Annotated in this window: 59 protein-coding genes and 1 tRNA gene (2 of these 60 cut by a window edge); 31 read left to right on the top strand and 29 right to left on the bottom strand. The window is 28.1% G+C overall.

From position 1 onward, the window contains the following. The 3 genes from rlmF to DS884_RS01395 form a co-directional block, all read right to left on the bottom strand. Positions 1-621 carry the 5' portion of a 23S rRNA (adenine(1618)-N(6))-methyltransferase RlmF gene (gene rlmF / locus DS884_RS01405; RefSeq protein WP_317047317.1) on the bottom strand. The gene continues 225 nt to the left of window position 1, outside the view, so the window shows 621 of its 846 coding nt (coding positions 1-621); its start codon is at positions 619-621; its stop codon lies off the left edge, out of view. Between the two features lie 137 nt (positions 622-758). After that, positions 759-2,351, bottom strand: a complete 1,593-nt coding sequence (gene bshC / locus DS884_RS01400) for a bacillithiol biosynthesis cysteine-adding enzyme BshC (RefSeq protein WP_113785495.1) — start codon at positions 2,349-2,351, stop codon at positions 759-761. Continuing rightward, the gene (locus DS884_RS01395) at positions 2,352-3,017 is read right to left on the bottom strand and encodes a class I SAM-dependent methyltransferase (RefSeq protein ID WP_233487089.1); all 666 of its coding nucleotides are present in this window, start codon (positions 3,015-3,017) and stop codon (positions 2,352-2,354) included. It abuts the gene before it with no gap. A 122-nt stretch (positions 3,018-3,139) separates the two neighbouring features. Here DS884_RS01395 and DS884_RS01390 point away from each other — a divergent pair, with 122 nt between their 5' ends. From DS884_RS01390 to DS884_RS01370, 5 genes are all read left to right on the top strand, one after another. Next, positions 3,140-5,101, top strand: a complete 1,962-nt coding sequence (locus DS884_RS01390; RefSeq protein WP_113785494.1) for a BatA domain-containing protein — start codon at positions 3,140-3,142, stop codon at positions 5,099-5,101. Continuing rightward, the gene (locus DS884_RS01385; RefSeq protein ID WP_113785493.1) at positions 5,098-6,357 is read left to right on the top strand and encodes a dihydroorotase; all 1,260 of its coding nucleotides are present in this window, start codon (positions 5,098-5,100) and stop codon (positions 6,355-6,357) included. Before DS884_RS01390 ends, DS884_RS01385 begins: the two co-directional genes overlap by 4 nt. Before the next feature lie 2 nt (positions 6,358-6,359). Further along, positions 6,360-6,689: a hypothetical protein gene (locus DS884_RS01380; RefSeq protein WP_113785492.1), complete on the top strand. Its 330-nt coding sequence runs from the start codon at positions 6,360-6,362 to the stop codon at positions 6,687-6,689. A gap of 3 nt (positions 6,690-6,692) precedes the next feature. Next, positions 6,693-7,331 carry an alpha/beta hydrolase gene (locus DS884_RS01375; RefSeq protein WP_113785491.1) on the top strand — a complete coding sequence of 213 codons (639 nt, stop codon included), beginning with the start codon at positions 6,693-6,695 and terminating at the stop codon, positions 7,329-7,331. Between the two features lie 76 nt (positions 7,332-7,407). Beyond that, positions 7,408-8,304 carry a sterol desaturase family protein gene (locus tag DS884_RS01370; RefSeq protein ID WP_113785490.1) on the top strand — a complete coding sequence of 299 codons (897 nt, stop codon included), beginning with the start codon at positions 7,408-7,410 and terminating at the stop codon, positions 8,302-8,304. 3 nt (positions 8,305-8,307) lie between these two features. Here the strand turns inward: DS884_RS01370 and DS884_RS01365 are convergent, their stop codons facing one another. Both DS884_RS01365 and DS884_RS01360 read right to left on the bottom strand, forming a co-directional pair. After that, positions 8,308-8,577: a response regulator transcription factor gene (locus tag DS884_RS01365; RefSeq protein ID WP_093871860.1), complete on the bottom strand. Its 270-nt coding sequence runs from the start codon at positions 8,575-8,577 to the stop codon at positions 8,308-8,310. A gap of 11 nt (positions 8,578-8,588) precedes the next feature. After that, on the bottom strand, positions 8,589-9,617 hold the full coding sequence (locus DS884_RS01360; RefSeq protein ID WP_113785489.1) for a lipid A-modifier LpxR family protein: 1,029 nt from the start codon (positions 9,615-9,617) through the stop codon (positions 8,589-8,591). A 165-nt stretch (positions 9,618-9,782) separates the two neighbouring features. On the opposite strand from DS884_RS01360, the gene DS884_RS01355 reads away from it, so the two are divergent. Further along, positions 9,783-11,597 carry an ATP-binding protein gene (locus tag DS884_RS01355; RefSeq protein ID WP_113785488.1) on the top strand — a complete coding sequence of 605 codons (1,815 nt, stop codon included), beginning with the start codon at positions 9,783-9,785 and terminating at the stop codon, positions 11,595-11,597. After that, a complete protein-coding gene (locus DS884_RS01350; protein ID WP_113785487.1) occupies positions 11,584-12,207 on the top strand; it encodes a response regulator transcription factor in 624 nt (207 codons plus the stop codon). The genes DS884_RS01355 and DS884_RS01350 overlap by 14 nt, the downstream gene beginning before the upstream one ends. On the opposite strand, the gene bcp is transcribed toward DS884_RS01350, so the two are convergent. After that, positions 12,204-12,659: a thioredoxin-dependent thiol peroxidase gene (gene bcp, locus DS884_RS01345; protein ID WP_113785486.1), complete on the bottom strand. Its 456-nt coding sequence runs from the start codon at positions 12,657-12,659 to the stop codon at positions 12,204-12,206. The genes DS884_RS01350 and bcp overlap by 4 nt on opposite strands. Before the next feature lie 123 nt (positions 12,660-12,782). Here bcp and DS884_RS01340 point away from each other — a divergent pair, with 123 nt between their 5' ends. Both DS884_RS01340 and DS884_RS01335 read left to right on the top strand, forming a co-directional pair. After that, complete coding sequence (locus DS884_RS01340) at positions 12,783-13,418, top strand: endonuclease III domain-containing protein (protein WP_093871865.1); 636 nt, start codon at positions 12,783-12,785, stop codon at positions 13,416-13,418. A gap of 140 nt (positions 13,419-13,558) precedes the next feature. Further along, a complete protein-coding gene (locus tag DS884_RS01335) occupies positions 13,559-14,431 on the top strand; it encodes a M57 family metalloprotease (RefSeq protein WP_093871866.1) in 873 nt (290 codons plus the stop codon). A gap of 417 nt (positions 14,432-14,848) precedes the next feature. On the opposite strand, the gene DS884_RS01330 is transcribed toward DS884_RS01335, so the two are convergent. Beyond that, entirely contained in the window at positions 14,849-15,433 is a 585-nt protein-coding gene (locus DS884_RS01330; protein WP_093871867.1) for an RNA polymerase sigma factor, read from the bottom strand. Positions 15,434-15,731: 298 nt separating this feature from the next. Between DS884_RS01330 and DS884_RS01325 the strand changes: the two genes are divergently transcribed. The 9 genes from DS884_RS01325 (at position 15,732) to uvrA (ending at position 26,318) form a co-directional block, all read left to right on the top strand. Further along, a complete protein-coding gene (locus tag DS884_RS01325) occupies positions 15,732-16,232 on the top strand; it encodes a hypothetical protein (protein ID WP_147239349.1) in 501 nt (166 codons plus the stop codon). Between the two features lie 21 nt (positions 16,233-16,253). Continuing rightward, a complete protein-coding gene (locus DS884_RS01320) occupies positions 16,254-17,978 on the top strand; it encodes a tetratricopeptide repeat-containing sensor histidine kinase (RefSeq protein WP_233487088.1) in 1,725 nt (574 codons plus the stop codon). Positions 17,979-17,980: 2 nt separating this feature from the next. Next, positions 17,981-18,727 carry a LytR/AlgR family response regulator transcription factor gene (locus DS884_RS01315; protein ID WP_113785484.1) on the top strand — a complete coding sequence of 249 codons (747 nt, stop codon included), beginning with the start codon at positions 17,981-17,983 and terminating at the stop codon, positions 18,725-18,727. A gap of 256 nt (positions 18,728-18,983) precedes the next feature. Further along, complete coding sequence (locus DS884_RS01310) at positions 18,984-19,361, top strand: hypothetical protein (protein WP_113785483.1); 378 nt, start codon at positions 18,984-18,986, stop codon at positions 19,359-19,361. Between the two features lie 120 nt (positions 19,362-19,481). Then, positions 19,482-19,928 carry a hypothetical protein gene (locus DS884_RS01305; protein ID WP_113785482.1) on the top strand — a complete coding sequence of 149 codons (447 nt, stop codon included), beginning with the start codon at positions 19,482-19,484 and terminating at the stop codon, positions 19,926-19,928. A gap of 76 nt (positions 19,929-20,004) precedes the next feature. After that, on the top strand, positions 20,005-21,075 hold the full coding sequence (locus DS884_RS01300) for a linear amide C-N hydrolase (protein ID WP_113785481.1): 1,071 nt from the start codon (positions 20,005-20,007) through the stop codon (positions 21,073-21,075). 363 nt (positions 21,076-21,438) lie between these two features. Next, positions 21,439-22,302, top strand: coding sequence for a glycosyl hydrolase family 18 protein (locus DS884_RS01295; RefSeq protein WP_113785480.1), 864 nt, complete (start codon positions 21,439-21,441; stop codon positions 22,300-22,302). Positions 22,303-22,680: 378 nt separating this feature from the next. Further along, complete coding sequence (locus DS884_RS01290; RefSeq protein ID WP_093871872.1) at positions 22,681-23,382, top strand: hypothetical protein; 702 nt, start codon at positions 22,681-22,683, stop codon at positions 23,380-23,382. Positions 23,383-23,528: 146 nt separating this feature from the next. Then, complete coding sequence (uvrA, locus tag DS884_RS01285; protein ID WP_113785479.1) at positions 23,529-26,318, top strand: excinuclease ABC subunit UvrA; 2,790 nt, start codon at positions 23,529-23,531, stop codon at positions 26,316-26,318. Positions 26,319-26,367: 49 nt separating this feature from the next. On the opposite strand, the gene DS884_RS01280 is transcribed toward uvrA, so the two are convergent. From DS884_RS01280 to DS884_RS01270, 3 genes are all read right to left on the bottom strand, one after another. Next, entirely contained in the window at positions 26,368-26,832 is a 465-nt protein-coding gene (locus DS884_RS01280) for a hypothetical protein (RefSeq protein ID WP_113785478.1), read from the bottom strand. A gap of 170 nt (positions 26,833-27,002) precedes the next feature. Beyond that, complete coding sequence (locus DS884_RS01275) at positions 27,003-27,617, bottom strand: HmuY family protein (RefSeq protein ID WP_113785477.1); 615 nt, start codon at positions 27,615-27,617, stop codon at positions 27,003-27,005. 21 nt (positions 27,618-27,638) lie between these two features. Then, on the bottom strand, positions 27,639-29,723 hold the full coding sequence (locus DS884_RS01270; RefSeq protein WP_113785476.1) for a TonB-dependent receptor plug domain-containing protein: 2,085 nt from the start codon (positions 29,721-29,723) through the stop codon (positions 27,639-27,641). Between the two features lie 97 nt (positions 29,724-29,820). Here DS884_RS01270 and DS884_RS01265 point away from each other — a divergent pair, with 97 nt between their 5' ends. The 10 genes from DS884_RS01265 to DS884_RS01220 all read left to right on the top strand — a co-directional run bounded on the left by DS884_RS01265 (position 29,821) and on the right by DS884_RS01220 (position 42,313). Further along, on the top strand, positions 29,821-30,726 hold the full coding sequence (locus tag DS884_RS01265) for a DUF6607 family protein (RefSeq protein ID WP_113785475.1): 906 nt from the start codon (positions 29,821-29,823) through the stop codon (positions 30,724-30,726). A gap of 36 nt (positions 30,727-30,762) precedes the next feature. Then, complete coding sequence (locus DS884_RS01260; RefSeq protein ID WP_113785474.1) at positions 30,763-33,186, top strand: TonB-dependent receptor; 2,424 nt, start codon at positions 30,763-30,765, stop codon at positions 33,184-33,186. Between the two features lie 10 nt (positions 33,187-33,196). Next, entirely contained in the window at positions 33,197-34,690 is a 1,494-nt protein-coding gene (locus DS884_RS01255; protein ID WP_113785473.1) for an ankyrin repeat domain-containing protein, read from the top strand. Positions 34,691-34,692: 2 nt separating this feature from the next. Further along, positions 34,693-35,184 (top strand): DUF2271 domain-containing protein, encoded by a 492-nt coding sequence (locus DS884_RS01250; protein ID WP_113785472.1) that lies wholly within the window; start codon positions 34,693-34,695, stop codon positions 35,182-35,184. 11 nt (positions 35,185-35,195) lie between these two features. Beyond that, positions 35,196-37,391: a PepSY domain-containing protein gene (locus tag DS884_RS01245; protein WP_199488174.1), complete on the top strand. Its 2,196-nt coding sequence runs from the start codon at positions 35,196-35,198 to the stop codon at positions 37,389-37,391. A 160-nt stretch (positions 37,392-37,551) separates the two neighbouring features. Then, entirely contained in the window at positions 37,552-37,767 is a 216-nt protein-coding gene (locus tag DS884_RS01240) for a hypothetical protein (protein ID WP_093871880.1), read from the top strand. Between the two features lie 3 nt (positions 37,768-37,770). Then, positions 37,771-38,859: a hypothetical protein gene (locus DS884_RS01235; RefSeq protein WP_113785471.1), complete on the top strand. Its 1,089-nt coding sequence runs from the start codon at positions 37,771-37,773 to the stop codon at positions 38,857-38,859. A 75-nt stretch (positions 38,860-38,934) separates the two neighbouring features. Continuing rightward, complete coding sequence (locus DS884_RS01230) at positions 38,935-40,932, top strand: histidine kinase (RefSeq protein WP_113785470.1); 1,998 nt, start codon at positions 38,935-38,937, stop codon at positions 40,930-40,932. Position 40,933: 1 nt separating this feature from the next. Continuing rightward, positions 40,934-41,683, top strand: coding sequence for a LytR/AlgR family response regulator transcription factor (locus DS884_RS01225; protein ID WP_113785469.1), 750 nt, complete (start codon positions 40,934-40,936; stop codon positions 41,681-41,683). 72 nt (positions 41,684-41,755) lie between these two features. Further along, on the top strand, positions 41,756-42,313 hold the full coding sequence (locus DS884_RS01220; protein ID WP_093871884.1) for a YqgE/AlgH family protein: 558 nt from the start codon (positions 41,756-41,758) through the stop codon (positions 42,311-42,313). Here DS884_RS01220 and DS884_RS01215 read toward each other — a convergent pair. Both DS884_RS01215 and DS884_RS01210 read right to left on the bottom strand, forming a co-directional pair. Beyond that, a complete protein-coding gene (locus tag DS884_RS01215) occupies positions 42,310-43,146 on the bottom strand; it encodes an aminotransferase class IV (RefSeq protein WP_093871885.1) in 837 nt (278 codons plus the stop codon). The genes DS884_RS01220 and DS884_RS01215 overlap by 4 nt on opposite strands. Before the next feature lie 98 nt (positions 43,147-43,244). Next, positions 43,245-43,628, bottom strand: a complete 384-nt coding sequence (locus tag DS884_RS01210) for an START-like domain-containing protein (protein ID WP_093871886.1) — start codon at positions 43,626-43,628, stop codon at positions 43,245-43,247. Between the two features lie 106 nt (positions 43,629-43,734). On the opposite strand from DS884_RS01210, the gene DS884_RS01205 reads away from it, so the two are divergent. From DS884_RS01205 to DS884_RS01195, 3 genes are all read left to right on the top strand, one after another. Further along, positions 43,735-43,808: transfer RNA gene (locus tag DS884_RS01205), tRNA-Met, on the top strand. Between the two features lie 278 nt (positions 43,809-44,086). Next, positions 44,087-45,145, top strand: coding sequence for a tyrosine-type recombinase/integrase (locus DS884_RS01200; RefSeq protein WP_113785468.1), 1,059 nt, complete (start codon positions 44,087-44,089; stop codon positions 45,143-45,145). Between the two features lie 145 nt (positions 45,146-45,290). Continuing rightward, positions 45,291-46,628, top strand: coding sequence for a hypothetical protein (locus DS884_RS01195; RefSeq protein WP_113785467.1), 1,338 nt, complete (start codon positions 45,291-45,293; stop codon positions 46,626-46,628). Positions 46,629-47,024: 396 nt separating this feature from the next. Here DS884_RS01195 and DS884_RS01190 read toward each other — a convergent pair whose 3' ends face one another. The 17 genes from DS884_RS01190 to DS884_RS01115 form a co-directional block, all read right to left on the bottom strand. Then, positions 47,025-47,594, bottom strand: a complete 570-nt coding sequence (locus tag DS884_RS01190; RefSeq protein WP_317047316.1) for an NmrA family NAD(P)-binding protein — start codon at positions 47,592-47,594, stop codon at positions 47,025-47,027. Positions 47,595-47,651: 57 nt separating this feature from the next. Then, positions 47,652-47,861, bottom strand: coding sequence for a hypothetical protein (locus DS884_RS18760; RefSeq protein WP_317047315.1), 210 nt, complete (start codon positions 47,859-47,861; stop codon positions 47,652-47,654). Between the two features lie 11 nt (positions 47,862-47,872). Further along, positions 47,873-48,358 carry a DUF1772 domain-containing protein gene (locus DS884_RS01185; RefSeq protein ID WP_113785466.1) on the bottom strand — a complete coding sequence of 162 codons (486 nt, stop codon included), beginning with the start codon at positions 48,356-48,358 and terminating at the stop codon, positions 47,873-47,875. Continuing rightward, positions 48,355-48,747 carry a DUF5367 family protein gene (locus tag DS884_RS01180; RefSeq protein ID WP_113785465.1) on the bottom strand — a complete coding sequence of 131 codons (393 nt, stop codon included), beginning with the start codon at positions 48,745-48,747 and terminating at the stop codon, positions 48,355-48,357. Before DS884_RS01180 ends, DS884_RS01185 begins: the two co-directional genes overlap by 4 nt. Positions 48,748-48,837: 90 nt before the next feature. Further along, entirely contained in the window at positions 48,838-49,692 is an 855-nt protein-coding gene (locus DS884_RS01175; protein WP_113785464.1) for a helix-turn-helix domain-containing protein, read from the bottom strand. Between the two features lie 47 nt (positions 49,693-49,739). Then, entirely contained in the window at positions 49,740-50,318 is a 579-nt protein-coding gene (locus DS884_RS01170; RefSeq protein ID WP_147239348.1) for a hypothetical protein, read from the bottom strand. A gap of 261 nt (positions 50,319-50,579) precedes the next feature. After that, positions 50,580-52,064, bottom strand: coding sequence for an alpha/beta hydrolase family protein (locus tag DS884_RS01165; RefSeq protein ID WP_113785462.1), 1,485 nt, complete (start codon positions 52,062-52,064; stop codon positions 50,580-50,582). 21 nt (positions 52,065-52,085) lie between these two features. Next, positions 52,086-52,763, bottom strand: a complete 678-nt coding sequence (locus DS884_RS01160) for a helix-turn-helix domain-containing protein (RefSeq protein ID WP_113785461.1) — start codon at positions 52,761-52,763, stop codon at positions 52,086-52,088. Between the two features lie 361 nt (positions 52,764-53,124). Then, positions 53,125-53,517, bottom strand: a complete 393-nt coding sequence (locus DS884_RS01155; RefSeq protein WP_093871898.1) for a hypothetical protein — start codon at positions 53,515-53,517, stop codon at positions 53,125-53,127. A gap of 32 nt (positions 53,518-53,549) precedes the next feature. Beyond that, positions 53,550-53,993 carry a lipocalin family protein gene (locus tag DS884_RS01150; RefSeq protein ID WP_158530808.1) on the bottom strand — a complete coding sequence of 148 codons (444 nt, stop codon included), beginning with the start codon at positions 53,991-53,993 and terminating at the stop codon, positions 53,550-53,552. A gap of 18 nt (positions 53,994-54,011) precedes the next feature. After that, positions 54,012-54,683, bottom strand: a complete 672-nt coding sequence (locus tag DS884_RS01145) for a hypothetical protein (protein WP_113785460.1) — start codon at positions 54,681-54,683, stop codon at positions 54,012-54,014. A 143-nt stretch (positions 54,684-54,826) separates the two neighbouring features. Then, complete coding sequence (locus tag DS884_RS01140) at positions 54,827-55,225, bottom strand: hypothetical protein (RefSeq protein WP_113785459.1); 399 nt, start codon at positions 55,223-55,225, stop codon at positions 54,827-54,829. 137 nt (positions 55,226-55,362) lie between these two features. Continuing rightward, a complete protein-coding gene (locus DS884_RS01135; RefSeq protein ID WP_147239347.1) occupies positions 55,363-55,701 on the bottom strand; it encodes a hypothetical protein in 339 nt (112 codons plus the stop codon). Between the two features lie 54 nt (positions 55,702-55,755). Further along, positions 55,756-56,241: a hypothetical protein gene (locus DS884_RS01130; protein WP_113785457.1), complete on the bottom strand. Its 486-nt coding sequence runs from the start codon at positions 56,239-56,241 to the stop codon at positions 55,756-55,758. A 42-nt stretch (positions 56,242-56,283) separates the two neighbouring features. Beyond that, positions 56,284-56,703 (bottom strand): hypothetical protein, encoded by a 420-nt coding sequence (locus DS884_RS01125; RefSeq protein WP_113785456.1) that lies wholly within the window; start codon positions 56,701-56,703, stop codon positions 56,284-56,286. Positions 56,704-56,746: 43 nt separating this feature from the next. Further along, entirely contained in the window at positions 56,747-57,526 is a 780-nt protein-coding gene (locus tag DS884_RS01120; RefSeq protein ID WP_113785455.1) for a hypothetical protein, read from the bottom strand. 1 nt (position 57,527) lies between these two features. Then, positions 57,528-57,671: the final stretch of a DUF6714 family protein gene (locus tag DS884_RS01115; RefSeq protein WP_113785454.1), read on the bottom strand. Its footprint extends 471 nt past the window's final position; the window shows 144 of its 615 coding nt (coding positions 472-615); its start codon lies off the right edge, out of view; it ends in the stop codon at positions 57,528-57,530.

Here is a 57,671-nt window from a genome sequence, read left to right as displayed (position 1 = left end):
AGAATTCCCTGCAAAATTACGCACTGCATTATTTCCTAAGTTCCTAGATTTTCTCCTATTTGCACCCCTAGCCTCCTCTTCTGATTTATAAAATGGAGGATTACACATCATTGCTGTAAACGAATCATTGGGTTGTAATAAACCTTTTAAAATATTTGTCTCATCTTTTTGAAAACGCAATTCAATACTATTTCCCAAATTATTATTGTCAATGTTTTTTTGGGCTATCTTTAGTGAATCAGCATCTATATCGGTACCTATAAAATTCCAGTTATAAACTGCATTTCCTAATAAAGGGTAAATACAACTGGCCCCAGTTCCTATATCCAATACTTTAACATTCTTTTCATTTCCTAATAAATCAGCGAGATAATGAATATAATCTACCCTACCAGGAACTGGCGGACATAGATTAGTATCAGGAAACTCCCAATACTTAATATTATAATACGCCAATAATAAAGCTTTATTAAACTCTTTAACTGCTACTGGATCGGAAAACTCAATAGTTTCTTTACCAAATTTCTCTACAACAAACTTTCCTATTTTAGGATATTTCTCTTTAAGAACAGTAAAATTATAATCGCTATTATGTAAATTATTAGGATGTAGTGATTTCATATCTATTTAACAAAAGTTCTGCAAAAGTAAGGATTAAGACTTATCAGCTACTTAAATATCACTATAATAAATTTTAATAATCAAATCTACTATTGGTCATCACATTCTCTTTACAAACTCAAATAAGAAACTTCACATTAAATAGTCATCACAGTAAACTGTAAATCTAGAGGATGTAAGTTTTCTTTTAAATATTTAATAAAGCTATTTCCATACTCTAAATAATATTCTGAGAAATTACGTTGGCGTTCTTCTAAACTTAAATTTGGCAATATTTCACTTTGTAATTCAGTTATTCTTTGTACTAAATCATATTGTTTTCGTTTTTCAGCACGTAACAAACGTTTTTCTAAGTTAACGAGCCCTTTTAGCTGTTTTTTTTCTTGAGCATTTACAGCTCCAACAAAAGAAACATCCGTGCTTTTTGCAATGTCTCTTAAATCATTAAATTGTTTTTCTAAGAACTCTTTCTGTTTATCAAAATCAAATGACACATCAGATTTTTCAGTTACCTTTTTCTTTAATAACTCATTTTGTTTAACAAATAATTCCTCAATAGTGACATTTAATTTCTCTAATTTGTTAACTTGTTTTTCTGATAAAACTTGCACTGAATTACGCAATAATAATATTGGAAAAGGCACTTCAACTTCTTCAAAATATTGTTTAAGTTGAAACCAATATGCTAACTCTCCCCCACCACCAATATAACAAAGATTAGGTAAAATTACCTCTTGGTATAGTGGACGCATAATTACGTTAGGAGAAAAACATTCTGGACATTCTTTTAAATGTAATTCTAAACTATCTAAATCCCATGATATATCGGTATTATTTACAGTGTATACTCCGTTTTTAAATATAATTCGCTCTCGAACACCTTCTGTCAAATAAAATAAATTAATCTCTCTAGGGTTTACCTGTACCTTGTAATTCTTACCTAATTCTTTTATGGTTTCATTAACTTTCCTAAAAGATACTTGTTCTTTTAGCTCCTTAGTTATATAAGGTATAAACTCTTGCTTTAACTCTCGTTCATCGGCATCTAAAATTACCAACCCGTACTCCCCAAACAACTCATTCGCTATATATCGAGTAGCATCTGCTAAATTTGAATGATTAACGTATGCTTCTTCAAAAAGCTCCTTTAAATACTGAGCTTTTTTAGAGTTCCCTAAATGATTAGAAAACACATTCAATACTTCATCAAGTCCTTCAGTTGAAAAACGACCTACCCCACCAGTTTGATCACTATTCCATCGCACTTTTTTTCCTTTAAAGTTAAAATAGTTAATCTCTTCGAAATCATGGTCTTCAGTTGCCATCCAATAAACAGGTACAAAATTATTTCCATGAAACTTCGACGTTAATTCTTCACATAAGTTAATCGTAGATATTATTTTATACAAAAAATACAACGGTCCAGTAAATAAATTTAATTGATGACCTGTAGTGATAGTAAAGGTATTTCCAAATTGTAATTTATCAATATTATTTAGGGTTAATTCAGATGTTTTAACTTTTTGATATTGTTTTTTTAAAACATTCACTAAAGCTTTTCTTGTTTTTTCTTTAATTGAATCTTTTTTAACATCTAATTGTTTTTCCAATCCTTTAACAGAAGGAAAGTTACCATAAAATGGTTTTGTTTGTTTATCTTCCTCTAAGTAATCAATCATTGTTTTAGAGAAAAAACCTGTATTTTTAAATGGTATTTGTGTCGTTTTCATTTACTTATTTATTCTTTGAAACAATGTATAAACATAAGGTCTTTCACCACCATTAGGGTTTATAAAAGTGTGTTTAAAACTTTCTATTAACTTGAAATCTTTTCCTAATTTTTCTTGCAACATTTTCTCATCGTATAATTGCAAAGGCAATCCACAACATTTTTTAGCTCCATCCAATGAAAAAACGGCTATAATTACAAAACCATTTTGTTTTACAACTTGCTTTAGCAAATTAAAATAAGTTGTTTGTTCATCTTCATTTAAAAAAAAGTGTAAAACAGCTCTATCATTCCAAACTTCAATATCTGTTAGCTTATTTAATGTAGTTGCATTCAACAAATCATCTGCAATAAACATAACTTCCTCCGCTTTACCATTTAATCTGCTTTTAACTTTAGTTAGTGCCTCATCAGAAAAATCATTAGCTATTAAATTTGTGAATCCTTCTTCTAATAATTCATCAATAATAACAGAAGTGCCTACTCCAACATTTAATATAGATGCTCCTTTGGAAACCCCTGTTTTGTTAATTAAATCGATAGTTTTTTGAGCACTCCTTTCATACCAACCAAGTTCATCAGTTCCTTTATTTATGTATGCAGAGTTCCAATGTTTTTTTAAGTTTATAGGTTCTGAAATCTTACAATCACTTTCTTTTGTAGTCATACTTCAAAAATAGTAAAATTTAATCTTTGGTCGAAAATGATTAGCTCTTCTAACATATTTTTAACTTGTTTGTTTTTGTAAGAAGGATTTTAGTTATTTTTACAATTGGTTTTTAGAAAAATATGCAATTTAAACATCCTGAGATTCTATACTTTTTAGCACTTTTAATTATTCCAATTTTAGTGCATCTATTTCAATTACAAAAATTTGTAAAGGTTCCTTTTACTAATGTAGCCTTTTTACAAAAACTAGTTTTACAAACACGTAAAAGTTCACGCATTAAGAAATGGCTAATTTTAGCTACACGACTTTTATTATTATGTTGTATAATTTTAGCTTTTTCTCAACCATATTTTAGTAATAAAAAAGCTGATAAGCAAGAACACTTCTTTTTATATTTAGATAACTCACTTAGCACAAACACTGAAGGAAATAAGGGAGATTTATTAAAAGTTGCAATACAAGAGTTAATAGAAAATTTATCTGAGAAAGCAACATACTCATTACAAACTAACAATAACTTTCATCAAAATAAAACTGCTTCTGAACTAAAAGACATTTTATTAAAAATTGAAAACACATCTGAAGAGAAAACTTTAAAAGATGTTTTTTTGAAAATTTCTACTGAAAAAATAACACATAATTCGATTAACAAAAGTATTATAATTTCAGATTTTCAAAACTCATCAGAAGATGTTTTTAAGAATTTTAATGAAAGCACTTCTTATGTACAATTAACTCCTCAATTAAAGGAAAATCTTTCTATTGATAGTATATCTGTAAACGATACTAACTCTTCTAATTTTGAAATCAATATTTTAATACGTAACCAAGGAATCGCTAAAAACAATATTCCTATTGCTATATACAACAATAAAAAACTTATTAATAAGCAAACTTTTAATATTAAAGAAGATAGTATCCAAAAAGTAGTTTTTTCTATTCAAAAAACACCTGAGTTTTTAGGTAAGGTCCTATTAAATTTTAAAGATGCTTTTTCTTTTGATAATTCTTATTATTTTTCATTAGTTACCAACGAAAAAATTAACGTTCTATCTATTGGAGAACAAACATCTTTTCTAAATAAAATTTATACAAAAGATGAATTTAACTTTCTACAATCATCTATTAAGAATATAAACTATAATGCAATTCCAAAACAACAACTCATCATTTTAAATGAAATTGAAAATTTACCTGAAACTCTAATTACTAGCTTACTTGATTATTTAAACAAAGGAGGTGATTTAACTATAATTCCAAGTAAAAACATTTCTATTACATCTTATAATAAATTATTTAAAAAGTTAGGTATTGGTCGTATTCTAAAGAAAAATACCGATAGCTTAAAAATAACAAGTGTAAATTTTAAACATCCTATTTTTAAAAATGTTTTTGAAAAAAAAGTTAGTAATTTTCAATACCCTAATACTGTTAGTTCATATTCTTCTTTACTAAAAAACTCTAGTAACATATTATTTTTTGAAAATAATACTCCTTTTGTATCTCAAGTAAATTTACCAAAAGCTAGTGTTTTTTGGGTAGCTGCATCTTTACTAAGAAGCAATAGTAATTTTACAAACTCACCTTTAATTGTCCCACTTTTTTATAATATGGGAAAACAAAGTTTACAGCTATCTAAACTGTATTATATAGTTAATAAGAAAAATAACATTGATATTAATAAACAATTAGGAAAAGAGGTTGTGTTAGCCATTAATAATGAAAATAATTCATTTATTCCTTTACAACAAGTATATCAAAACAAAATTCGAATTACAACTAATAATCAACCTTTAAAAGCTGGTTTCAACTATATTTCCCAACAAAAGGACACCCTAAAAAGTATAGCTTTCAATTACAATAAAAAAGAAAGTTTACTAAATTATTTAACGCTAAAAAGTATAGTTGATTTACAAAATAATAATAATAATAATAATAGTAGTATATCAACATCTGTTAAAGATACCCTACGTAGTATTCATAAAAAAAATGAAGTTCAATGGCTTTGGAAATGGTTTTTAATACTTTCCATTGTATCTTTGCTTCTTGAAATTTTGATATTAAAATTCTTCAAACCATGACAACGCTGCTAAAATCGGCTACAATTATAGACACTTCAAGTCCGTTTAACAATCAAGTAAAAGATATTTTAATTACTAACGGAACAATTACTAAAATTGATAACAACATACCTAATCAAAAAGAATACAAAACCGTTAAACTAGATAACTTGCATGTTTCTACTGGGTGGTTTGATACAAGTGTTTCCTTGGGAGAACCAGGATATGAAGAGAGAGAAACCATTAAACATGGTTTAGAAGTAGCTGCAAAAAGTGGTTTTACTGAAATAGCCGTAAACCCAAATACCAACCCTGTTACTGAAAATAAAGCTTCAGTTGAATTTTTAATAAATAAGGCTACTAATTTTGCCACAAACCTATACCCTATTGGAACTTTAACACAACAAAGCAAGGGTATTGAAATGGCTGAACTATATGACATGCAACAATCGGGAGCTGTTGCATTTGGAGACTATAATAAGCCTATTAATAATGATAACTTATTAAAAATAGCATTATTGTATGCTCAAAATTTTAATGGTTTAGTTTTAAGTTTCCCAAAAAACAAAGCTATTGCTGGAGATGGTGTTGCCAATGAAGGTGTAAATAGCACCACCTTAGGTTTAAAAGGTATCCCTAGCCTTGCAGAAGAAATGCAAGTAGCTCGTGATTTATTTTTATTAGAGTACACTGGAGGTAAATTACACATCCCAACAATTACAACAGAGAAATCTGTAAAGCTAATCAAAGAGGCTAAAAAGAAAGGATTAGATGTAAGTTGTAGTGTTGCTGTTCATAATTTACTTTTAACTGATGATGAACTACATGGTTTTGATGGAAATAAAAAAGTGAATCCGCCTCTTAGAACCAAAAAAGATGTGAAAGCTTTAGTAAAAGGAGTAAGAGATGGAGTTATTGATATAATTACCACTGATCACAACCCTATAGATATAGAGCATAAAAAAGTAGAATTCTCTATTGCAAAGGATGGTACTATAGGTTTAGAGAGTGCTTTTGGAGCTCTAAACACAATTTTAGATTTAGAAACAATTACCAATTGCTTATCTAAAAACCCTAAAGAACGTTTTCAAATTAAATTGAATACCATTAAAGAAAACGAAAGAGCCAATTTATCTTTATTTACTCCAAATGGAGAATATACTTTTACAAAAAACAACATACTTTCTACTTCTAAGAATAGTGTTTTTTTGAATAAAAAATTAAGAGGTAAAATTTACGGTATTTTTAATAATAAGCAATTAATATTAAATTCATAAAAATGAGTAATCTAAGTATTATGGAAGAAGGAAAAACGAATGCAATCATAAGTCATTTTTGGATTATTGGTACATTAATAGCTTTAGTTTTAAATAATAATAAGAAAAATCCATTTGCCAGTTTTTATATTCGACAAATGATGGGAATTCATTTAGCTTCTATCATAAACGGATGGTTTGTGTATAAATTTCTTGGAGGTTTTACAGGCTGGTGCATTAACATTGTAATAATTGTTCTTTGGATCATTAGTTTTATAGGTGTTTTAAAGGGAGAAAAAAAAATAGTTCCTATTGTTGGAGAGTTTTTCCAAAACCAATTTAAATCAATATAATTAATGAGTTTACACTATATAGTTAGAGAGCCTAAAAACAAAGTTGACAACCCTCCTTTGTTGCTATTACTACATGGATATGGTAGTAATGAACAAGATTTATTTTCATTTGCTGAAGAATTACCTGATGAATTACTTATAGTTAGCGCTAGAGCTCCTCATGATATGGGGTTTGGTGGGTATGCATGGTATGCCATAAACCTTGATGCAAGTGGTGGTAAATTCTCTGATATACCTGAAGCTAAAGAATCAGTAACTAAAATAACTGATTTTATTGATGAAATAAAAGCTAAGTATACTACAAATCCAGATAAAACGTTTTTATTAGGATTTAGTCAAGGTGCTATTTTAAGTTATGCAGTAAGTTTAAATTCACCAAACAAAGTTCAACATGTAATTGCTTTAAGTGGTTATATAAATGATGAGTTATTACCTGATGAACTTAGCAACAACATACAAACAGACTACTATATATCACATGGAACTGTAGATCAAGTTTTACCTGTTGATTGGGCTAGAAAAGCACCTTTATTTTTAACAAAAAATAATTTAAAGAATGAGTATTCTGAATATCCAGTTGGACATGGAGTTGCTCCTCAAAACTTTTATAGTTTTAAAGAGTGGATCTTAAAAAGATTATAACCAAGTGTTAAAACATGACTAATGTCAGTTTTTACCCAGAAAAATACAATATTTTTGCATAAATTTTCTCAAAACGATGTTTGATATATTAAACCAAGATACACTGTACTTTTGGAGTGCACCTTTTTTTATTCTAATAATTTTAATAGAAATGTACTTTAGCTATAAAGCTAAAGCAAAAAATTATGAATTTAAAGATACTGCAACTAATGTATATTTTGCATTGGCTAATTTTAGCTTAGATCTTTTAATGAAAACCTTTTCGTTTTTAGTAATGGGATTATGCTTTAAGTATCGTTTTATAACCTGGGAAAACCCAACAGTTTATTGGCTTCTTGCTTTTATTGGGCAAGACTTTTTATACTACATTCATCATTATGTAGATCATCATTCTCGTTTTTTTTGGGCTGTACACGTAACTCATCATAATTCAGAGTTTTATAATATTTCAACAGGGTTTAGATCTCCAGTTTTTCAACCTTTATTTCGTTATATGTTCTTTTTACCTCTAGCTTTTGTAGGTATTGAGCCTTTACATATTATGTTTGCCTATGCAATGAATCAAAATTATGGAACTCTGTGTCACACTAATTTTATCAAAAGTAAATTAGGCTTATGGGGTTATATTTTTGTAACACCTTCTCATCATAGAGTTCATCATGCTTCTAATACAAAATACCTAGATAAGAATATGGGAATGGTATTAATTATTTGGGACAGAATGTTTGGTACTTTTAAAGCTGAGGAAAAAGAAACTGAATATGAAAAAATAAAATATGGATTAACATCAGAAATAAAAGATAAAGGTCCTATTAATATAGTTTTACACGAATGGAAAGAGATCTTCAAAGACTTTTTTGTTCGTAAGAAAAAACTACCTTTATCAACTCGTTTAAAATATGTTTTTATGCCTCCTGGATGGAGTCATGATGGTAGTACCAAAACAAGTAAAGAACTACAAAAAGATCTTTAGTTTTTAGAATACAGGGATTTCAAACGCTATCGCATATTTAAACCAATCAGAAGAGCTAAATAACTCTAACTTTTCTTTTATTCTTTTTCTATGGGTTGAAACTGTATTTGAGGCTATAAAAAGCATTTCAGAGATTTGTTTTGTTGAATTCCCTTTTATAACCAATTCAAAAACTTCTTTCTCTTTACAAGTTAATGATTTATATCGCTCTTCATTTTCTTTTCTAAACACTATTTCTTCTTCCTTTATTGGTGCTTCTATGCTATCGTTCATCTTTTTACTTTTTAATTACTACTACATTCATACACTAGAGATATTCCTCCCCAATTGTGCCAATACTTATAATTTACATCCCAAATCTCTGGAGAACGTAACTTATGATATACAGATAAAGTTGCTTTTCCTAAAGAGAAAGCAAGCCCTAAACTTGTATCTATAGTTAAAAAACCAGTTTTAGAATATGGCAACCTATAATTTGTTTCTCGAAATTGACCATGCAAGGAGGCATTATATATATTCAAATTCGTATTTAAATTCGCGTATAAGTAAACTTCTTTCTTTCTTTTCTTTAAAGTTACTCTGTTCTTTTTAGTTGATGCGCTACCAACAAAATTTGACATATCATCTGACCAACTCTCTTTATTGAAACAGCCAAATCTAAATCCTAAATTATAAGTAATACCAGTTATATAAAATAAGTTATAAGTATATCCATGATACATTTGAAATAATCGAGTATTAAAAGGAAGCAAATTCATTCTTTTCCTTGTATACAATATTGTAGGTTCTCCTCCATCAGATATTTGATTATGCCAACCTTCTGGTTCTACTGATCCCATTGCTCTATGAATTGCAGTTTGAAAATAATTAGCTATTCCTGAACCTAAAAGACCTACATATAAAGTTTTTGAATAATATTCCGTATTTTCTTTATTCAACCCATGTCTTTTAAGAGATAAAAAAAGCACGTTTGAATACGGTCTATCATTGTATTGAATTTCTTCTTTACTTATTATGTTTGGGGTAAATGCAACTACATCAAGAGAAAACTCAGAAGGAAGAAGATTATTTTCAGCTTTGGGAATTTTTAAAGTTTTAGAAAAAATAGAATTCCATTTTGAATTAAAATTAGAGAAATGGAATCCTAAAGTATAATTTCTATCTTTATTTAATCCTAATGGTTTTACAAAAAAGTCTTCATCTATAGCAAAACTAAACCCTGATGAATTAATTGATTTCTCTTTGTTTTGTGACTTTAATGTGAAAGAAACAACTATCAAAAATGCGAAACATAAATATATTTTTTTACACATAACTTACCTAATATTTTTAAATACATTAAATTACTTATTTATTTTAATACTTAAAAAAATAAGTATGTTTAAAGCTTATTCAACAACATTGTAAATATTAATACAAAACTAATTGATGTTTCAAATAAAAATATCATACTTTAGTATGGTGTTTTTAATAAAATTATGATCACTAAGCTACTAACTACTACTCTACTTTTTTTCTTTTTGTTTACTTTTTCTCAACAAAAAGATAGTATTTCTATTTATAACAAAATAGAAGTTGTTTCGTCAAAAAAAGAATTAACTATACATGAAGTAGTCTCTAATTTCAAGAATAATAATTTCCGTAAAGAAAAAATAAACCACATATATAAAAAACTAGGAAATAAAAATTGGTGGTTTAATATTCCTGTAAAAAAATCAAATGAAGATTATTACCTAACTCTTTCTTCTTCTTATATTTCTTATGGAAAGCTTTACTTAAATAATTCAAACTCAATTACAGCTTTACATCAAATTTCTTATTTTAAAGAGTTTCCTTATAAATTCTTTTTTTATAGACACCCAACATGGGTAATTTCTGCAAATTCTTTTAAGAATACTGAGGCAGTATTAAACATTAAAAATGGAGGCAGTAGAACTCGACTTGAATTCCATTTAGAAACTAAGAATCAATTTTTAAAAAGAACTCAATTAGAATACATTCAATTTGGTTTATTTCTGGCTTTCTTAACCTCAATGATTATAATTTTACTTTACTTTTCAATACTTAAAAAGGAATATAGTGTACTTTTTTACGCTGTTTACATTTTATGTATGATCATAGAGTTTCTTGCTGGCAAAGGTTTAGGTATTCAATTTATATGGTCAGACTATTCTTTTGTAACTAAAAACATAAGAAGTTTAAGCCAAACCATTGCTGTATTTTGCATGGGATATTTCTACATGATGTTTTATACTTTTTCAAAAAGAGAAGTTCTTTCTAAAAACATTTTTAAATGGGGAACCTATCTTACAATTCCACTTATCATACTTTACATATACAAATATTTTGCAGGAGGTATGATGAACCTATACATATATGTTTGGGTTATTTTAAAAATAATAATACTTATATGGTTTATTAATCACATATATCTCGTTAGAAAAAAAAGAATTCCAAGTTATTTAATCTTTGCCTTTGCTTTACCTATTATTAGTCTTATACTATCACAAGGTATTAACCCAAAAAATACTGATAGCAATTGGTGGATTTATGGAACTGCCAACATTTTTTATATAGCCTTGGTAATTGAAATTTTGTGTTTTACTAGATATATTTTTAGTTCAGTTATTAAATCTCAAAAAAAATACACACAATTAAAAAAAATTAGTGATGAGTTAAAATATAACTTTCAAAATAAAACTATTGAAATTCAACAAAATGAACGTAATAAATTATTAAGTAATGTGCATGATAGTTTTGGTGGGTATTTAGAAGCTTTAAAACTGCGTTTACTTCAAAAATCTGAGAATACTCCTGAAAAAGTTCAAGAAATTTTAGATTCCTTTTATAATGAATATCGCTATCTCTTGAATAGCTTATACTCTCCAAAAATTAATTCAGAAAATTTTATAGACAATTTAATTGAGTTTTGTGATAAAATAAATAAAGTATCTAATAATGTTATAAAACCCCATTTCTCATTTAAAAACACAGAAATTTCACAACACAAATGTGTACATTTATATAGAATTTTATCAGAATTAATTACAAATGCTATTAAGTATTCAAAAGCAACTGAAATACATGTTAGCCTGTATCAAAAAAATAATATTATATTAGAAGTAATAGATAACGGTATTGGTTTTAATATTAATAATGAAAAATTAAACTCTTATGGTTTAAAAAATATAAAAGCTAGAATAGAAGAAATGAAAGGTACTTTAGAAATTAATTCTACTAAAAATCACGGAAGTTCTTTTGTTATTAAAATACCCAAAAATGAAGAAAATTAATATTGTTATTGCTGATGATAATCGTTTTTTTTGTGAAGCTTTAAAAGACAGTATAGAACTAGATAATGAATTTAATGTAAAAGCGACATTTTATTCCATTGAAAATCTTATAAATTACACAAATACAAGTGTTTTAGATGTTTTAATTTTAGATGTAAACTTTAATGGATCTAGCTCTTTAAACTATATTGATAAGATAAGGTTAAACAGAGATGATTTTAAAATTATCTTATTAACTACACTAAACAACAATTTAACCAAACAAGAAGCAACTGAAAAAGGGATTGACCAATTTGTTGGCAAAGATTCAGATTTAAGAAATTTTAAACCTATAATTTTACAAACACTAACAAACAATAGTTTTAATAAATTAAAAAAGAATACTTCAAAAATTATTATTGGTAATACTTCTTTTACCAAACGAAAAATTGAGGTATTGAGGGCTTTATATGATCATTCGAATAAGAATGAAAAAGAGCTTTCAAAAATTTTATATATTTCTGAAAACTCTTTAAAATCTCATAAACGAGAACTATTTGAAATTACAAATACAAATAATACTCCTGAACTTATACGTTATGGAATCAAAAATGGATTAATTTTACCCTAATCTTGTAAAATTTGATTCGTATGATCTTTTGTTTTTACTTTTAAAATAACATCTTCGATAATTCCTTTTTCATCAATAATAAAAGTAGTTCTATGAATTCCATCATATTCTTTCCCCATAAACTTTTTTGGTCCCCAAACACCAAAAGCATTAATTACTTCTTTTTCTTCATCAACTAACAACGGAAATGGTAGTTCATGCTTATTAATCCAGTTTTGTTGACGCTTAGCACTATCTGCACTTACTCCTAAAATAACATATCCCTTAGCAATAAAATTTTCATAATTATCACGTAAATTACATGCTTCTGCTGTACAACCTGGCGTACTTGCCTTTGGATAAAAAAACAATACTAGTTTTTTACCTGCATAATCTGCTAACTTTATTACATTCCCTTTTTCATCTTTTGATTCAAAATTTGGAGCAGCGTCTCCTTTCTTTATTGTAGTCATATTATTATTTCATTTTTAAAGTATGCAAGTTACAAAGTCTAAAAATAAAACCCTAAAATGAAGCAAGTATATTATTTAAACACTTTGTACCTTTGGTTACTTTAATTTAATAGTTACTATAAAATGAATAAAGCAGAAAAAGTACAGTTTGTTATTGACACTTTAGAAGAATTATATCCTGAAACGCCAATTCCATTAGATCATAAAGATCCTTATACTTTATTAATAGCCGTATTAATGTCTGCTCAAAGTACTGATGCTAGAGTGAATACTATTACTCCCTTGCTTTTTGAAAAAGCAGATAATCCATATGATATGGTAAAACTAACTATTGATCAAATTAGAGACATCATAAAACCTGTAGGATTGTCTCCTATGAAATCAAAAGGAATACATGGTTTATCTGAAATTTTAATTAACAAACACAACGGTAAGGTTCCTATAAGTTTTGAAGACCTTGAAGAGTTGCCTGCTGTTGGCCATAAAACTGCAAGTGTTGTAATGGCTCAAGCATTTAATATTCCTGCTTTTCCTGTTGATACTCATATTCATCGTCTAATGTACAGATGGAATTTAACTAATGGAAAAAATGTAGCGCAAACCGAAAAAGATGCAAAAAGATTATTCCCAAAAGAGTTATGGAATAAATTACACCTACAAATTATTTACTATGGTAGAGAATATTCACCTGCAAGAGGGTGGAAAGTAGAAAATGACATTATTACAAAAACTATAGGAAGAAAATCTGTTTTAAAATAAAAATTTTTATTAACAAAAAATTAACATTTAAACTAAACTTGTCTCATTTTAAACAACTTACTAACAAATAGTTAAGACAACAGCTCTTTGTCATTAACTTTTACAATATTTACGAAACATTTAATTAAATTTTAACACAAATGAAACGTATTTATTTAAAAACAGCAGGTGTACTTCTAGCGCTTGCAACACTAAACTCATGTAACAATGATGGAAATGTAAACGATCCTAATTTAACAGAGGATGACGAAATTTCTATAGAAGTAATTAACAAATTAAAAGAAGTCAATTTAAATGTTGACTATATTAAAACCGTCACATTCAAATCACTTGACGGAAAAACAGAAAAGCTATATGAAGTTGAAGGAGATGTAACAATTTCTCATGAAGAATTAATGAAAATTGGAACACAACAATCAAAATCTAGTACAAGCTCAAAAAGGCAGTATCGAACATACAACTTAGTAAGTTCTCCTTCAACAATTAAAGTTGTTGGTTACACTGGTGGAGTTAATGCTTTAAGTTCTACTGCAAGAACTGGACTACAGTATGCTGTAAACAATTTCAACAACTTAAATTCAAGCATTAACATGCAATTAGTATTTAGTACTCAATTTTCAAGTAGCGATATTGTAGTTTATCGTACAACAGATACAAATGATGTTCCTGCAGATGGAATTAGAGGTAGAGCAAATTTCCCACAAAACAACGGATTGCCAGGACATTGGGTAAGAATTAATCAAGGAGCTAATAACTCAAATGACACACAAATAATAGAAGGTTTAATGACACATGAAATTGGTCATGCCATAGGTTTAAGACATACAGATTGGAATACAAGACAATCATGTCGCCAATCTGGGGAATCTGCAGGCTCAGCTGGTGCTGTATATATTCCAGGTACAGCAGGAGCAAGTAATGATAGTAACTCTATTATGAATGCTTGTTTTCCTTCTCATGTTCAAGGGGAATTAAGTAATTATGACAAAATCGCTTTAGAGTATATTTATTAAAAAGAGTCTTTTAACAAATCTAATTTAAAAAGGAACCATTAAAATGGTTCCTTTTTTTCATAAACATAAAATTATCAATTAATTTAATAAAGACAAAACAACAGACATATAATCTTTATATAAATTGGGTTACTTCTATGCTTAATTTATTAACTGAATAACTTAGCATATAAAAAAAGCTCAATCATTTAAGATTGAGCTTTTTCCACTCTTAATTCAAATTCAATTCAATGAGATGGTTTGATTTAGTCTTAACTACTTTTAACGATTTGGAAAAGTCAATCAAAAATTGAATTGTTTCTTTTTTAGGTTTCATTTTAGAGTCCGAAGACTTATTTGAGTAAATTTGCGTCATGTATTATTATACTTTTATCGTTTGTTTTCAAATACTTAACGTCTTCTTTTTTACTTTATTGTTTAATTTATTAAAATAATATTATTTTTTTCAACTATCTTCCTTAAGTTAATTAATGCATATCTCATTCTTCCTAGTGCAGTGTTAATACTTACTCCTGTATTTTCTGATATTTCATTAAAACTCATATCGTTATATATACGCATTACCAAAACCTCTTTTTGCTCTTCTGGTAATTCTTCTATTAATACTTTTACATCATCTAAAATCTGTTCTTTTATTATTTTATTTTCAATATTTAAAGAACCATCACTAATAATAGAAAAAATATCAAACTCATCAGAATTATTAAATTTTGGCATCCTATTGCTTTTTCTAAAAAAGTCAATAACTAAGTTATGCGCTATACGCATAACCCATGGCAAAAACTTACCTTCTTCATTATAATTACCTTTTTTTAAAGTTTTTATAACTTTAATAAAAGTATCCTGAAAAATATCTTCTGTCGAGTCTCTGTTTTGAATTTTACTATATATAAAACTATATAATCTTTGTTGGTGACGTTTAATCAATATTTCAATAGCATGCTCATTTCCATTAATATATTCTTTAACTAAAGTGCTATCTACAACTACATATTTGTCCATACGATTACTTTTATAAAAGAAATATGAATATTTCTTTTTGGTTAAGGGGTGTTAACTATTTTTAAAAGTAATTCTGCTGTATAGGCTTTAAATATTGATTAATAATGAGTTACAAATATTAAATTTTTTATGTAGAAATACAAATATTATTTGATATTTTATTTAATTTCTTGTAATTATTTGAATAAACTACTCATATTTATCTCTTTATTTTTCTTTTTCTTAATCATTGTATTTAACTAAAATGTTACTTAAATTTATAGTTTACTTTGTAACATATTATAAAAAACAAAACAGTATGATCAACTCAGGCATTAATGAAATTGATAATCTCATTTACCCTCCAGGCACTTGTATACCAGATACAAGTATCAAAACTCCACTTTCTTCTGGTGAAATAACTTTTGATAATAAATTTAATCAACCTTTACCTTCATTAGTTGAAGCTGAGTTTAATGGAAATGCAATAACTGTTAAGGCTCTTATTTTTGTAGAATCACAAATTCCTCTTGAAGTTGTAAAAATTAAACAACTTTTTTCTATCAGCAACTTTGGTAATTGTAAATTACAATTCTTTATTTACTGTTCTGAAGAAGTAATAAAAAAATTAAATGATGATAAAGAAAGTAATAAGGGTAGATATAAAGCTTATAAAATAGACTTTAGTACTGAAGAAACTAAGAACTTCCCAAAAGGAATTTCTTTAGAAAACATTAAAGTAGTGCAAACTTTTGTTTGGAATATTGATCCTGAAACATCTAGAGGAACAGAAACAGTAGTAAAAACTAGTAACACCTAATACTTTTTAATATCCCCAAAAATGTATCTAAAAAAAACGTTAGTACTACTTTCGTTTCTTTGTTACTATACGATAGTTTCACAAGAATCATCAATAAAAAATCATTCTTATTTTTTCAAAAAAATTGATAGCTTAAATTCAACATCTTCTCTATTAAAGGGTACTAGTATTTTTTTTAAACACAAACAATGGGATTCTGTTATTGTAAGCTCTTCAAAAGCATTTATTAATTCTACTTCCTTACAAAACTCTAATTACTTTAGATACATGAGAGGACATAGTTTTATGAAAAAAAATCTTTTTAAAGAAGCTCAAAAAGAACTTAAAAAAGTAACACCTCAGTTCTTTTTTTATGACAAGGTATTGTATGCCTTAAGCGGTATTTATCTAGAACAAAAAAACTTTCAAAAAGCACTTTCTTATTTAAAAAAGATTGAAAGTAAAGAGTTTTCTATAATTAATGAACTATATCGTCCCTCCATTATAAATGATATTGGAGTTTGCTATATACACCTCAAAGATTATAAAAATGCCGAAGTATATGTATCTAAATTTTTAAATGACGTACGTAAAAAAAACAACCCTCAAGAAATTATTGAAGCATATACAAATACTGCTAATTTATATTATGCTCAATATAAAGACGATTTGGCAATTCCTTATTTTGAGAAAGCCTATTTGCTTTCAAAAACAACAACTAACTATGAAATAAAACGAAAAACTGCAAAAAATATGGCAGTTGTAGAAGAGAACCGAAAAGATATTATTAAAGCTTTAGTTTACAGAAAAGAATATGACAAATGGAAAGATTCATTAAATAACCAAGATAGAATATGGAAAACTGCTCAATTTGAAAAAAAATTAGCTGTAAATCAGAAACAAAAAGAAATAAATTTCTTAACCTCAGAAAATAAAATTAAAGCCCTTCAAAGAAACGGTTTTATACTTACTTCTATTTTATTATTACTCATTTTATTCGGAGGGATTTACTTTTATATACAACAAAAAAAATCTCATAAAATAATCGCTTCTCAAAAAGAAGAACTAAACGCTTTAAATAATACTAAAGACAAACTTTTTTCTATTGTTAGTCATGATTTACGATCATCAGTTAATCTTTTACAAAAAAGTAACTCAAAACTTTTGCATGAAATACAAAATAGAAACTACAGTGTTTTAGATACTATCGTTACTAAAAATGCAGCTATCGCTAATAGCTCTTATAATTTATTAGAAAACTTGTTAAATTGGGCTACTATACAAACAAAACAATTGTATTTCAATATAGAATCAATCGATTTATTTTCTGTTACACAACAAGTTGCTTTCAATTACCAACCTTTATTTGATAATAAAAACATTACATTTAATAATAAAACACCTCCTGGGTCTTTTATTTTAGCTGATTTAGATTCTTTAAAAATTATCATTCGAAATTTATTAGACAATGCTATTAAATTTAGTGAATTAAATGCCAAAATCTCTATTTACTCGTATTCAGAAAATCAAGATTTCGAAAACTTAGTAATTGAAGATACAGGTGAGGGTATAAGTAAAGAAATTATAACTGAATTATTAAAAGACACTTCGTTACTCAGTAAAAAGAAAAACAAAGAAGAGATTGGTACTGGTTTAGGGTTACAATTATGTAAAACACTTATACTAAAAAATAATGGGCTTTTTAAAATAGAAAGTACTTTAAATAAAGGCACTAAAATGATTATCTCTTTCCCAAAATCTGTTTAAACATGGAGAATATAAATATTTTAATTATTGAAGATGATGTAGAAGTTTCTTCTGAACTTAAAAGTACTCTGGAGAAGAACGGGTATACAGTTTCTGGTATTGCCGAAAATTACCAAAAAGCACTTACGCTATTTTACAAACTCCCTGTAGATTTAGTTATAATTGATATATTTTTAGGAGAAAATCCTGAAGGAATAACCTTTGCAGAAACTATTTCTACCGTTCCAAATGCCTTAAAACCTTTTATATTTTTAACAGGATCAAAAGATCGACAAATTTTTGAACGTGCTAAACTAACTAAACCTTATCGTTTTTTATTAAAGCCTTTTAATGAGCTAGAAGTTTTATATGCTATTGAAATGGCTATTGAAAAGTTTTACGAGCAAACTAATGTATTTGCAAGCACAAACCAAGATACAGTAGTTACTAAAGACTATTTATTTATAAAAAAAAGAAGTGCTTTAAAAAAGGTGATACTATCTTCTATAATATATATTGAAGTAGATAATAGGTATTGCTCCATAATCACGGAATTTGAAAAATTTGTGATTCAAATTTCGTTAGCTAAAATACTAAAGCATATAAATACAATTGCATTTCAACAAATACATCGTAAATACATCGTAAACATAAACTCTATAGAGCAAATAGTTACTGCTGACAATTTACTGCTTCTTAAAAACAATCATAAGGTTATGTTTAGTGCTAAGTATAAAGACTTAATTTACAACTTCTCTATTTTGAAATAGTTTCCTTACACTTTTTCTTTTTTTAGTATAAGAGGCATTTTTACATGCCTCTTTTTTGATGGTTCACAACACTGAAAAATCTATTCACAACATCTCTTCAAAATCTCTATTGCTTAAAATCTAATTTTAGATCAGAAATTAAAACTAGCGCTATTTCTAATTTTCTATTTATTCAAATGTAGAGTTCAGAAACTACTATAAAAAACGAGGCGAAATCTGAAAAGCCTTATGAGTAGGAAACTAAAAATCTAAAATTATGTCTAATTTCAGTTGTCATTTTCATGTAACAAACAATACCTCTAAGCCTTTAATTTTTTCGAGTGACAGTATCGTCGATGGGAACTGGCACAATATCAAACTTGACCCTCCCTCTACCATTGAACCAGGAACAACTTATCGATTCGACCTCAACGATGTTGGCGGTACCTCAAAAGGTGCAGAAGGTACAGCCTATTTTGAAACTATTTCAAATGGTAAAAAGATAAAAATAGGGTTTTATATGACCTGTCCTTTAATCGGTAAAAATAAAGCGGAGGCGAGTTTATCTCCCGAAGACGCGCCTATTATAGTTGGCGCAAAAGTTGAAGACAGAAGCGGTCATCCTGCGAATGGTTATTTTACAGTTAATGGATAAGTTTTGTTTGAGATGTATTCAAAAACAATCTAATAAATTCTCTTAGAGTCTAGAAACTATTATACAAAACGAGGCGAAATCTGAAAAGCCTTATAATTAAAAAATTTAAAAAATAAAATTATGAGTCATCTAGTAAAAATTAAAACTGTAAAATTAAAATTATCAAATAAAAATGGAGACGAATTAGGTTACGTTAAAAATAATGGTACTGGTAGTAAATCTACTATGCAAATTGTAACAAACGAAAAAGAAGCTTCTGTTTTTGAAGTAATGACCTACGATAAACATACTAAATCCATAGAAGATCCTTGTTATTATAAATTAAAAGACCATTCTAAATACTATTTGGACATGCACTTAAGCCCAAGAGATCTTACAAGGCAATTATTATTTGCTGACAAACCTAATCTTACAGTATCAGCTTCAACTGTTGCTGCTTGGACATTAAACAACTACTTGCAAACAAGAGTTGGAGGCTTTTATTTAGGCAAAATTAATGACCATCCTAACCTAGTTGCTGTACAAAGTCAAAGTTCAGCATTAAAAGTAAGTGCTATTTATGTGTAAAATAAAAAACTAAGTTATTTAGCTAACACCTAAAAAACTTGTGACTAAACTAAATAAAAATTAAAAAACTAAAATTATGTGTACAAGAATATTTAACAATTTCAATAAAGAAAACAATTATTTAACAACTGCTAGAAATATGGATTGGGCTACTCAAATGCCTACTACAATTTTTGCATTCAAAGTAAATAATGAAGAAGAAATAATTAAAAGTGGAACGTCTCCTCAAAATGAAAATTCACTAATATGGACTGCTAAATATAATAGTATTGTTACTATGGTTGGTACTAAAGCTCCTTTTGGTGCTTCTGACGGTATAAACTCAGCTGGGTTAGTAGCCAATCTTTTATACGATAGTAATGCTAAATATGCTCGAAAAGACGGAAGCTCATGTAAAAACCTAGACGTGTTACGTTGGGTACAATTTGTTTTAGATACTTGTTGTTCTGTAAAAGAAGTAGTAGCTGCATTTAGTGAAAGTGCTCAAACACAAATTCAACTAATTGGAGGAATAGTTCCTGGTTCTGATAAACTTGCAGCTTTACACCTTGCTGTTTCAGATAAATTCGGTGACTCAGCAATTATAGAAGTTCATAAGGGCAAATATTTTATATATAACAACCCTGAATTTAGAGTAATGACCAACGAACCTTCATATGCTAAACAAATTGAATTAAATCAATTTTGGCGTTGGCAATGGAGTGATAAAAACTTCTTTCCAAGTAACACACTTCCTGGTGGACCATTTCCTTCAGATAGATTTGCAAGAGCATCATATTATTTAAATCATTTATACGAAACAAAGAATATTCCAGACTCTTTAACACAATCTAAATCTGTGGTTATGAATGCATCAGTTCCTGTTAATTTCAAATCTAATAATCCTCAATTTCCAAATATTGCGCAAACATTATGGTCTACAGTTGCTTGTCATAACAACCTCAAATATTATTTCTATAACACTAGAACAATGGGAGAAATTTATGTAGACTTAAATCAACTTGAAAAATTCCCAAGTACCGTTTCAAAGCTTGTTGTTGTTTCTGAGGATGATCACCAATTTATAAACCATGAATTATTTGGAAATCAAAATGAAAATTTTATAAAAACTCTTGATCCTTTTGCTTCAGAATTAATTCTAGCCTAATACATTATATATATTACTAAGAAAATTTAATCTATTTTTTATTCATTAAAAACAGTTTAATAAATGGAAAATAATAAATTCGTAACAACTGTTAATAATATAGTAATTGCCTGTTCTATATTAATACTTTATAGAACAGGTTTTTATATCATTACTAAATTCTTCTCTAACCATCTCTCATACTTTTCATCCTATCATTTAAACACAAAAACATATCACTTAAAGAACCTTATTAAATTCTTAACATAATAGTAATTACTTTTAAATAAGCACACTTAAACAAAATACCAATAAATAATAACGATTATTTATGCTCATCTATTATTTAAGAAATAGATAAAATTTAAATTAATTTATAAAACTATGTCAAAACTAATCAGCTATTACAATAATGGATCAATTCCTTTAGAACATGCAGTTAACCTTCCTTACACTGATATTATTTTATCTTTCTTGTATACTTCTAAAAGCAATCCGCTATCCTTGCAATTAGCAGGTGGTATTGCTGCTTCTACTTCCCCACCTGAATTAACACAAACAACAAAAAATGCAATTGCAAAGCTAAAAGCAAATGGACAAAAAGTTCTTATTTCCTTTGGGGGTGGAGAAATGTCTTCTGTTGCTTATAGTAAGATAGCTGGGCATGAAAAAGAATTAGCAATATCAATTGCTGAGTTTATAAAAAATAATAATCTTGATGGAATTGATATCGATTTTGAAGACACTGCTTCTTTTACGGGAAATGCTAATTATGACGGTGTTGCCTTTTTAGTTAACTTAACTCAAGCATTACGATCAGAATTACCAAGTTCCCAATATTTAATTACTCACGCACCACAACCTCCTTATTTAGAAATTGGAAGTGGTATGGACGGTTACGTAAAAATAATGCAACAAGTAGGAAACTCTATTGATTGGTTAAATGTTCAATTTTACAATAATCCTCCATGGAGCTCTAACCCAAACCAAATTGTAACTTCATATTGGCAATTTTCAAAACTTGCAGGTTTAAGCCCCGAAAAAATAATGATTGGTTTACCTGTAACACCTAGAGATGCAGGTTCTGGATATATGCCTATAGATGAAATTATTACAGAAGTTATAGAACCGATTCAACAAAATGGTATTCTGGGTGGGATGATGAATTGGCAATTCTCAAGTGATAAAGATGGAGTTTGGGCCGAAAGAATAGGTCAAGCCCTTAAAATTAAAACACCTATCGCTTAATTTTATTTTTTTAAAAAATTACTCGACACCAATCTTAACCTGTTCTATAACTTAAAATATAGAACAGGTTTTTTCATGGCACATATTCCATTATAGAATACTAATTAACTTATGGTTAGTTCTCTTTAAGGAAAAACCCCTATGCAAAATAACCAATTCCCTTGTACAACTTTCAGGGGAAGCAAGTATTGTAAACCCGTGTATTACACTTTAACTTTGGTTACATAGATTGTAAAGCTACTCTCTTAGAAAATGATCAATAGCGCTATAAATCATTTTCAAAACTAACCTAAAAGTAGAGTTCAGAAACTACTATAACAAACGAGGTACTATCCCCGAAACCTTACCAATGGGAATAAATTATTAAACTTAAACATCATGAGTACAGAAATCCAAGAATTACCTAAAGTTGAAAGTATCAATAATCAATCTTTACTTGCTGAACAATATGTAAAAGTTGATCAAATATGGAAAACAGCTATTTCAAATATTAAATTGACTGGGGTTAAAAGCTTAAAATGTCATGTTGAACGACCAGACTCAGGATCTTCTACTGGAGGTTATTTAATGTTATATTTAAACGAAATCACTCCTAATGTAGAACCAATTATAAGACAATTTCATAGTGGTAAAGGAGACTTTAATGCTGAAATTGCTAGCGATGCAATAGATTTTACAAAAAACAATTATGTTTTAGCTTATGCTCCTCATTATAGTGATAATGTAAAAATTGTTGTAACATCTGCTAAAATTTTCTTTGGATCACCAATAGATTTAAGATTGTCAGCTTGTACTCACATTTCTCACGAAATAAAATCTGTAACTTCTTTTTATAAATTTGACTCCAATCCTCTTGGTTTTGGATATTATAATTCATGGATGATTATTCGTGAAGGATCAACTTTTGGAGAAGGAAGACAAGTTGGTATTGCTCAACTTGACCGTAACGATCCAGCTCAAGGAATAAAAGTTGTATCAACTATTGAGTTTTTAAAACGTGGACAAACATATAATGTTTCTACAACTATCTACTCTACTGTTAGACCAGTTGCTGGGTATACTTTTACCATTACTAAGTAGTTCTATATTCAATATTAAAACTTTAAACTTCCTTTACCTTTGTTTGTAAAGGAAGTTTTTATCTTCAAAAAGATAAACTCTTTTAGGTATTACTTATTTTCTTATTCAAGAAAGCCGTATTTTTATCGCTTATTTTTTAGCCTAAAATGAAAAGAGATCTTTCTACTATAAATCCAAAGGAAAATATCATAATAAAAGGAGCTAAACTCCATAATTTAAAAGATATAGATGTTGTAATTCCTCGTAACAAACTAGTGGTAATTACTGGACTTTCTGGATCTGGTAAATCATCTTTAGCTTTTGATACTTTATATGCCGAAGGCCAAAGACGATATGTAGAAAGCTTATCATCCTATGCGCGCCAGTTTTTAGGTAAACTTCATAAACCTAAAGTAGATTATATTAAAGGAATTTCTCCTGCTATTGCTATTGAACAAAAAGTAAACTCTACCAATCCAAGATCAACAGTAGGAACCTCAACAGAGATTTACGATTATATTAAACTACTATATGCTCGTATTGGTAAAACATTTTCTCCTGTTTCTGGCAAAGAAGTAAAAAAACATACAGTTACTGATGTTTTAAATTTTATAAAAAAGTTTGAAGAACGTAGTAAATTACTTTTACTAGCTCCTATAACCATAAGTAAAGACCGTAAAATAGAAACTGTTTTACAAGTACTAATGCAACAAGGATATGCTCGTTTAAAATATAATAACGAAGTGTATCGAATTGATGATTTTCCGATTAAAACCTTTAAAGGAAATGAATTTTTCTTAGTTATTGATAGGGTTGTTGTAAAACACGAAGAAGATTTTTACAATCGGTTAGCTGATGCAATTCAAACTGCTTTTTTTGAAGGAAAAGGAATCTGTTTTGTTGACGACATGTCTACCAATGAAACAACGTCTTTTAGTAATAAATTTGAATTAGATGGAATCACCTTTTTAGAGCCTAACACTCATTTTTTTAGCTTTAATAATCCGTATGGAGCATGTCCAACCTGTGAAGGTTATGGAAACGTTATAGGAATTGATGAAGAACTAGTTATTCCTAATACTGGTTTATCTATATACGAAGATGCCATTTTCGCTTTTAAAACCGATAGTTATAAAAAATATAAAGAGGCTTTAATATTAAATGCAGCTGATTTTAATATACCTATTCATAAACCTTGGTTTGAACTTACTGATGAACAAAAGGAGTTAGTGTGGAATGGAACCTCAAAATTTAACGGTATACACCACTTATTTAGAACCTTAGAAGAAAAAAGTTATAAAATTCAAAATAGAGTTATGTTATCTCGTTACAGAGGTAAAACAACTTGTACCGAATGTAACGGAAAACGATTACGTAAAGAAACAAACTATGTAAAAGTATATAATAAGACCATTTCAGAATTAGTTTCTTTACCTTTAGATGAACTTGCAAGTTTTTTTAGCACTATAAAACTTAATAAGTACGAAGAAAAAATTGGGAAGCGCTTACTTACTGAAATCAATAACAGACTTCAATTTTTACAAGATGTTGGATTAAACTATCTAACTTTAAATAGAACATCAAATACTCTTTCAGGAGGAGAAAGCCAACGAATTAACCTGGCTACCTCTTTAGGAAGTAGTTTAGTTGGGTCCATGTATATTTTAGATGAACCTAGTATTGGATTACATCCCAAAGACACCGAACGACTTATTAAAGTACTAAAAAATCTACGTGACTTAGGAAATACTGTTATTGTTGTTGAGCATGATGAAGATATCATGAAGGAGGCCGATTATATAATTGATATTGGTCCGGAAGCTGGTACCTTTGGAGGTAATGTAGTTGCTGAAGGCACCTACAAAGAGCTTTTAAACTCCGAATCATTAACTGCTCAATATTTATCTGAAAAGTTAACTATAGAAATACCTAAAAAGCGAAGAGTATCAAAAAATACTATAGACATTATTGGAGCTAGGGAAAACAACTTGAAAAATGTTGATGTTTCTTTCCCTTTAAATAATCTTACTGTAATTACAGGAGTATCAGGAAGTGGTAAAAGTACTTTAGTAAAAAAAATACTATATCCTGCTATGCAAAAAAAATTAATAGGATATGGTGATAAACTAGGGCAACATACTGAGGTTAAAGGAAGTTTTGAAACATTAAAACATATTGAATTTATTGATCAGAATCCTATTGGTCGATCGTCTCGATCAAACCCTGTTACCTACATAAAAGCATATGACGATATTCGTAAACTATTATCTTCACAAAAACTTTCAAAAATTAGAAACTATCAACCTAAACACTTCTCTTTTAATGTAGAAGGTGGTCGTTGTGAAGTTTGTAAAGGTGAAGGTGAAGTTACCATTGAAATGCAATTTATGGCTGATGTTCACCTACAGTGTGAAGCATGTAATGGTAAACGATTTAAAAAAGAGGTTTTAGAAGTTGCTTTTGAAGGAAAAAACATTGATGATATTTTAAACCTAACAATTGATGATGCCGTATCTTTTTTTACAGAATTTAACCAACCAAAAATAGCAAGAAAACTAAAACCTTTACAAGATGTTGGTTTAGGATATGTACAATTAGGTCAATCATCTTCAACACTTTCTGGTGGTGAAGCACAGCGTATAAAACTGGCTTCATTTTTAGTAAAAGGAACCACAAAAGATAAAGCATTATTTATTTTTGATGAACCTACGACTGGTTTACATTTTCATGATATTAAAAAACTCTTAAACTCATTTAATGCCTTGATTGAAAGAGGTCATTCTATTATTGTAATTGAACATAATATTGAATTAATAAAATGCGCAGATTACATAATTGACCTTGGTTTAGAAGGTGGAAAAAATGGCGGTAATTTAATTTTTTCTGGCACCCCTGAAGAACTAGTTAAAAACAAAAAATCATATACTTCAAAATACCTTAAAGAGAAAATAATTTAATATTAAAAAGTGGAGTTTAATTAGCTCCACTTTTTTCTTTTTATTACAACTAACAAACAAAAGTACCTCCACAACCATCACTGGTAACTGTAAAAGTAACAATTCCGGTAAATGGTCCTGCATCAATTTGTACTGTGTATACTTCACACGGATTTAAAACCCAATTTGTATTACCATTGTGAGTAACTGTACTAGAATCGACTAAAGTACCTGATGAATTAAAAATTTGATAAGGTTTTGTAACTCCTGTTGCCATTGCTCCTGTGCCTAAATAATAAAACTTAACTTTAAAACCATAGCCACATGGAGTAACAGAATGTACTCCTATTGTAGGAAATTTATACTTCTTCTTAGTCGCACTTCTTTCTCCAGAAGGTTTTTCATTACTTTCTATAGAGTTTGGCAAAGTTGTATCATCATCTTGAGAACAGGAAACAAAAAATACTGATACTAAAAAAGCATAAAGAATGCAACTTAGAAACTTACTCTTTTGATTATTGAAATTTTTAAACATAATTAATAGTTATTAAAGGTTACTACTTTATAAGTATTAAAAGGTTAAAAAAATTACCCATTCTTAAAAATTAAAAAGAATTCAATTTCGCTAAAAAATTAAAAACCTGTTTAACTTTTAAAGGCTAAACAGGTTTACGTAACAAAAACTAACAAAATTCAATAAGATACTTATTGAAAACTTTTATCTCCCTTATTAGGGTTGTACACATAATTAAATGTGTAATACTGTGATGATGTATGTGAAGGTTTTTTATCTTTATAGTAACTTGAAATCTCTACTTTTGCATAGTGTCCATTATGAGTTTTAACTACCAATACCTTTCCTGGTGCTGGATTAATTGAATGGTTTGTTGGGTCGTAGGTATACCAACCATTACCACTACCTGTTAATAACACTAATGCATCTTTTTTATCTTGCTTAAACTCACTATCGGTTGGAGCCTCTTTTATTGATGTAAACGTACCAGTTTTTAAAACTAAAGCTGCACTGTGAACTCTATCTATATCTTCTAAAAGCGCTCCTTTCTCTCCTCCGTTTATAATAATTTCTGTGGCTCTAAAAGCAATATCCCAATTATCACCAGTTACTTGTTTTCCTTCAGAAAAACTAAATTTTGTAAAAGGTCCTGTATAGTTACCTCTCCCCTTTCCAGGCGCATGTAAATTTTCAATACTTTTACTTTCAACCGACTTCACTAATGGTTCATTAGTTTCATTATTACTACAAGATGTAATTAAAAAAGCGATAATTAATCCTCCCAAAATTGTTCTTAAATGTTTCATTCTATAATCCTATTTTTAATATTAAAAGTTAAATTGTATTCTTCCATAATATGTTCTACCTAACTGTAAATAACTTTCATTAGGTATTACATTTCCATTACTATCTGTATAATTAAACAGTTCTTTATTTTCAATTCCTGTAGAATTAAACAAATTATCTACTCCCACTTGTAAATTCATAAAACCAAGGAATTCCTTTGTAACTGCTGTATTAATTTGTGTGTTTGCTACAACAAAATTGTCAAAATCGTCTATTAATAAATTTCCATTTGTATCAAAAGGCGCATATTTACTTCTATAAACACCTCTAATATTCATAGAGAAATTGTGTTCAAAATTTTCATAAAAAAGTTTTGCATTTAACATATGCTTTGATCTATTGACCAACCCGAAATATGACGAAGCATTTAACTGTTGAGATACACCATTTTCATCTCTATAAAAAACGCCTTCTTTTATTCTATTTAACTCCTCTTTATTACCAGTATCTAAAAATTGATATCCAGTAAAAAATTGAAAGTTTTTATTTATTTTATAATTTACATCTACCTCTATTCCTTGGGTAAATACTTTATTAATGTTTCTGTAAGAAAATGTTCTTGTTCCTCTTGGAAGTCCTACTGTTAATGCTGAAATTTCTGTATCAAAAGTGTCAATTAAATCCTTTATATCATTTCTAAATGCATTTACATTAATCTTTAAATCATTATTTAGGTTAAACTGAAAACCAATATTATACCCTATTGATGTTTCAGGTTTTAATTGCTTTTCTATTGAGCTAACTCCTGCTACTCCTTGAAAAAGGTTATGAATTGTATGGGTACCTAATACTATATAACCATTTGATACATTTCTAAAATCAAAAAATAATTGCCTAAAATCGGGTACTTTAAATCCAAAACCTGCAGATCCTTTTAACGTTATCATATCATTTAACTGATAACTAGCTGATAACTTTGGGCTAAAAGCTGATTGGTAACTATTACTTCCTTCATAACGAGCTCCAACAATAACATTAACATCATTAATAGGGTTAAAATCATACTGTGCAAAACCATACCAAGCTTTATATTGCTTCGCTCCATTTATAGACGACCTATCTAATTCATCAAAATTACCTCCTACACCAGCTATTATTGTACCTGAGTTTCCTACTATGTATTTTGACCTAATTTCTGGTCTAAATAAACTTCTATTAAAAAGTGTTGTAACATTATTTAATGTACTTTCCGTTTTAAACCTTGTAGCATAAAAAGTATAATCAATATCCCATTTATCAGTTAAGAAATGATTCAATTTAACATTTGCATTCCAATCAATTTGATTATTAGTTACTGAGTTTATATATTGATTTTGATTATAATATCTTTGTGAAAAATCTAACTTTAATTTTTCTGACACATCGTATAAAACTTGTGCATTTAGTGTATAATTTTGATGTGGATATACAGTTTTTGATGCCGTTAAAGGAGTTAAATCAAATCCTTTACTCGAATTCAAGTTTACGCCTGCGATAACACCAAACTTACCTTCTCTATAAACTATGTCTCCGTTAATATCAAGCTCATTTTTAGCCCCACCTCTTGTATATAGATGGTATTTACCTTTTAGCTGATCTCTATTTGGCTTTTCAGTTATAATATTTATAACTCCACCCATTGCTTCTGAACCATATAAAGATGAAGAAGGACCTTTTACAATTTCAATTTGTTTAATGTTATTTACAGTAATTCTGTTTAAATCAATATTACCAGCTGTTCTTCCTACTACAGGTACACCATCAATTAATATCAAAGTATAATCTGCAGCAATACCCTGAAGTTGCACTCCTTCTGAGCTTCCTACATCTTTCACTAAAGTTATTCCTGTTTGTTCCAACAAAATATCTTTTAATCGTACTGATCCAGATTTCTCAATTTGTTTTTTCGAAACTAAAGTTACTGGCATTGGTATAGAAGACAATTGCCTAACCGTTCTTGTAGCCGTTATAATAACCTCATCTAATTTGTTAACCTTTAAAGAATCTTTTACTTGTTCGTTTTCTTGAGAAAAAGCAGAAGAAGTAACAACTAACAAACCAAAAAACAATTTTCTATTTAGAAACATTCTTAATAATTTTCTGCAAATATATATTCTTATTTTAAATCAATCTAAATAAATTTTATATTTTTGCCTAAAATTTTAAAACTTAAATACAAATAGGATGAAAAACATAATATTAGCATCTTTTATAGCTTTAGTAACCATTAATACTGGGAATGCACAAAGCAAAAAGAAAAAAGATAGAGAAGCTATTAAGAAAATGTGTGGTTGCTTTGAAGTAACTTTCAATTTTGCAGAAACATTTAACTACAGTAAAGATTCTCTTTACAAGGCTTCAAAAACTAAATCGGATAAAGCCTTAGAATGGGCTGAATTAATCGTTGATGAAAAGAATGAAATATCTATTCAACATTTACTACAAGTTGGTAATCCTAAAAAACCATACATCGTAAAACACTGGAGGCAAGATTGGGTATATCAAAACAGAGATTTTTACATGTTTAATGGAGACAATAACTGGATTTACGAAAACAAATCTAAATCTGAAGTTAAGAAACAGTGGACGCAAAAAGTATATCAAGTAGATGATAGTCCTCGTTACGAAGGCTCTGGTACTTGGGTCCATGTAGATGGTAAAAGTTATTGGGAAAGCACAACTGATGCTCCATTACCTAGAAGAGAATACACTAAAAGAAGCGATTATAATGTAACTGAAAGAGGTAACAGACATGAAATAACAAATTACGGTTGGGTTCATGACCAAGACAATAAAAAAATAATTAGAAAACAAGGTGTAAAAGATATTGTATTAGCTTCTGAAAAGGGTTATAACACCTATGTAAAAGTACCAGACAGTAGATGTAAAGGTGCTCAAGATTGGTGGAAGAAAAACACTAATAAATGGCAGTTAGTTAGAAATAAATGGAATGAAGTATATGGCAGAAACAATAACTTATCATTAGAAAGTAAAGTAAAAAATAAACCATTATACAAACATTTGTTCTCTGATAAAGTAACTCAAGAGAAAGATATAAATGAAGCTATTGAATCTTTTGTAAAAAAATAATTCAAACAATACACAAAACCTACTAAAAAACAAACAATGAGATTTATATTCTCGCTACTACTAGCCTGTACATTTGTACAAATAACATTCAGTCAAACAACACTACAAGGTACTGTAAAAAATGAACAAAATGAGGTAATCCCTTATGCTAACATTTATATAAAAGGAACACAATTAGGAAGTGAAAGTAAAGAAGATGGTAGCTTTATTATTAAAAACATTCCCTATTCAACCTATACTATTATTGCAAGTGCAGTTGGTTATACTAAATCAATAAAAGAAATTGAACTTAATAATAGTAATGTAAATATTACTTTTATTCTTAAGTCCGACACTCAATTAGATGAAGTTGAACTTTTTGGTTCAAGAAGAAAAAGAGCAGAAAAACTAGAAACATTAACTAGACTCCCTTTAGCTCCAAATGAACAATTACAAAGTATTTCAGTTTTATCACATAAATTAATTAATGATCAAAATGCTATAACATTAAGTGATGTTACTAAAAACGTTGCTGGGGTATACACTTTTGCTACCTATGGAAACATTAGAGAAAGTATGTCATTAAGAGGTTATAGAGGTATTCCTTTACTTAAGAATGGTGTTAGAATCAATTCCGATTTTAGAGGAGTTGGAGTTATAACAGATATGGCTGGAGTTGATAACATTCAAGTTTTAAAAGGTATCTCTGCAATAAGTCAAGGACTTGGTGGCGATTTAGGATCTGCTGGTGGTGTAATAAATATTGTTACAAAAACCCCAAAGTTTTATAGTGGTGGTGAAGTTAGCTTAAGAGCTGGAAGTTTTGGACAACTTCGCCCAACTTTTGATTTTTATGGTCCATTAGACAAGAAAAAAACTGTTGCTTTTAGAGTTGCTGGTTCTTATGACAGAGCTGATAGTTATAGAGCATTTGTAAATTCTGAACGTTTTTATATAAATCCGTCTTTAACATGGAAGCCAAACGAAAAAACAACTATTGTTTTAGAAATGGATTATATGGATGATAGTAGAACTCCAGATCAAGGTACAATCAACTTAGGTACTTATGAAGTTAATAATATTTTAAAACTGCCTAACAATAAGTTTATTGGTTTTGAATCTGATAGAAACAACACTTTAAATACAACGTATGCTATACGTTTTGACAGAAAAATTAGTGATAAAATGAGTATTAAAGCTGGTTTATTTACTTCTGATTTACAAACATATGGTGAAACAAGCTATGCTTTTCAAGGAGGTGGAAGATCTGGGTTACCAGTTTTACCTACTACGCAAAGGTATAGAGAATATTACGCAGGAGGTAGAAGCGACAAAAACAGTGTTCTCCAAATAGATTTAGTTGGTAAAGATATTCAAACAGGGTTTTTAAAGCATACATTTCAAATAGGTGTAGATTATAGAAATACTGAATTTGATAATACAGCCTATACTACAACATACCCTGGAACCAATAATTATGTTGACATTATAGATGTTAATCAACCAATTAACAACACGTTACCTTCTGGTATTAGTTTAACTGAAAACCCAGCAAGAGCTACAGGATCAAAAACAAAATCATACGGTTTTACAATACAAGATAAAATTTCATTAAACCATTGGGCTGATGTATTTTTAGGCCTTCGTTATACTTCATTGGAAAGAACAAAAGGAAACTTTTTAGGTAGGAGTTTAACAGGATCAAAGCGTGATAATGCTTTTAATCCTTTAATAGGTTTTAATATAAATCCAACTGAAAATATTATCATTTTTGGTTCTTATGCAAACAGTTCAAACCCAATGACTTCTTTCTACAGAGATATTAATGGTAACGAACTAGGCACTGAGCGTTGGGATCAAATTGAAACAGGAATTAAATCTACTTGGTTTAACAATGCACTACGCTTTAACCTAACTACTTTCTTTACAAATAGTAAAAACCTAAACCTACAAGCATTAGATAATGCAGGTAATTTCTTAGGGTATTATTTAAAAGGAGGTGAAGACACTAGAAATGGTATTGAAGTTGAACTAATTGGTCGTGTACTTCCTAATTTAGAAATTATTGGTGGGTATTCTTATTTAGATGCAAAATACAAAGATCATGTTTCATACTACTATAATTCAAGACCTATTAATACTCCTAAACATACTGCTAACTTTTGGGCTCGCTATGAATTTCAAAATTATTTAAATGGATTGTCATTAGGGGCTGGAGTATATTATTTAGGTGAAAGACCTCACAATGTTTGGTCTAGAAACTATACACATACAGGAGTTGTTCCTGATGCAAAGCCTTTTGATTTAAAAGCGTACACAACAGTAAATTTTCAAGCTTCATATAAATTTAACAGAAGCTTAAGTTTAGATGTATTTGGTAACAATATATTTAACGCCATAGGCTTTAATGCGTATCGTACTGTATATTTAAATAGAATTCAACCTGCTAGTTTTGGAACAACGCTACGTTATAAATTTTAATTAAAGAAAAATGTTTAAAACAAAATTAATATTCGCTTTTATTGTACTTACTAGTATTTTAAAAGCTCAAACTAAAAACGAATTTTTTGACAGAAAATTTTGGAAAACCAATCCAACCATTGAAACTGTTGAACAAAAAATAACTGAAAGCAACAACCCTACAGCATTAAATCCGTATGGATTTGATGCTGTTGTCTATGCTATTTTAGAAAAAACATCTAATAAGGTTATAAAACATCTATTATCTAAAAAAGGAAATGATGTTAATAAGCTAACCCACGATAAAAGAACCTATATTTTTTGGGCTGCTTATGCAAATAATGTTGAATTAATGAAGTATTTAATAGCCCAAAAGGCACGTATGGATTTAAAAGATTCTCATAATTTTTCTGTTCTTACATTTGCTGCTGCTACTGGTAATAAAAACAAAGAAGTTTACGAGCTTTGTATTAAAAATGGCATTGACATAAAAACGGATGTTGATGAACATGGTGCTAATGCACTACTTTTATTACTCCCTCATTTAAAAGACCTTTCTTTACTTGATTATTTTATTTCAAAAGGAATAAACATTTCAAGTACAGATAATGATGGTAATGGTGCTTTTAATTATGTAGCTAAAAATGGAAACAAAAAAATGCTAGATATTTTAATAAAACGAGGATTACCATATAAAAATCGTAACAAAAACAATGGTAATGCAATGTTATTAGCCACTCAAGGTTCAAGAAAAGGCTATAATTCATTATCCTTTTTTAAGTATTTAGAAAAACTAGAAATACAAGCTAATGTTACTAATAAACAAGGAAAAACTCCTCTTCACAATTTAGCTTACGGTAATAAAGACATTGAAACTTTTTCTTATTTTTTAAATAAAGGAGTAAATGTAAATCAAGAAGATAAAAATGGTAATACCCCTTTAATTAATGCTGCTGGAAGAAATTCATTAGAAATTGTTGCTCTTTTATCTAAAAACACTAAAAGCATTAACCATAAAAACAAGAAAGGAAATTCAGCCTTATCAATGGCAATACAACGAAACTCTTTAGAGGTTGTAGAGTATTTAATTAATAATAAAGCTGACGTTTTGGTAAAAGACACCAAAGGAAACTCTTTAGCCTATTATCTTGTAAAAAGTTACAATACTAAAGACCCAAAAGTTTTTAAAAACAAAATGAATATTTTAATAAACAATGGTGTAAACCTTAAAGAGCAACAACAAAACAACAGTTCTTTATTTCACATTGCTTTAAGTAAAAACAATATTGATTTACTAAAAGAAATTAATAAATTAAAAATTGATGTTAACGCAAAAAACAGTGAAGGCTTAACAGTATTACATAAAGCTGTAATGCAAGCTAAAAACACTAAGATTATAAATTACTTATTAAGTATACATGCCAATAAAGAAATAACAACTGATTTTGGAGAAACGGTATATGATTTAGCGAAGGAAAATGAAGTATTAACTTCTAAAAATGTAGATTTAAACTTTTTAAAATAATTATGAAAATACAAAACTTTAAAAAGCATATTTTAATATTTGGAATATTAATTTTTAGCCTATACAGCTTTACTAAAATAACTACTAGTACTACTTACAAGTGTATGATTCAAATGAAAAATTATACTGGTGAAGGAGCTTATATTGTTATTTCACTATTAAAAGATGGAGAGTACATAGAAACGCTTCGAGTTCAAGGTGATGATGATGAGTGGTATTCTGATATTACTGAATGGTGGAAATTTCAAGGTAAAGTTAGAACAGATATAGATGCTGTAACTGGTGCAACTATTGGTGGTGGAAACAGAACTATTAGTTTATTAAAAATAGATCCTGCTAAAATTAATAGTGGATATCGAATACGTTTCGAATCAGCTGTAGAAGATCAAGAGTACTATAAAAATGATATTGAATTTGATCTTACTTCAGAAAATATTAAAAACAAAATTGAAGGTAAAGGCTTTATTAGATACATAAGATTAATGCCTCAATAAAAGCTAACAAAATGACCATTTCTATATGGAGATATAGCCACTTAACCTTGGCTATATCTTCTTTCTTTTTTATACTAATTGCTTCCTTAACAGGAATTGTTTTAGCTTTTGAACCTATTTCTAAAAAACTAGAACCTTATTTTATTGAGAATTTAGATACTATTTCAGTTTCAGAAACAATTATTTCTTTACACAAAAAATATGATGAAATTATCTCGCTTGAAATAGATGAGAACGATTTTATAAAAACTTCAGTAATTACTAAAGAAGGTAATAATGATACTTTTTATGTTGATCCAATAACAGGAAATAAGCTAGGTAAGCCTAGTAAGAAAAAGCCTATTTATAAATTTGCAACCAACTTACATCGTTCTTTATTTTTAAAATCAACAGGTAGATTTATTATTGGTTTCGTATCTCTTCTACTCTGCTTAATTGCAGTTTCAGGACTTATTTTAATTATAAAAAGACAAGGTGGATTTCTTAAATTATTTTCTAAAGTAATAAAAGAGAATTTTGAGCAATATTATCATATTATTATCGGTAGGTACACCTTAATTCCAATAATAATAATTACAGTTACTGGAATTTATTTATCCCTAGATAAATTTTCTCTTTTACCTTCACAAAAAATTAATCATTCAATTGATTTTGAAGGTCAAAAAAAATCTACAATAATTTCTCCTGAAAATTTTCTGTTATTTAAAAATACTAAACTAAGTACTGTTAAAAGTATCGAGTTTCCTTTTTCAGAAGATGAAGAAGATTACTTTCTTTTAAAATTACAAAACAAAGAATTAGTTATTCATCAATATTCAGGAGCTATTTTAAGTACTAAAAGCACTAATTTAACAGGCTTTTTTTTACATTGGAGTTTACTGTTACATACCGGAAAAGGTTCCTATATATGGGCAAGTATTTTATTACTTTCTTGTTTAGGAATTCTTTTTTTCATCTATTCAGGTTTTATAATGACCTTCACTAGGAAGAAAAACAGCATAATTCCTAAAAACAACATAAAAAAAGATACTGCTGAATTTGTAATTCTTGTTGGTTCAGAAACTGGAACTACATATTCATTTGCAAATTCACTATACAAAGCTCTTTTAGAAAACAAACAAAAAGTATTTATTACTAGTTTAAACAACTATACTACTTACAAAAACTGTAAGTATTTGATAATTTTAACTGCTACTTATGGCGAAGGAGAAGCTCCAAGCAATGCGAAAACATTTTTAAATAAAATTAAAAATGACGCTATAAATCACACCATAAAATATGCAGTTGTAGGCTTTGGCTCTATGGCTTATCCAAAGTTTTGTGAATATGCAATTGAGGTTAATCAAACATTACAACAACAAGCTAATTACTCCCCTATTCTTCCTATTTATAAAATAAACAACCAATCTTTTGATGCTTTTAAAAACTGGGCTATTGAATTAGGTAAAAAATTCGAACTCGACTTACACCTAAAACAACAAGTATTTAAAGTAAATAAACAATATAAGCTTGCTGTGACTGAAAACACAAATATTAATTGTGACAACACTTTTTTAGTTCATTTACAACCTTCAAAAAAAATAAAATATACTTCAGGAGACTTATTATCTATCCGCCCAAAAGAAGATAATATTGAACGATTGTATTCTATCGGAAAAGTGAATCAAAAAATACTTTTAAGTATCAAAAAACATGAATTTGGTATTTGTTCAAATTACTTAAACACTCTAAATAAAAACGAATTAGTTACTGCGTCTATAAAACAAAATCCTTCTTTTCACTTTCCTAAAAAAGCTAAAGAAATTGTTTTAATAGCAAACGGTACTGGTATTGCTCCTTTTTTAGGAATGCTTCATGAAAACCACAAACAAGTAAAAACACATTTATTTTGGGGAGGTAGAACTGAAAAATCTTACAAGATATATTCTAAATTCATTGAAGATTCAATAGAAAAAAAACAACTCCATAACTTACGTATTGCCTATTCTCAAGAAAATACCACCAAACAATATGTTCAAGATATTATAGCAGTAAATGAAGAGGTGATTATTTCAGTTCTAAAAAATAAAGGATGTATTTTAATTTGTGGTTCAGTTGCTATGATGAATGCAACATTTAAAGTTATTGAAAAAATAACTGTAACTAAGCTTCATACTCCTATAGATTACTTTAAAAAATCTAATCAAATAAAAACTGATTGTTATTAAGTAATTTTCATTATACTTTCTAAAACCCTCTTTTTTATCTGAAAAAACAAAGAGGGTTTTTCTCTTTACTACGAATTCTAATTTAATCCCAACGAATTCTAATTAGCTCAATATTTACCTCTATTCCCTAACTACATTTGAAGTATAAAACAAATAAGTTATGTGGTTAGAAAATAGTTATTCAGCAATATTAAATATGTATTTACAAAAATATCATCAATTAAAAATACATATTGGCAGAGATGGGAAAATTACAAAAACAGAAAAAGAAGAGAATGGAAATTGGTTACCCGATAGAAACCTACGGAAAATTTTAAATCAATTACCGAGTAACCTTTCATCATCTAAAAATTTAATAATAATCTTAAAACAATAAATTATGAAAAAAGTAATCAGAACTATAGGAATGACAGTAGCATTGTTAATGTTAATTGGACAATTTACAAGTTGTAACAATGCAAAAAAAGCAGAGAACGCAACCAAAAAAGAAGAAAAGACTGCTACAAATATCATAAAAAAAGAAGAAAAAGTAGTTCACAGAAGTCCTATCGTATTTATTACAGGATATGATAAAAAAGATGATAATTTTTATACGGGCGCAAGAACTTTTTTTAAAGATAAAAATTTCCAAATTATAGAAGACGCATATTCTTTAGAAGAAATTATTCAGTGGTTAAATACAAACGCAACTTCAAACCCATACGGAGAAGTACATATTGTAAATAAAACAAATCCGTGGTTAGGTATGAATTTAGAGACAGTAGTGAATGGTAAAAAAATCACTTCTGAATCATTACAAGAATCCATTAATGAAGGAAATATACCAACATTGAAAAATGTAATTACAAATGACACTAAAATTATATTTCATGCAAATCAGTTGGCAAAAAACACCGCATTAATAAACAACTTAAAAAGTACTTTTATCACAGATAAAACGCCACAAATAATTGCTTCACCGTACTACAATATTTTTGGCGGAGAATTTACAAACCATTATTTAGCAGAACCTTTTTATGTTTTTTACCCTACAGCTAATTCACCAGGTAAAGTAGATTTATCTAAAGAAATTGCTAGAAAATATCCAAATGAAAAAGAAGTAGAATGGTTTGCCGCATTAACTAATGAAAAAGAACGCTACGTAGGAGAACCATATACCTTACAATACAATGTTCCTATAAAACTTGAATTGGATTATCATAATTCTGATAATGATATCCCATCATTTACTATGGAAGAAGAGGTAATGGATTGGATTGCTAATGATGAAGATTTAGCCAATAAAGTACGTGAATTAAACATTCCTGTTGAAAAATTTAGATGGACTTGGAAAGTAAAGAATAGTAAACTTACTTTAAAAGGAATGTCTACCGTATTATGTGTTTTAAAACCTATTACAAAACCTTATGGTGATTTAGAGCATGTAAAACCAGATACAACAAACAAACGTTTGTATGCTATGAAGTAGAAGTTTAACAACCGTTACTATTAGAAAGAGAATATTATTTTTAATAGTAACGGTTAATTTAAGTAAGTTTGTTATATGAAGTTTTTAAAATACATTATTTATTTTTTCTTTTTATTAAAAGCTACATCATTAATTGCTCAAAACAATACTTTTAAAAACTATACCATTAAAGATGGCTTGCCTAGTAATACTATTACCGATATAGTACAAGATAATCTTGGCTACATCTGGTTTGCTTCCAATAAAGGGATTACACAATTTGACGGAAATAACTACATTACTTTTTCAAGAAAAGAAGGTTTAGAAACTAATTACATAACTAAACTAGCTCCTAATAAGGATAGCCTTTTAATAGGTTCGTCAAGTAACTTTTTTATTAAACAACATACTAAATTTCAAATTTTTGAAAGCAAAAAAATTAACTGTATTTCAAAAATTAAAGATCAAGTTTTTTTAGGTACTAAAAAGGGTATTTATCGTTTACGAAACGATTTCTTATCTCCTCTACGTACTAATTTTCAAATAGATTTAACCCCAATTAACGACATTCAATTCGATGGAAATTTTTATTGGGTAGCCACTCAAAAAGCTTTATGGAAAATTGACGATTTATTAAATCCTAAGCTTCTTAAAAGAATAGATTTAGCTAATTACACAGCTCTTATTATTCATAATAAACAAATAATTGCTAGTACATTTAATAGCGGTTTAAAAGTAATTATAAACGACACTATTAAAACAATACATTCAACTACAAAAAATATCAAAGGAGTTAAAAAGATTAATAATCAATTTTGGATATACTCAAATAGTAATGGTATAGAAGTTTTAGATTTAGACTTCTCATTTATCAGAAAAATAAACAAATACAACACACTTGAAACCAATGCTATTTCTACTATTTTTCAAGATAACCAACGTAACATTTGGATTGGAACCAGTGACAAAGGAGTTTATAAACAAGAAAACAAACTTCAAAAAGAAAGCCCTATTCCTTTAATTTCTTTCGAAGATATTGAAGTAGTATATAAAACTATTGATAGTATTAACTTTAACAGTTATAAAGGAATTTTACAAATACCTCCTGGAAAAAACCATTTAGCTTTTACTTATAAATCAATTGATATAAACAATCCTAAAAAAGTTTATTATCGTTATAAATTAAATGGTGATTTTAGTCCTTGGTCCAACAATAACTCTGTAAACCTTGCTAATTTAAAAGCAGGTAATTATACCTTCTCTGTTCAATCAAAGACAGCAAATAAACAAGAAAGTAAACCTATTCATTTTCAGTTTTATATAGACAAACCTTTTTATAAAAAAAATTGGTTTCAATGGCTAGCTATTTCATTACTACTACTACTAAGTTCTTATATTACCTATAAATACATCAAAAAAATAAGAAGGATAAACAAAGAGAAAATCATGAAACTAGAAATAGAAAATCACCTACTTTCTCTTGAGCAAAAGGCTTTACAACTTCAAATGAATCCTCATTTTATTTTTAATGTGCTTAACGGAATAAAAGCTTTGGGTAATTCAGGAAAGCTTGACGATTTAAATACTACAATTAGTAAATTCTCAAATCTATTACGTTCTATACTAAATACCTCAAGAAAAGAAGAAGTTAATTTATCAGAAGAAATAGCTACTTTAAAAAACTACATTTCATTAGAACAACAAATGAGCAGTAGTACCTTTACTTATGGTATAGAAACGAAACTTTCATTTGATGCTGAAGAAGTTCTAATACCACCTATGCTTATTCAACCTTTTATTGAAAACAGCATTAAACATGGTATAAAAAATATTAGCGAAGGAAAAATAACAATTAAGTTTTATGATATTAAAAATTACTTACATTGTGAAATTATTGATAACGGTATAGGCGTTCATCAATCAAAAAAGAATAAAAAAACAAATGACCATGCTTCTTTAGCCATTAAAGTTACTAAAGAACGTATTAAGAACTTAACTTCTAATATTTCTATAAAAATTGATGAAATAATAGAAAACGATACTGTAAAAGGAACAAAAGTTTGGTTTAAAATACCTTTAAAAACTGATTTTTAAAATGAATAAACTCACTGCTATTCTTATTGATGATATATCTTCTGCACTAGAGATGTTGCAAAATGATTTAGAATTGAAACATCCAGAAATAGAAATTATAGGAACAGCAAAAAGTGTAGTTGAAGCTTCTAAATTACTCAGAAAAAAACAGCCCGATATTTTATTTTTAGATATTATGTTGGGAGATGGTACTGGTTTTGATATCCTAGAAATTCACCCAAATTTAACCTCAAAAGTAATTTTTGTTACTGCTAGTGATGAATATGCTATAAAAGCCTTTAAGTTTGCTGCTATTGATTATGTTTTAAAACCGTATTCAACTGATGATTTAACCAATGCAATTGAAAAAGCAAAACTTCAAATTATTCCAAATAAAGAACAATTAACAGTTTTACAAGAATCAATATCACACCCTAACCAACGACCTAAAAAAATCTCTCTACATTCATCAGATAAAATTATAGTAGTTAATTTAGATGATATTATGCATTGTAAGTCAGATAATAATTATACAGAATTTTATATGGCTGATCATCAAAAAATATTGGTAGGAAAAACATTAAAATATTTTTCAGACATTCTTAAAGAATATGGTTTTATAAGAGTTCACCAAAGCCATCTTATTAATTTACAGTACGTAAAAGAATTTATAAAATCTGACGGAGGATACATTGTGTTACAAAATAATAAAACAGTACCTGTATCAGTTCGTAAACGAACAGAAGTTATTGAAGCACTTCAAAAGCTATAAGTTAACTTATTTTATTAATTATGTTAAAATTTTATTAATTTTTACTTATATTGGTATTCCAAATACAAGTCTATGGATGTATTAAAACCTCAAAAAGGAAGATTATTAATAGCTGAACCTTCTATTTTAAATGACAATTCTTTTAAAAGAGCTATTGTATTACTCACTGAGCATTCAGAGACGAGTTCTGTTGGTTTTATTTTAAACAGACCTTTACATTATACTCTTAGTGATTTAGTTCCAGATATTAATTGTGATTTCACCGTATACCAAGGTGGCCCTGTTGAACAGGATAACTTATATTTTATTCATAAAATTCCTGAATTGTTACCTAATAGCGTAGAAGTAACTGATGGTATATATTGGGGAGGTAACTTTAATTACTTAAAAGAACACCTTAATAACCATAAAGTAAAGCCTAGTGACATTCGTTTTTTCTTAGGATATTCTGGATGGGAACCTACTCAATTAGATGATGAATTAAACACGAATTCTTGGTTTATTTCTAAAAATAAATATCCTAACATATTAGCAATTAACAACAAAACCTTTTGGAAAGATCAGCTTCTAAAAAAAGGAGGTGAATATAAAATATGGGCAAATGCACCTAGTGATGTACAGTTAAATTAACTCATTGTTAAACTAGTAACCTTTAAACTATTTTTTAGTTTTTGCGCAATTGAATTATCAAATGTTTTTTTACGGTAGTTCGTAACTGATGTTATACCAACAATGGCATTTGTTATAAAAACTTCGTCTGCTTTTTGAATTTCAAATGGAGAAATAGTAGTTTCTTCTATGGTAAAATCAGGATGTTTAGTAACGATCTCTATTATTTTTTTTCTAATTACTCCTTTTATACAACCTTCAGTTAAAGCGGGTGTTTTGATAGTGTTCCCTTTAACTATAAATATATTTCCATTGGTAACCTCAACAACTCCTTTACGCTCATTTAATAAAATACAATTGTCGAAATCATTTTCTTTTGCAAAAATTGAAGCCAAGGTATTTACCATTCTATTGGTTGTTTTTACCGTAGATAGTAATCCCGAATAGTTGTAAAAATCTTTATATAAATCAATGGTATAGCTATCCTTTTCTTCTAAACTAATTGGCTTAACATCTATTAAATAATCAATTTCATTAGTTTTTGGAGTATACAAACCTCCATCTTTTCTAAAAACAGTTAACTTTACTCTACTACTAGTATTTTGAGTTATATTTTCCTTTACCGTTTTTAATATTTCATCTTGTAAAAACTCAAGAGTAAACTCCATAGGAATTTTCATACGTAACATTCTCATTGAAGCCATTAGCCTAAAATAGTGATCTTCAAAAAAAATAACTCTATTATTTTCAACCTTTATCGTTTCAAAAACCCCATCTCCATATTTAAAAGCTCTGTTTTCATGAGATATTTGCAATTCTTTAGGTGATATAATTGTTCCGTTAAAGTTTACCATTATACTTATTTTTTACAAATGCAAACTTACTAATTTAAGTAAGTTTTATGCATAAAAAAACTCGACAAATTGTCGAGTTTTTTTAATGCTTTTTTCTATTAAGCCCCAATAGTGTGTTTTAATTCTTCAATTTGGTTTGTCCACAACATTTTGGCCTCTTCCGCATCGTCTTCATCGTCGGCAAAATCAGTAACAAGCACGGCTACATCTTTAGTAATAGGATCGACTTGTATTTTAAACTCAAAATAACTTTCATCACCTTCACTTTCTGTCCACTTAAATTTTATGCGTTCGTCAGTTTTACTGGCCATTATTTTAGCCTCTTCCTCAGAGTCATCCCAAATGAAGGTAATTAATTTACCTCTAGAATTCACTCTATCAGCAAACCATTCTTCTAATCCTGCTGGTGTTGCTAAATATTGATATAACATGCTTGGTGAAGCATGAATTGGAAACTCTAATTCAAATTTAACTTTACTCATTTATTTTTTTGTTTGTCCGCCAATATATACAAATATTTCTTTTAAAAAAAATTGTTTTTTTTTGTTGTGTGAAAGAAAAAAACTCCTATCTTTGCACCCGCAATCAGGCGAGGTAGCTCAGTTGGTTAGAGCGCAGGATTCATAACCCTGAGGTCGGCAGTTCAAATCTGCTCTTCGCTACAGTTAAAAACCCCTTATTTTATAAGGGGTTTTTCGTTTTTTACAATCCTGCAAGATTTACATTTTAAACTGCCGTGACTAGAAACGGGACAAAATGTATTGTAAAAATGAAAAAAATTATTTCACTTTCAAATGGTTGTTCAACAACTTACCCTACCCCTATTCCTAAAAATTAGAAAACTGGAGGTAAAGAAACACTTTTAAAAGAATGGGTTATTTACTATTATTTCTTTGATCCATTATATAAAGAACAATATCCAAAAGGAAAAAGAATACGCATGAAAGGGATGAACGATTTCAAAACTTTAGGCGAACGAAGAGAAGCTACACAAATTTTAATTGACGGCTTAGTAAGTAAACTAGTAAACGAAAACTGGAATCCTATTACTAAAAAATATATGGAAGTTAAAAACTCCATTAATCAAAATAGCACGTTAATAGATTCTTTAGAGTATTACCTAAAAATTAAAAAAATTTCTGATAGCTATAGAACCGACATTACTTCTATGGTTAAATTTTTAAAGGTTTCTATACATGCATTGCAGCTGCAATACAAATCTATAAGTCAAATAGCAAGAAAAGATATAAAAGCACTTCTAAGGCATCAGCAAGAAACCAGGAATATTTCAAACTATAAATACAATAAGTATAAGGCTCAATTAAGTGCTTTATTTGGAGATATGATTGAAGATGAAGTTTTGGAACACAACCCTACTTATAAAATTAAAAAGCTAACAACCGATAAACTATTACGTGAAATTTTATCTGAAGATGACAGAAAACGAGTGCATTTTCATTTAAAATCTAAGTATTACACTTTTTGGCGTTTTATGATGATCTTTTACTCAAGCGGATCAAGAGTATCTGAAATACTTCAGGTACAAGTAAAAGATGTGAATATAAACAAGCTTGAATTTAAGGTATTCATTAAAAAAGGACAACAACATAAAGAAGTACTAAAACCCATAAATAAAAACTTTGCTCACCTATGGCTAGAGGTTATTAATGAACAAAAAGGAAATACCACCACCCTAAACCCTAACGATTATTTATTTTCAAAAGGACTATCAAAAGGTAAAAAACCTATCAGGTACGAGCAAATTACCAGACGTTGGAAAACTCACGTAAAAAACCAATTGAATATAACTGCCGATTTTTACTCATTAAAACATTTATACGGTGATAAAATTTCTGAACAATTAGATATTGCACACGCTCAAAAACTAAACTCTCATACCTCTAGTAAAATGATGAAAGAACATTATGCAGTTAACGAAAAGCAACGAACTATTAATAGACTAAAAAATGTGGATGCTTCTTTTTATGAGAGTGAATAATTAAAACCTAAATCACTTCAAATAATCGGAGATAAAAACTAATTAGAACAAACTCATTTTAACGTACTAATTCACGATTAATAAATTATTACTTTTGAATTTGTTAGAGTATAAATACTAGCACATTAAAATCTATAGTGTTAAAATGAATATAAGTAAGTCTCAAATAAAAAAGCTAGGTAGAAATATACGTAAGAATCAGCGAGAAAATAATATTGTTGATAAACAAGATTTAGAAAAACTACAAGAATATAGGGTTTCATTCCAAAACTCTATGAATACAGTTTTTGATTTTCTCGTAAAACGTAGTAAATATCACTATAAAGGAAGTCTTACTGTTTATCGTTTAAAAAGAATTGACACAATTATTCGAAAAATAAATCGTGAAAAAACTATGGATTTTGCAAAGATGCAAGATATTGCTGGATGCAGATCTATTGTAGATTCTATATCGCAGATTTATAAAATTGTTGAAGATTTTGATAATAATCCAAACTTTGAAGTAATTGATAGAGTTGATTATATTGTTTCACCAAGAGAAACTGGGTATGTCAGTTATCATTTAATTGTTAAACCAATTAATGACGTAAGAATTGTTGAAATTCAACTTAGAACAAGAACTCATCATTTTTGGGCTACTCTAGTTGAGATTACGGATTTAGTATTTGATATTAAATTAAAAGAAGGAGAAGATCATCCCGAGCTATTTAGGTTTCATAAATTACTTGCTAAGGGAAATAATAAATTAACAATTAATGATAAAATTGAGATTGTAAATATTGAGAGAGGTAATAAAATTATTTCTCAAGTTAGGTCAATATTTAAGTCAAATTATTATGTGTCAATAGACAGATGGAGTAAAGCACAAAATAAAGAGGGAGCTAAATACCTTATCATGGAGCTTGATAAAAATTTAAGTCCCGATTTTTATTTTTTTAAAGATTTTTTAGAAGCTGAAAATTCTTACTTTAATAAATTTACATTAGATGAGCCAAATATGGTTTTGGTTCATATAAATGAACCTGTTTTTGAAAAAATTGGACTTGCTTACTCTAATTATGTTTTAACTTCACACCCATCTATACGATTGTATATCTCTATACTACAAGAAGTTATAATTCATTTTAATAAAGAAAATAAAAAAAACGAAGAAATAAAGTATTATGAATACTATAAGATAATTATTGAAGAAATTTCTGCTTCATTCGAATCTGAAATTAACTTTATAAAAGAAAAAATAAATATTGCCAAAGAATCATTCAATAACAATAAATATAAAAATTTTAATAATCAATATTTTATTGAAAGAGAACAATATTTTAAAGTAATGAATGATTGGTTGGAAAATATTTATAAAAGGTTAAATTATATTTCTTCATCGGACAATGTTTTTCATGAAAAAATTATTTTACTCTTAGAAGAAAAGAAGTCTAAAAAGGGTTCTTTCAAAAAGTTAATTGATAATCTATTTAAAAAAAAATAAGCTACTAAGAATCAATATACTTCAAATTGAAATAATAGTTTGTATATATAATCCAACCTTCTCCAAGGTGTTTTTTTTATTCCACAACCCCAACATCTAAGGGCTTTCCCTGAACTACACTAGGGATTTGTTTACAGCAAGTAAATACATTTGTTTACAGGAGCTTATAAATGACTTTCTTACATTTGTTTCGAGTTTAAGAAAAAAATTAAGAAAGAAATGAAGGTGCATGTAGTTGATAATCATAAAGTAATTTACGAAGGCTTTAAGGCTATGTTAGAGGTGGAAGAGCTTAAACATTTCTAGTACCTTTTAACACCCTCATATAGTTCGTTACGGAAAATAATCACGTATTTCCCGCAACGAACCTAAAAGTATTTTATCTATAAACAATAACTATCTAGTTAGAACTTGATTCCAAATTCCCGTTTTAGCGGTTTCTTGGGCATACTCATTAAATGTTGTTGCTTTTCTGCCTAAAACTCGTTCAATATCATGAACCACTAACTGATTTTGTGGGTTAGTTAAAACATGCTTAAATAAATACTCTATTAACCAAACAACATCATCTGGTACTTCTTGTTGTTTCATACCTTCAACATACTGTTCTAATGTGATGTCGTAAAAATGTAAGCTTCTATCGCTAACCTTTGATATGATGTCAACAACATTCTTAAATGTAATTAATTCAGGTCCTGTTACCTCAATAATTTCACCATTATAAGAATCGTTAAGTAAAACTGTAGCAGCAACCTCAGCAATATCATTTACATCTACAAATGGTATTAAAACATCTGACATTGGTAATGCCACCTCACCAGACAAAATAGGCTCTAAAAAGAAACTTTCACTCCAATTTTGATTAAACCAAGAGGCTCTAACTATGGTATAATCTATCCCAGAATTAATTACAATTTTTTCGCAAGCTTCTGCTTCAGTTTCTCCTTTTCCAGAAAGCAATACCATTTTTTTAACTCCTAATTCTTTAGCTAAATAGGTTACACTTTGTATAGCTTCTTTAGCTCAAGGAACAGCTAAATCAGGATAATAACTAACATACATTTTTTCGACACCTGTTAAAGCCGCTACCCAAGTATCTTTATTATCCCAATCAAAACTTGGTGATGCTTTTCTTGCCCCTACTCTAGGTTCTATTCCTTTGTTTTTTAAATGTTGTACTACACGGCGACCCGTTTTTCCGGTTCCTCCAATAACTAAAATATTTGATTTCATAATGAATTGTTTTAATTTGTTTTGTGAATAAATGTTGCTATTAATACTAGGACGAATGAAATCATTCCTGAAATTGTTCTAATGCTATGGTAATGATTCCAAGTACTTTCGTAATAGCTTCTAAAGCTTTTTAATTCTAATAGGTTTAATTTGTTAATATTCAATGCGTCTAACTCCTTATTTAAAGGAACATTTCCAAGAGCAGTAATGCCAAATGTGCCAATAGAATAAATGATTGTTGATGCCAACACCAACCAAAACACTGTTTTAGTATTAAACTGTAAGTAGCTTGTTATAATCAATGCTATTAAGCTTCCAAAAAAAAGTATAAAAAACGCTGGATTTAAGATTTCTCTATTAATATTCTGCATGGTTTCCAAGTAAGTAAAATCTCCTACTTTTTTTGTTCCTAATATTACCGAGACCGACCAAGCAAAGAAAAGACCTGCAGAAAGTGCATTTAATAAAACTGTTATAAAAAGAGTTACTGTTTTCATACTTTTTCTTGTTTGATTAAATAAGTTCCGATATACAATACAATGAAGTAAAACTCAACCAAAATGGTAAAAAACATAGGGTCTCCAAAGAATTCTGAGTAACTGCCACCGTTGGGAATTACAAATATTGGCACTGTTATTAATGCATCTAATATTGTTGCTACAAATACAAATGTTAGTGCCAATGTAGATGGTTTCATACTCCCTTTTTTATAGAATAAATAAGTTCCAAAACAGGCACTAGGAATAATGGCAAATACTAATACAATAGTAGCTTGTTGTTCAGGATTTTCTAGAATGGGAATATAAAATGAAAGAAGGTAAAAGCTAACGCCAAAAACCCAAACGATACTGGCACATACAATGCTAAGTATTTTATTGCTGCTCATAATTTTTGATATTTAATTATGATGCAAATCTATAGCCATTGCAAAACAGCGACTTATTCAGAAAGAATTATGATTTATTCGAAAAGAATCTTATACTTGACTTGGCCTGTATCCAAACTTTTTTTCAAAAGCATTCGAAAAAGAACCTAAACTATCATAGCCAACTGCCCAAGCAGCTTCTTGAATAGTTTTTTGTTCATTTTTAATTAAGCTGTAAGCTTTCTTTAATCGTTCGTTTTGTAAGTATTTAAAAACTGGAACACCAAACTGAGCTTTGAACTCTATTTTAAGCTTATTAATATTGGTTCCTATTTTATGTGCTAATTCGGTTAAAGATGGTGGATTTTCTAAATCAGACAACAGTATTTCTTGAGCATGGTTTATTTTTTTAAGCAGTGAAGTATTTATTTCAGTAGCCTTTTGAAAAGCCAACTCTCCAAAATAATGAGAAAGTAAAGCGCTCATATGACTTTTATAGAACATCATTTTAAGATTTCCTTCATATTTATTATTAAAGAATTGTTCAACTAACAAAAACATTTCTGGAGTCATATTAAACACAGGGCCTTCAACATAATGATCTTTGGGATGAACAAGCTGGTACAAAAACTGTTCTAAAAACTGACCTTCTCCATTGGGTAATTTATCTAAATTTTTAATTGTAGTTGTAATTACCATACACTGCAAAGGTTTTTGAGCAGATACATGATGCTCAAACTCTACTTTTTTATCAGCGTAAAATGATAAAATCATTCCCTTAGTATGATGAAACTCTTTGGTTTTTCCATCGTATTTAACTTTCAGACTAACATCTCCTGCTCCATAAAAAGCAATAGCAATAACTGGTTCGTCAAAGAAACAAGAATCGATCAAACTATTTTTATTAGTAGAAGCTTCTTCTAATAATATTGTACAATCATTTATGTCTATAATTTCACGATTCATTCCTTTATTTACCTTTATTGAATTTTAGTTATTTACAGTTTTCAATTTTACCATTGTCCTTCATAATAAATAACTCTTTTTCTATCACCAATAACTTTAAAGTTCTGACTTTTTGAAAAAGTTCCATCTTTATAATTCATAGTATCAACTTTCATCTCCTTTGTTAAATCATAGCTTAACGAAAATGAATAATCTGGTAAAAAACCATCATAATCATACCTAAAACTTATGTTCTCGGCTTTTATCGGTAACTTAGGAAACCATTTAATTTTTGTTATTTCTAAATATTCTTTTCCTGTCAAGTTCTCAGCTTGGGTTCCGTAAGCAAGCTCTATTCCTACATTACTGATTTTTTTTAATGCTCCCTCACGAAATTCATTGTTTGTTATTTTGTTGCTATATATTCTCATTCCATAATCAATATAAAAATATGAGTTGATTATTAAAATAAAAACTACAACTATTCCTATTCTTGTTTTTAATGATTCAACATTTAACTTTCGGAAAACTATAGTCAAAACTCCTATAAAAACTAGCCCTACTAGTGATATTCCAATTAATTTAAAAAACTCAATTGGACGAACTAACTTATTAAATTCTAACTCAAACTTATCTGTCCAAAGCAAAAGTAAGATTGTTAGAAATAGTAAATTTAAAAGGATGATTATTAAATATTTCAATGATTTTTTAATCATTTATTTAGTATTAATTCCATCAAATATAAATATTGCTATAATTTTAACGTAAAAATACTTGAAATTAATTGTTGAAGCTATTTATGATTTTATTGGTTATTCATCCTTTTTTCATAATGAACATTTATATTCTTACATCAGTATAACAATATGTTATATAAAAAATAAGATTACAGACGATCGCAACTAGTTTTAGTTAAAGTTTAATTTTCTTAAATACTCTCTTGTTACTTTCGATACTTCTTTTGAATGTTTTCCAAACCATATCCAATGATCTGCATCTTTAACTGTATAAAACTGGATATCATTACCTAATACACTCATTTGTTTGTAAAAATATTGAGCAGTTTCATAAGGACAGTTTTTATCTTTATCTCCATGAATTAAAAGCATTTTTACTTTACTCTTTTTTAACAAATGATTTGGTGAAATTTCTTTTACTACATCTTTATTTAGTTTCTTTTCAACTATCCATCTATTAGAGTTTGTTGTTAAATCATAAACTCCAGAATTTACAACAATAACGTTTGGCATTGCACTTATTTTAAGGTTATCTGAATTTTCATTCCAATTATTAGCCAATGAAATTGCTAAAGACAAATGCCCACCAGCTGAATTACCAGTAGCTATAATTTTATTTACATCAATATTGTATGTATCAGAGTTCTCTCTTATCCAACGTATTGAAGATTTTGCATCTTTAACAGCTTCAAAAGGATAAGTATTCTGTTTCCCTTTAATTCTATACTCAACTACAGCAACTACCCAACCCTCTTTCGCATACTCCTTTGCTGTACTAAAAAACCAATCTGGTTTACCTTCAGACCAACTACCTCCATGAAATTGGACTATAGTTGGCCGATTTCCTTTAAATTTTTCTTTATTAGGTAAAAAAAGATGTAGCTCTAATTTAAAGCCATCAACTTCTTTATACGTTTCTATACTATGATTTTCTCTCTCCTTTTTATGAGAGGTATACAGTTTACTTATGTTTTCTTTATATTCTGCTGTTTTACAAGTCATCATAAAGCTTGAATATATCTTATTTATATTTTTTATTCCTAAATTATTAATATGATGCTTTATATACTTATGCTTCCAAAAATCACTAATTTTAGTAGTAGTAAACACCTCATCTATCACGCTCAAATCTGCTTGTAACTGTTGATTGTCTGATTTTCCAAAAACACTATTTTCTAATTTTTTATTTGCTTCAATTCTTATATAAGATGCTACATAATCTTTTAAATCTTTTGTTAAAAAAAACGTTGTATCATTAAATACTTTAATATTTTTATTAAGTTTTGATTGATTTTTTTTAGATAGAACTATAATTTTCCCTGTATATCTTTTATGTAGTTCAGGATATTCTAAGATTAATTTATCGAAAGCTAATTTAATTAATACCACTTCCTCATTAAACGTTTTTTGGTCTAATTTACCTTTATTCTTATTGAGGTAGCTTGTGAATATAAGTTGTAATGAATCTATCTTTTGTGTGAAAATATTCTGATTGAGAATATTTAGCTGATAACTATTTCCTTTAATATAATTCCACATAGGAATTGCAAATTCTGTTTGTTTTTCTAAATAGTGTTTTTTATTTTTTTCAAAATCTACATTCTTACAGCTTTGCAAAAGAATTATAAATAATATAACGATTAATTTAACTTTCATAAGTTTAATTTTAGCGGCTGGTTAATTACGAAAAACATCATTTATGATTAACCATTTTCCATTTTTAAAATGCCATTCTGTAATCCCAATTTGATTACTAGTTTTTCCTTTATAACTATACGTATTTTTATATTTTTCTACAGCAATCATATTACTTACACTAATAGATAAAGATTTATATTCAATTAATTTATAATCATTTTTTACAACATTATTCATCATTTCACTAATTTGAATCTTTCCACATATTGAGTTTAAAATACATGCATTATCATCGTATAAAGTAAGTACTGAATCAACTCGCTTGTTGTTCATCCATTTTTTTATGTTAGATTGATTTTTTTGTATAATTTCAGAAACTTCTTCAGCTGACTCTTTCTTAAAGTTTGAGATAACTTGAAAACCAATAATAGATACAATAGAGGTTGTTAAAATTAAAAGGACCATTCTTATTACATTTTTTTGAGGCTTATTTAAGTTTTCTTTTACCGAAGACTTTTTATTCAACGGAATAAAACCATCAAAATCTAGAATCTTAAATATCATTTTAAGAGTATAGCTTCTAGGTGTAACTTCTGTAGATTCTATTCTTTGAATAGTTCTTAAACTTAAATTACACTTTTCTGCTAGTTCTGTTTGAGTTAAACCTTTTGCTAATCTTAACTCTATTATTTTTTTTCCTAATTGTGGTTGCTCCATTATGTCTAAATTCAATGCAAGATTAAATCAATCTTTAATTCCTATCAAATTTAAACAATGTATTTAATACGTCATTAATATGACATTTACGTAGTAAGCTTAGTTTTCATGTGACTTTTAGGGCTAGGAACACATTACCTCAATGTTTAATAAAACTATGAAAAAAAGACAAATTCTTATTCTGTTTTTGATATATAAGCACATTGATTTGATAACATTTACTTTTACAGAGAAAATACCCTAAACTACATAAGTTTATTAAATATTACTAAAACTCAACCTAAGTGTAATTGACTAAATCGTTTATGTAGTAAATCGAAGAAATCTATTTAATATAGCTTAAGAAATGGTGTGTCCAATTCTATTTTGATGTAAAACTTATCTTTTTACAATACTGAATTAGCTTTTCTCTATAACGCCAAGGTTTTGTTTTCCCTGGTAAACGACTTAACCAATGACTATTTGGACCTTTACTACCTGGACGTTTATTTGCTAGTTCAAAAGAAGTAGGAAGAAGTTTCTTACTCATAACAGTTATAAACTCTTCAAATTGAGCTTCGCTAGTAAACTCAAATATAAAACCATCAAATTCAATAGTCAATTTTCGATAACCTTGAACTCCATCTTTAATTGGTGCAGGAGGATTAAATTTCTCTGATTTAGACCAAATACTTTTTCCTTCCTCTATATGAACCCAATAAGCCATAGAGCTACTTTTCCAGTCAGATACATACCCAAACTCTACTCTTTTCATTTTTAAAATTACTTACAACCCATTATAAAAATTTATAATTTCACAAACTCAACGTAAGAATAAGATACTTGACTAGTATCATCACATATTTTTGTAGGGTCGGTACTGTAATAGCCTATTTTTAATATATTATTTTTAAACTCAGTAAATGTAAAATCATCTGCATTTTCAAGAGTTATCACTAATTCATTATTATTTAATTTCCAATTCCCTTTTGTTGACTTTAAAACACAGTCATTATTGTAAAATCTGAAATCATTTAAAATAATATTACCGTTCTCTAAAATAGATATTGTTATTTTTTTCTCACACTGATTTAATCCTAAATCTTGTATTGTCTTAGAAGAACAAGAATATGCCTTTTTTGTAATTTTCCAATCTCCAATAATTGACACTGAACCTGAATTAGAATTCTCATCACTTGTACATGATGAGAAAATTATAAAGATGATTAATAGCCTATAAAATAATTTCATTTTTTTCATTCTTAATTGTTATCCTTGTAAATAAAGAGCATTCATTCCTATACCAATATCATAAGCATGAGGCTTCCATTTGGTATTAGATTTTATGTAAATTTTTTCTGCTGTATTCAAATAACTATATTGATTCTTTGAGTTAGTATCAACAGGAACTTCCCAAAGTATTTCTTTAGCTTTCACTACTTTTAAATAGCTACTTGTATAAAATATTATCCTTGGACTTTTAACTTTCAAAATGCATTTATCACTAAAATTAATAGTCAGGATATCATTATCCGAATTAAAATTCAAAGAATCTAATTGATGTCTTGTATCTAACTGCCTACCTTGCCAATCTCCCCAAATTGATACTGTTACACCTTTATTAAAACTCGGTTTATTTTTAGAAAATAGATTTGTTAATTCTTCAGGAGTTAATTTCAATACGTCACTACCTAGTGTTGGCTCTAATTCATCTAAATCATAGGTTGCGTTATCACCAGATATTACAGAAAGAACTCCTCTTTTTATTATCAAATTAAAAAGTGATCTACTTAAAAAAACACCTACACTAAAAACTGCTATTGCAATAATTATATTGTAAGGGGAATTCAACTCTGAATATATTACAGCGCTTAAAAAAATAAATCCAAGAAAAAGAAGTAATGCTTGTAAAAATGCTACTATATTTCTAAATATCTTCATTCTATTACCATTAACAATTTAATAAAGTTTAAAAGTGATCGCTTTATATTTTTTAAAAACACAATTCTATTTCTTTTTAATTAAAAAAATACTTCTTACAACTTAAGTTTATTTAAAAGTAACTTCATAAGTTCGAACAATACTTATTGTTTTCTTAATTTTTCATTAAAAGACTTATTTTCTTTTAAAATTTTATTTTGCGAATATCCTCTAATTAAAAATGAAATTCCAGTAGTTAATATAATTCCACCAAATAAAATAGACAATAAGAATAATACTAAAACTCCAGATACTACTAAAAAAGCTCCATAATTAATATTCTTTTGAGGGTTTAAGGAACCATATTGGCTTTTAGCAGTTCCTGCAGCGTCAAGTTTCATTTTCAACTTTCTTTCAGCTTCTTTTTCATCTTTAGAAAAAAAATTACATTTATTTTCAAATTTAGGTTTTTGACTAGTTAAACCACATACAAGCCCAGTGTTAAAATCAACTTTTCTATTTGTACATATCCCACAAAAAACCATTCTTTCTTCTAATTTCATTTTCAAATTTTATTTTAGTAAACATTCGCAATTTTATTTTGCCCAATTACTTTATTAAGTCTTTTTAATTTAATCTATTCCAGCTCGATGCAAACACCACCAACCGAACTCATTTTCAATACACAACTAAAAAGCTCCTACTTCATCCATTTGGCAAACACTTTCTTTAATTTTTCTTCTTTTAAACCACATTTTTTTGAAATATATGGTATCAAGTCAACCACATAAGTTTTAAGGCTGATTTGTTTAAAGCTAGCTATTTTATAATGCTTAAGAAGTAAACTCATATGCTCTTCTGTAGCATTTTCAAGACATTCTTTAATAAACGTATTTTGATTTTCTTCGTTTATCGTATCTTGATATTTTAATAAGCATTTTTTGACAGAGATAGCAATATTATCTAAGACTACTACTTCTTGAGAGTGTGAGAATTGAATAATTGAAATAAACAGAAAAGTAAATATAACTTTTTTCATAATAGCTTTTTTGCCCAAATTTAAAGAATAATTTGAATAAAAAAAGTGTATCTCTTATTTTTTACATCCCATTTTACTACACTCTTCATTATTCAATTTTAAAAGGTAATTTTCAAGAAACTCAAGTTTTTTCAAAATATTTTTATGAGTCTTTTGAAAAACTATTTTTGAAATTATGTTATACGGAAATCTTAAATTGAACTTATAAGTAATTTTTAAAATGGTTTTATCATTTTCAATTGAAATATAATTCCAAATACCAATGAAATTCTTGAATACGGGTGATTTATTTAGCATCTGAATTGATATTTCATTTGGAGTATCAAACGTTAAATATTCAGTATCCATTCTTATTCCTTCTATTGATTTGGTATAAACTTTTGCTCCTTTTTTAAGCTCAATATGGTCATCAAGAAAACCTATTTCAAGAGTTTGTTTATCCCATTTTTTTCGTTTGGTAAAATCTTGGGTAAATTCAAACAACCAATCAATATTTCTATCTAGAGTAATTTTTTCTGATATGGTATTTTTTAACTTCAATTTTTATCGTTCAATGTAATATAATTGTATTAATGTATACTTCTATTTTTTATATAATTCTTCTATTAATAAATCATCTCCCTTAATAAAGTGTTTCAAATACTTTAATGACTTATTAAAACTAATCGACCAAATATCATCAACAACCATTTTTTCTTTCTCTCCTAATAACCCGAATAAAGCCTTAACTTTTTTTGGCCTAGTATACCATAAAGAGAATTCTAGTGCTTGATTTTTGTCAAAATTAGCAGTCATACAAAAGCTAGTTCCTTTTTCAATACAAGTAAAATCAAGAGCAGGATTGAAATAGACATCTTTTTCTTTCAAAGACCTTAAAAGATTTAGTTTATCAATCCATGGATAGTTCTCAGCTATTTCAATAACTTCACTTCCAGATAAAGGAGTATTTCTGTATTCAATATTTTCTTTTTCTGGATAGCAAATAGAATATTTATAAGTCATATACTTTTAAACTTTTTAAATAATACTTAATTCTTTTTCTTAGTTAAAACCCTGTAACAAACAACCTTATAGCACCTCTTAATCCACATTTTTGATATTTATTATAGGCTTTAGAAGCAGCTTCTTTAATTTGAATACCTTTCTGTTTTTTTACCCAAGAGTTTAAAGCTGCCTCTAGCGTGTATGCTTCAGGTGCCATTAAATTTGTAGTCCATAAAATAGGATTGGCTTTTGATTTAATTATTTCATTTTGAAAATAATTTTTACTAGCACAAGCTAAAATTATAGCATCTATTTTTTTTGATGGAGTCTGCTTATATTTTAAGTTAACTTTAAACTCCATTAATCCATCATGACCTATATAAGCAACTAATTCTGAGTTTCCACCAAATTCTAAATTTATCTCATTATAATTGATTCTTCTTTTAAAGTTATTATTGGACGCTAATAAAAAATCTTCGGTACAAACTTTAATTTTTTCTCCATCATAAGCTTCAGCTAATAAGTAAATGTTTTTAGTTTTATGTTTAAACAATATGCTTTCAAGTATGTTTGTATTTTTCGATGTAATCATTTTTTTATACACCCAATCATTTGATTTATTTTTCAAGAAATTTTTAACCCCGTACAAAGCTCCCCAATAAAGGTTGTTTTTAGGATCTTGCCCGTTACCTATTAATTTTGGAACAGGAACTATTCCTTGATTTATATTATCGCATAAAGCAACAAAAACATGAACTGTTTTAGTTTTTTTTTGACTTTTATTTTGTCCAAAACTTAATGTACACGATATAAGCGCTATGAGGAATCCTATTTTTTTCATATTAATTATTTATTTTTAATTTTTGCTTCAAACATATTGACGCTTCATACAATTGGATAAAATATTTATCATATAAAACTGCATTAGATAATAAACCAAACTCTTTAGCTTTATCACTTTTATAATAATCTCTTACCTCATTCAT

This window comes from Tenacibaculum sp. E3R01 (assembly GCF_003318185.1).
Taxonomy (GTDB): Bacteria; Bacteroidota; Bacteroidia; order Flavobacteriales; family Flavobacteriaceae; genus Polaribacter; species Polaribacter halocynthiae.
This window is presented reverse-complemented; position numbering and strand designations above follow the sequence as displayed.

Excerpts from the sequence above, each read along its gene's own strand:
- DS884_RS01300 (WP_113785481.1), top strand. The coding sequence starts at position 20,005 with ATGTGTACAAGAATATTTAACAATTTCAATAAAGAAAACAATTATTTA.
- DS884_RS01320 (WP_233487088.1), top strand. The coding sequence starts at position 16,254 with ATGTATCTAAAAAAAACGTTAGTACTACTTTCGTTTCTTTGTTACTAT.
- DS884_RS01180 (WP_113785465.1), bottom strand. The coding sequence starts at position 48,747 with ATGAGCAGCAATAAAATACTTAGCATTGTATGTGCCAGTATCGTTTGG.
- DS884_RS01190 (WP_317047316.1), bottom strand. The coding sequence starts at position 47,594 with ATGGTATTGCTTTCTGGAAAAGGAGAAACTGAAGCAGAAGCTTGCGAA.
- DS884_RS01215 (WP_093871885.1), bottom strand. The coding sequence starts at position 43,146 with ATGGTAAACTTTAACGGAACAATTATATCACCTAAAGAATTGCAAATA.
- DS884_RS01370 (WP_113785490.1), top strand. The coding sequence starts at position 7,408 with ATGTTTGATATATTAAACCAAGATACACTGTACTTTTGGAGTGCACCT.
- DS884_RS01280 (WP_113785478.1), bottom strand. The coding sequence starts at position 26,832 with ATGTTTAAAAATTTCAATAATCAAAAGAGTAAGTTTCTAAGTTGCATT.
- DS884_RS01175 (WP_113785464.1), bottom strand. The coding sequence starts at position 49,692 with ATGAATCGTGAAATTATAGACATAAATGATTGTACAATATTATTAGAA.
- DS884_RS01390 (WP_113785494.1), top strand. The coding sequence starts at position 3,140 with ATGCAATTTAAACATCCTGAGATTCTATACTTTTTAGCACTTTTAATT.
- DS884_RS01145 (WP_113785460.1), bottom strand. The coding sequence starts at position 54,683 with ATGAAGATATTTAGAAATATAGTAGCATTTTTACAAGCATTACTTCTT.
- DS884_RS01135 (WP_147239347.1), bottom strand. The coding sequence starts at position 55,701 with ATGAAAAAAGTTATATTTACTTTTCTGTTTATTTCAATTATTCAATTC.
- DS884_RS01125 (WP_113785456.1), bottom strand. The coding sequence starts at position 56,703 with ATGACTTATAAATATTCTATTTGCTATCCAGAAAAAGAAAATATTGAA.
- DS884_RS01340 (WP_093871865.1), top strand. The coding sequence starts at position 12,783 with ATGAATAAAGCAGAAAAAGTACAGTTTGTTATTGACACTTTAGAAGAA.
- DS884_RS01245 (WP_199488174.1), top strand. The coding sequence starts at position 35,196 with ATGACCATTTCTATATGGAGATATAGCCACTTAACCTTGGCTATATCT.
- DS884_RS01140 (WP_113785459.1), bottom strand. The coding sequence starts at position 55,225 with ATGAAATTAGAAGAAAGAATGGTTTTTTGTGGGATATGTACAAATAGA.
- uvrA (WP_113785479.1), top strand. The coding sequence starts at position 23,529 with ATGAAAAGAGATCTTTCTACTATAAATCCAAAGGAAAATATCATAATA.
- DS884_RS01230 (WP_113785470.1), top strand. The coding sequence starts at position 38,935 with ATGAAGTTTTTAAAATACATTATTTATTTTTTCTTTTTATTAAAAGCT.
- DS884_RS01210 (WP_093871886.1), bottom strand. The coding sequence starts at position 43,628 with ATGAGTAAAGTTAAATTTGAATTAGAGTTTCCAATTCATGCTTCACCA.
- DS884_RS01200 (WP_113785468.1), top strand. The coding sequence starts at position 44,087 with ATGAAAGGGATGAACGATTTCAAAACTTTAGGCGAACGAAGAGAAGCT.
- DS884_RS01195 (WP_113785467.1), top strand. The coding sequence starts at position 45,291 with ATGAATATAAGTAAGTCTCAAATAAAAAAGCTAGGTAGAAATATACGT.
- DS884_RS01275 (WP_113785477.1), bottom strand. The coding sequence starts at position 27,617 with ATGAAACATTTAAGAACAATTTTGGGAGGATTAATTATCGCTTTTTTA.
- bcp (WP_113785486.1), bottom strand. The coding sequence starts at position 12,659 with ATGACTACAATAAAGAAAGGAGACGCTGCTCCAAATTTTGAATCAAAA.
- DS884_RS01185 (WP_113785466.1), bottom strand. The coding sequence starts at position 48,358 with ATGAAAACAGTAACTCTTTTTATAACAGTTTTATTAAATGCACTTTCT.
- DS884_RS01365 (WP_093871860.1), bottom strand. The coding sequence starts at position 8,577 with ATGAACGATAGCATAGAAGCACCAATAAAGGAAGAAGAAATAGTGTTT.
- bshC (WP_113785495.1), bottom strand. The coding sequence starts at position 2,351 with ATGAAAACGACACAAATACCATTTAAAAATACAGGTTTTTTCTCTAAA.
- DS884_RS01335 (WP_093871866.1), top strand. The coding sequence starts at position 13,559 with ATGAAACGTATTTATTTAAAAACAGCAGGTGTACTTCTAGCGCTTGCA.
- DS884_RS01120 (WP_113785455.1), bottom strand. The coding sequence starts at position 57,526 with ATGAAAAAAATAGGATTCCTCATAGCGCTTATATCGTGTACATTAAGT.
- DS884_RS01380 (WP_113785492.1), top strand. The coding sequence starts at position 6,360 with ATGAGTAATCTAAGTATTATGGAAGAAGGAAAAACGAATGCAATCATA.
- DS884_RS01160 (WP_113785461.1), bottom strand. The coding sequence starts at position 52,763 with ATGGAGCAACCACAATTAGGAAAAAAAATAATAGAGTTAAGATTAGCA.
- DS884_RS01375 (WP_113785491.1), top strand. The coding sequence starts at position 6,693 with ATGAGTTTACACTATATAGTTAGAGAGCCTAAAAACAAAGTTGACAAC.
- DS884_RS01270 (WP_113785476.1), bottom strand. The coding sequence starts at position 29,723 with ATGTTTCTAAATAGAAAATTGTTTTTTGGTTTGTTAGTTGTTACTTCT.
- DS884_RS01165 (WP_113785462.1), bottom strand. The coding sequence starts at position 52,064 with ATGAAAGTTAAATTAATCGTTATATTATTTATAATTCTTTTGCAAAGC.
- DS884_RS01350 (WP_113785487.1), top strand. The coding sequence starts at position 11,584 with ATGAAGAAAATTAATATTGTTATTGCTGATGATAATCGTTTTTTTTGT.
- DS884_RS01305 (WP_113785482.1), top strand. The coding sequence starts at position 19,482 with ATGAGTCATCTAGTAAAAATTAAAACTGTAAAATTAAAATTATCAAAT.
- DS884_RS01310 (WP_113785483.1), top strand. The coding sequence starts at position 18,984 with ATGTCTAATTTCAGTTGTCATTTTCATGTAACAAACAATACCTCTAAG.
- DS884_RS01150 (WP_158530808.1), bottom strand. The coding sequence starts at position 53,993 with ATGAAATTATTTTATAGGCTATTAATCATCTTTATAATTTTCTCATCA.
- DS884_RS01235 (WP_113785471.1), top strand. The coding sequence starts at position 37,771 with ATGAAAAAAGTAATCAGAACTATAGGAATGACAGTAGCATTGTTAATG.
- DS884_RS01385 (WP_113785493.1), top strand. The coding sequence starts at position 5,098 with ATGACAACGCTGCTAAAATCGGCTACAATTATAGACACTTCAAGTCCG.
- DS884_RS18760 (WP_317047315.1), bottom strand. The coding sequence starts at position 47,861 with ATGAAATCAAATATTTTAGTTATTGGAGGAACCGGAAAAACGGGTCGC.
- DS884_RS01220 (WP_093871884.1), top strand. The coding sequence starts at position 41,756 with ATGGATGTATTAAAACCTCAAAAAGGAAGATTATTAATAGCTGAACCT.
- DS884_RS01155 (WP_093871898.1), bottom strand. The coding sequence starts at position 53,517 with ATGAAAAGAGTAGAGTTTGGGTATGTATCTGACTGGAAAAGTAGCTCT.
- DS884_RS01265 (WP_113785475.1), top strand. The coding sequence starts at position 29,821 with ATGAAAAACATAATATTAGCATCTTTTATAGCTTTAGTAACCATTAAT.
- DS884_RS01360 (WP_113785489.1), bottom strand. The coding sequence starts at position 9,617 with ATGTGTAAAAAAATATATTTATGTTTCGCATTTTTGATAGTTGTTTCT.
- DS884_RS01325 (WP_147239349.1), top strand. The coding sequence starts at position 15,732 with ATGATCAACTCAGGCATTAATGAAATTGATAATCTCATTTACCCTCCA.
- DS884_RS01240 (WP_093871880.1), top strand. The coding sequence starts at position 37,552 with ATGTGGTTAGAAAATAGTTATTCAGCAATATTAAATATGTATTTACAA.
- DS884_RS01295 (WP_113785480.1), top strand. The coding sequence starts at position 21,439 with ATGTCAAAACTAATCAGCTATTACAATAATGGATCAATTCCTTTAGAA.
- DS884_RS01260 (WP_113785474.1), top strand. The coding sequence starts at position 30,763 with ATGAGATTTATATTCTCGCTACTACTAGCCTGTACATTTGTACAAATA.
- DS884_RS01225 (WP_113785469.1), top strand. The coding sequence starts at position 40,934 with ATGAATAAACTCACTGCTATTCTTATTGATGATATATCTTCTGCACTA.
- DS884_RS01355 (WP_113785488.1), top strand. The coding sequence starts at position 9,783 with ATGATCACTAAGCTACTAACTACTACTCTACTTTTTTTCTTTTTGTTT.
- DS884_RS01290 (WP_093871872.1), top strand. The coding sequence starts at position 22,681 with ATGAGTACAGAAATCCAAGAATTACCTAAAGTTGAAAGTATCAATAAT.
- DS884_RS01255 (WP_113785473.1), top strand. The coding sequence starts at position 33,197 with ATGTTTAAAACAAAATTAATATTCGCTTTTATTGTACTTACTAGTATT.
- DS884_RS01330 (WP_093871867.1), bottom strand. The coding sequence starts at position 15,433 with ATGGACAAATATGTAGTTGTAGATAGCACTTTAGTTAAAGAATATATT.
- DS884_RS01315 (WP_113785484.1), top strand. The coding sequence starts at position 17,981 with ATGGAGAATATAAATATTTTAATTATTGAAGATGATGTAGAAGTTTCT.
- DS884_RS01395 (WP_233487089.1), bottom strand. The coding sequence starts at position 3,017 with ATGACTACAAAAGAAAGTGATTGTAAGATTTCAGAACCTATAAACTTA.
- DS884_RS01250 (WP_113785472.1), top strand. The coding sequence starts at position 34,693 with ATGAAAATACAAAACTTTAAAAAGCATATTTTAATATTTGGAATATTA.